Genomic DNA, 57325 nt, shown 5'->3' with positions numbered 1-57325 from the left:
CCGTCCTGCTCTCCCTCTCCGCCGCCAACCGCGACCCCGCCCGCTTCCCCGACGCCGACCGCCTCGACCTCGGCCGCGACGCCTCCGGTCACCTTGCGCTCGGACACGGCATCCACTACTGCCTCGGCGCCCCGCTGGCCCGCGCCGAGACCGAGATCGCCGTGGCCGCCCTCCTGGACCGGTTCCCCGAACTCGCCCTCGCGGACGACGACCTCCGGTGGCGCCGCTCGCTGCGCGCCCGTGGCCTGCTCGCGCTGCCGGTGACGTACTCCGAGAAAATCTCCTGAAATTCTCCGGGCGGGCGATGAGTTACGCCCCTCGCGCCGGTCACCACCCGGAACGGACCGTTGCACAGGAGGGGCGTCCCATGTCGCTTCCGGAGATCGTCTCGCGCGAGCAGTGGCGCGTGGCGCGCGAGGAACTGCTGGTCAGGGAGAAGGCAGCCACACGCGCGCGTGACGCGCTCAACGCCGAGCGGCGCAGACTGCCCATGGTGGAGGTCGACGAGGAGTACGTCTTCGAGGGCGGCGACGGCAAGGCCACCCTGCTCGACCTCTTCGAGGGCCGCCACCAACTCGTCGTCCACCACTTCATGTTCGCCCCGGACTGGGACGCCGGATGCCGCGGCTGCTCCGGGTTCCTGGATCAGGTCGGGCATCTGGCGCACCTCAAGGCGCGGGGCACGACTCTCGTCGCCGTCTCCAGGGCGCCGTACACGAAGCTCCTGCCGTTCAAGGCGCGCATGGGGTGGACGGTGCCTTGGTACTCGTCCTGCGGCAGTGACTTCAACCGTGACTTCGAGGCGACCCTGGAGCACGAGGGCGAGCTGCTGGAACGGCCCGGCGTGAGCTGCTTCCTGCGGGACCGGGATCGTGTCTTCCACACCTACTCGACGTACGGGCGCGGTCTCGACGGACTGGGCTCGACCACCGGCTTCCTGGACCTCACCGCGCTGGGTCGGCAGGAGGAGTGGGAGGAGCCCAAGGGGCGTGCGTCGGCTCTCGGGGCGCCGGCGGGCAGTGAACGTATCCGATATCACGACGAGTACGACGACTGACACGTGAAGTAGCGATTGATCATCGAGAGTGATCAGAAGCTCACACATCGCGGTGAACGAGTGTCAACTACGTCTCAGTCCCGTCACCGGGCGAGGCGATTCACCTCCGGCAAGCGTTAACTCCTACAAGTACGACGCTTTCGGGAGGTGCAGGATGGTGAACGGGCGAACAGTGCTCGAACGCTTTCCCGCGGGAGGGCCGCGAGGATCGTGGCCGGCGGAGGAGTTCGCACACGCGCGGCGGATGGAAGGTCTGCCCGCGGAGGTCGTCATGGACCTCGCCACGGACGCGTTCCTCGTCATCGTCCGCGGTGACATGGTCGACGCCGCCGCGTGACGTGAGGGCGCGTCGGACGAGGGTCAGCCCGCCTTCGGCGCGGGCACCCGCGTCGTGAACTGCCCCGCCTGAAGCGAGTACAGCTCCGCGAAGACACCGCCCGTGGCCAGCAGCTCGTCGGGCGTACCGGACTCCACGAGCTTGCCCTGGTCGAGGACATGCACCAGATCGGCGTGGCGTACCGACGCCAGCCGGTGGGTGATGAGGACGACCGTCTGGCCGGTGGAGGCCAGGGCGCGGATCTTCTCGAAGACCTCCAGTTCGGCCCGTGCGTCCAGGGCCGCGGTCGGCTCGTCCACGATCAGGATGCGGCCACGCCGGTAGGCGGCCCGGGCGATTCCGAGCCGCTGCCACTGACCGCCGGACAGCTCGTGCCCGCCGTTGAACTGACGGGCCAGCAGGGTGTCCAGGCCCCGCGGCAGATCGGCCACCACGTCACCGGCCCCGGCCTCGGCGACCGAGGCGGCCAGGCGCTCCTCGGTGAGGGGCGCGGAGGAGCGGCCGACGGCGACATTGACCCGGGCGGTGAACGGCCAGCGCTTGAAGTCCTGGGCCACCATCGCGATCCGCTCGGCGAGTTGGTGCCGGTCGGCGCCGGCCGCGTCGACGTCGTCCCAGAGGATGCGGCCGGAGTCCGGGGTGTAGAGCCCGGCCAGCAGCTTGACCAGGGTGGTCTTGCCGGAGCCGTTCTCGCCGACCAGCGCGATGATCCGGCCGAGGGGGAGCGTGAGCGTGACGTCGTCGAGGGCGGGGCGGGCCGATTCACCCGGGTAGCCGAAGCTGACCTTCTCGAACCGGACCTCCCGCGGGTCCTCGGGCAGCGGGGCGCCGCCGGCCGGAATCGCCCGTTCGGCCGCCTCGACGTACAGCCGTTGCAGATCGCCCACGAAGAGCGCCTCCTCGTGGAGCGCGTTCACCTCCAGGACCAGGCTGTCGAGGCTCGACGAGCCCGTGCGGATCGCGATGACGGCCGTACCCGCCACGGACAGCGCCATGGCACCGGCGAGCAGCAGCCCGCCCAGCGTGGCGTAGGTCGCGACGGTCGCGAGTCCCGTCCACGCCGCCGCGATGAGCCCGGTACGCGCCGCCAGCCTGGCCAGCCGCGCCTGCTCGGCCTCCGCCGTCTCCGACATCGCCCGGTAGTGGCGCAGGAGGAACGGCCCGACCCCGTGCACCCGGATCTCGGGCGCGGCGGCGGGCTCGGTCAGCAGCCCGCTGATCAGATGGCCGGCCCGGGAGTGCTGCACCCAGGTGTGGAAGGACTGGTAGCGGCGCCGGGCGTTGGTCAGGGCGCTCCAGGCGCTGGGCAGCGTCATCGTGGCGAGCAGAGGCAGCAGGGCGGGATGCAGCACGGTGAGCACGCCCGCCGCCGCGATGAGCGAGATGGCCGCGTTCACGACCCGCGTGCTGTACGAGATCATGCGGCGGGCGGCTCCGGCGCCGTACTGCGCGGTGTCCAGCAGCTTGTGGAAGGCGTGGTCCTCGATCGCGGCGAGCTCCACCGCCGCCGCCCGCTCCAGATACAGCTCGGTCGCCACCCGCTCCACCTTGGGCTCCAGGCGCCCGGTGGCGTACGTCGACGCGGCCCGCAGCAGCGTCGAGACCACCATCACGGCGGCCATGGTGACCAGCGCGGGAACGGCACCCCGTAACCGCTCCTCCAGGGCACCGCCCCCGATCAGTCGCCCCAGCACACTGTTCACGGCAAGCAGCCCGACCGCCTGTGCGAGGCCGCGCCCCACCTCGGCCACCAGCACGGTCCGCGCGGCCCGCCGGTCGGCCTGCCGGGCGAGCCGGAAGCTCGACGACAGCAGGGACGGCAGCCGCGTCACCATCGCCCGGAAGTTCAGCTCCAGAAAGGCGTCCCGATGCCGGTTCCACCCCATGTCGTACCGCAACGGCCCCCCGAAGAGCAGCTGCTCCGACTCGGACACCTCGGGCCCACCAGCAGCGCGTTTCTTCCCCACCGTCCACCCTCCCCCGACCGCCCTCGCGACGGAGGGCCACTATGGCCGGGCGGGCGGGTTCGGGGGAGGGCGTGAGTGGGGGTGCGGGGTGCGCGCGGGCGTACGCGGCGAGGGCGGGCCTGCGATGCCGGGACGACCGGTCACTCCCCGGCGCCGGTCCGTAGACCTAAGCCCGTCCGGCGTTTGAGGACGAGGCCCGCAGGGCCGAAGCGGGGGTCCAGGGGGCGGCAGCCCCTTGGTACGGCACAGCAACAGGCGGCGCCGGCCAACCCACCGCCCCCAAACCCCGCCCAACCGGCGGAGCCTCACGCAGAGATCTGCCGCTGCCAGGTGGGCGTGGTCCCCGTAACCCTGCACAACGCCAGGTACAGCGGAATCGGCGGCGTGTACGGCACGGGCCCGTCGGGCCGATGGATCAGGCGAGGCGTGTCCGGCACCACCGCGCCCGTCATGTACCGCACGGACGCCGGCCAGTCCAGCGCGTAGTCCGAGTCGGCCGGCACGATCCACCACCAGTGCGCCTCATCCGCGTACACACACCCGACCCGAGGCAGCCGAGGCAGGATCAGAGGCCCGTAGCGGGCGGGAACCGCCACCGCGTCGAAGCCCAGCGGCGCCGTCATCCCCTCGGGGACCGGCAGCCGTCGCGGCTCCCCGGCCGTCGGCATGTCGCGGCGAAGGCGGACCAGCGTGTCCAGGCTCAGCACCTGACCGCCGCCGGACGCGCCCCTCACAGCCATGCGGACCCCGTTCCCCTGCCGTACCGAGCCTGCGCCTCGTCCTCGTCGCCCGAACCCCCGGGCGGACCCGGCTTGGGCCGGGACCCCCACCCGAGATCGTTGTACGGCCCGGTGTCACCGCGGGAGGCGTCCTGGAATCCGGCCACCCGTGGCAGATCGGCCCAGACCACCAGCCCGGACCCGTCCTCGCCCGCACCCCAGGCCTGGCAGAGGGCGTCTATGAGGAGCAGTCCCCTCCCGTGCTCCTCCTCGGGTCGCGCCGACAGCGGATGCGGCTCACCCGGCGCGCATCCTTCGTCGCGCACGGCTATGCGCACCAGGTCGGCACCGTCGTGCAGCTCGCACACTATGTGCTCGCTGGCGGTGTGCACGATCGCGTTGGTGACCAGTTCCGACACGACGAGAGCCGCCGTGTCGCAGGTGTCCTCGCACACCGCCCAGCCGTTCAGCCGTGCCCTCGTCAGGCGTCTGGCCTGCGCGGGAGAACCGGGATGCGCGGCCAGTTCGAAACGGAACCGGCGCTCGGCGCCGGTGCCCCGCTGGGGTCCCACTGTCGGGGCGGCACCGAGGTCGTGGGGGACCACGGTGGCGTCTGTTCCTAAGGGCGGGGACGGAATCACGCTTGCCACTATCTCCCCGGCGTGAACACTTGGCAAGTGTCACTCTGAAAGTTGCAGAGTGCTGTGTGACTCTCTGGAAGGCCGTGGCACACTGCTCGCAACAGCATGTCGAACGGCGCCAGTTGAGATCACCGAAGATCCACCGGGATCTTCGAATAGGTCTTCGAATGGCGCCGTCGGCCTGTCAGGATTCAATCGACCTGTCGGGATTCATACGTGGAGGTGGAGCGTGAGCGAACCGCGGTCCGCACCTACGGTCGGCCAGGTCGTCCTCGGCCGCCGCCTGCTCGACCTGCGCGAACGCGCCGGGCTCAAGCGCGAGGAGGCGGCCCGGGTGCTCCGGGTCGCTCCCGCGACGGTCCGCCGCATGGAGATGGCCGAGGTCGGGCTGAAGATCCCGTACCTCCAACTGCTCCTGAAGGCCTACGGCATCTCCGACGACGAAGCCGACGCCTTCGTGCAACTGGCGGAGGAGGCCAACAGGCCGGGCTGGTGGCAGCGCTTCCACGACATCCTGCCCGGCTGGTTCTCGATGTACGTCAGTCTGGAGGGCGCCGCCGCGCTCATCCGGTCGTACGAACCCCACTTCGTGCCCGGCCTGTTGCAGACCGAGGACTACGCGCGCGGCGTGCTGCAGTCGGGCGCCATCGGCCAGACCAGCCCCGACGACATCGAGCGCCATGTCGCGCTGCGCATGCAACGCCAGCAGCTGCTCACCCGGGAGGACGCGCCGCGGCTGTGGGTCGTGATGGACGAGACCGTGCTGCGCCGCCAGGTCGGCGGTCCGGAGGTGATGCGTGCCCAGATCGACCGGCTGCTCCAGGCCACGAGGCTGCCCAACGTGACCCTGCAGGTGGCCCCGTTCGCGAACGGGCCGCACCCCGGCACGTACGGGCCCTTCGTGTTGTTCCGATTTGCCATGTCAGAACTGCCGGACATGGTCTACAGCGAGTACCTGACCGGCGCCGTCTACCTCGACGCGCGCACCGAGGTGGCGACCCACCTCGAGGTCATGGACCGCATGGCGGCGCAGGCCGCTACGGCACATCGCACGAAGGAGATCCTCCGGGATCTCCGCAAGGAGCTGTGAATGGATCGCATCAAGCCGCGCATACGCGTCTACAACGGCATGCCCGCGCGGGACTTGGGCAGCGAAGGCTGGCACAAGCCGTGGAGCGGCGGCAACGGAGGAAACTGCCTGGAGGCGATGAAGCTCGCCGACGGTCGTATCGCCGTCCGGCAGTCGACCGACCCGGACGGGCCGGCGCTGATCTACACCACGGACGAGATGACGGCGTTCATCGAGGGTGCCAAGGCGGGGGAGGCGGACTTCCTGCTGTCGTGAGCGGACTTTGTTTTTCAGTCAATTCCCTTATTTTGACACTGAGTTGATGAGTTGATGACCACCGACTGCCGCAGACCCTTATGGAGTTCGTCATGACCGGGCGGAATCGTTTCGTCGAGATCGACACCAGCAAGCCGCATCCCGCGCGGATGTACGACTGGTACCTCGGCGGCAAGGACAACTACCCGGTCGACGAGGCCATGGGGCGGCAGATGCTCGCCCTCGACCCGCGCGTCCCGGTGATGGCGCGGGTCAACCGTGCGTTCATGCACCGCACGACTCGCTGGCTCGCCAAGAACGGCGTACGTCAGTTCCTGGACGTCGGCACCGGCATCCCCACCGAGCCGAACCTGCACCAGATCGCCCAGGGGATCACCCCCGACGCACGCGTCGTCTACTGCGACAACGACCCCATCGTGCTGGCCCACGCGGCGGCCCTGCTGCGCGGCACGGACGAGGGCGCCACCGAGTACCTGCAGGCAGATGTGCGCGACCCGGACGCCATCGTCGAAGGCGCCCGGAAGATACTGGACTTCAGCCGCCCGGTGGCCCTTTCCCTGGTCGCGCTGCTGCACTTCGTCTCCGACGAGGACGGCGCGCACGAACTGGTCGGCCGACTGCTGTCCGAACTCCCCTCCGGCAGCTACCTGGTGGTGACCCACGCGACCGCCGACTTCACTCCCGAGGAGTCGAAGGCGGCGACCGAGAAACTCAAGGCGGCCGGCGTCACGCTGGCCCTGCGCTCCCGCGCGGAGTTCGCCCGGTTCTTCGACGGCCTCGAACTCGTCGAGCCCGGCGTCGAGGTGCCGCACCTGTGGCACCCCGAACTGGGGGAGCCGGTACCCGGTCAGGACGACGGGGTCATTCCCGGGTACGGGGCGGTGGGCCGCAAGCCGTAACCGGCCTGCGTGCTCACAGGTACGACATCAGGCGGCGCGGGGCGTCCGCCAGGCGGCCGAGGACCACGACCGGCAGCGGCGGATGCGCCGTCTCGGCCGGGCTGAGGTTCAGCCCGTAGTGGATCCGCACCCGGTACGGGAGGGCGCCCCGGCCGGCCTTTGCTACGGGCCCGGCGGCAGCACCCCGCACAGCGCCTCCAGCGCCGCTGCGTACGCGTGTTCCGAGGGTGTCGCGTATCCCACGACGATGCCGTCACGGACCGGCATGTCCGGCTCCGCCGCCTCCGGGTGCCGGAACTCGGCGAGGCCGTCCAGGGCGATGCCCTGCCAGACGGCCGCCTTGACCGCGGACCGCTCGCTGCCCGGCGGCAGCCGCAGCACCGCGTGGAGTCCGGCGGCGACACCGGTGACCTCGATGTGCGGCGCCTGCGCGGCGAGGGCCGCGACGAGCCGGTCGCGGCGGCTCCGGTACCGCTGCCGCATACGCCGTACATGACGGTCGTACGCACCGGAGACGATGAAATCGGCGAGGCTCAGCTGATCGAGGACGCTCGCCCACGCCTCGCGCTCGCCCTTGGCCGCGAGGACGTCGTCGACGTACCGCTGCGGCAGCACCATCCACCCCAGCCGCACCGCCGGCGACAGGCTCTTGCTCACCGAGCCGATGAAGATCACCCGCTCGGGATCGAGGCCCTGGACGGCACCGACGGGCTTGCGGTCGTAGCGGAACTCGCCGTCGTAGTCGTCCTCCAGCACGACGCCCCCACGCGCGCGTGCCCAGTCGACGACGGCGGCCCGGCGCTCCGCGTGCAGCGGGCCGCCGGTCGGGAACTGGTGCGCGGGCGTGAGCAGCACGGCCCGCTCACGCGCCAGCCGGTCGACGCGAGCGCCGTCCTCGTCGAGGGGGAGCGGTACGGTCCGTACGCCCGCGGCGCTGAGCAGCTCTCGGTGGAAGCCCAGACCGTACGCCTCCACGGCCAGCGGACCGCGCAGCACGCCGCCGCCCCCGCCCTGGGAGAACAGCAGGCGCAGGGCGTGCGCGAACCCGGAGCAGATCACGATCCGACCCGGCTCGGTGCGCACGCCCCGCGCGCGGGCCAGGTATTCGGTGAGGGCCTCCCGCAGTTCGATCCGTCCGGCGGGATCACCGGGCCCGAAGACCTCGTTCGGCGCCTGCTGGAGGGCCCGCCGATAGGAGGCCAGCCATGCCGCACGAGGGAACGCCGACGCGTCCGGCGTGCCCTGCCGCAGGTCGTGCCGGGGCCCACGCGCGCGTGGCGGTGCCTTACGGGGCGCCCGCTCGGCGCGCCGCAGGGGCTCGGCGCGCTCGGCCACCCGTGTCCCCGAGCCCTGCCGGGCGGTGAGCCAGCCCTCGGCCACCAGCTCCGCGTACGCGTCGGCCACGGTGTTGCGGGCGATCCCGAGGTCCGCGGCGAGCGAGCGGTACGGCGGCAGCCGGGTACCGGGCGCGAGCCGCCCGTCGCGCACCGCCTCGCGCAGCGCACGGGCCAGCGCGGCCCGCCGGCCCCCGGGCCCGGACGCCTCGGACGACCCGGATGACTCCGAGAGGTCCAGGTGCAGGTCGGCGCCGATCCGCTCCGCATAATTGACCCACGATCTCGCCATGGAAATGCACCCTACAGTGGGTCTTTCGGGGCCGTAACTTGAAGCACATGACGACGAACACGACTGCCACGCAGGGAACTTCCGGCATCGACTCCGACATCGACTCCGACTCCGGCTTCGACTCCGCCATCGCCACGGCCGAGGCCGCGCGGACCCGCCTGGACCTCGCGAAGTCCGCCCCGAAGGTCTTCCGCGCCATCGTCGGCTTCGACGCCGCCGCCCGCGAGGGCCTGGACCCCGCACTGGTCGAGCTGATCCAGATCCGCGCCTCGCACCTCAACCACTGCGCCTACTGCCTCCACATGCACACCAACGATGCCCGCAAGGCCGGCGAGCACGAGGACCGGCTGCACCTGGTCGCCGTGTGGCGCGAGGCCCGCCACTTCTACACCGAGAAGGAGCAAGCGGCCCTGGCCCTGACGGAGGCGGTGACCCTGGTGGCCGACGGCGGTGTCCCCGACGAGGTCTACGCCCGGGCCGCGGCACACTTCGACGATCAGGAGCTGGCCCATGTGCTGGCCCTGATCCTCACGATCAACACCTGGAACAGGGTGGCGCTGGCGACGGGCAAGGTGGCGGGGACGGACGAGCGGCGCTAGGGGAGGGGAGGCAGGGTACGTGGCGAGGCCGCTGCCCGCCCCGCCGGCCCCCGGCCGCTCGCCGCGACCGCCGCCCCGTCAAACCGTCATGGGCCGGTCGTACGGCGAGATCGGCGTCGGCAGTCGCGAACTCCCCGTCAGATAGCGGTCGACGGCCGCCGCCACCGCCCGCCCCTCGGCGATCGCCCACACGATGAGCGACTGCCCCCGGGCGGCATCCCCCGCGGCGAACACGCCGGCCACGTTCGTGGCGAATCCGGCATCGCGGGTGATCGTGCCGCGAGGCTCCAGCTCCAGTCCCAGCTGCTCGATCAGCCCGTCCCCCCGGTCGGGCCCGGAGAAGCCGAGGGCGAGCAGCACCAGGTCGGCAGGCAGCGTCCGCCCGGTTTCCGGCAGCGGGCGCCGCTGCACGTCCACCTCGGTCAGGTGCAGCGACCGTACGTGCCCGTCGGCGTCGCCCGTGAAGCGGAGCGTGGACGCCGCGAACAGCCGGGCGTCCGCGTCCGCCGCGGGTGCCGTCACCAGATCTCGCGCCTCCTCGTGCGCGGCCGAGAGACGGTAGATCTTCGGGTACGTCGGCCAGGGCTCGGCGTCCTCGTCCCGCTCGGCGCCGGGCTGGGCGTAGATGTCCAGCTGGGTGACGGACGCGGCGCCGTCCCGCACGGCGGTGCCCAGACAGTCGGCCCCCGTGTCCCCGCCGCCGACGATGACGACATGCTTCCCGGCGGCGGACATGGGGGACGCCTCCAGGTCCCCCTCGCACACCCGGTTGGCCAGCGGCAGATACTCCATCGCCTGCTGGATGCCGGTCAACTCCCGTCCTGGTACGGGAAGTTCACGCCACGCCGTGGCCCCGGTGGCGATGACGACCGCGTCGTAGCGCGACCGCAGTTCGGCGGCCCCGATGTCCCGCCCGACGGCGTTGGACGTACGGAACTTGGTCCCCTCGGCCCGCATCTGCTCGATCCGCCGCTCCAGATGGTGCTTCTCCATCTTGAAACTGGGGATGCCGTACCGCATCAACCCGCCGATCCGGTCGTCCTTCTCGTACACCGCGACCGTGTGCCCCGCCCGCGTCAGCTGCTGCGCCGCGGCGAGCCCCGTCGGCCCCGACCCGATCACCGCGACGGTCCGCCCGGACAGCCGGTCCGGCGGGCGCGGCGGCGCGAAGCCGTCCTCCCACGCCCGATCGGCGATGGCGCACTCGACGTTCTTGATGGTGACGGCCGGCTGGTTGATCGCCAGCACGCACCCCGCCTCGCACGGCGCCGGACACAACCGCCCCGTGAACTCGGGGAAGTTGTTCGTCGCGTGCAGCCGGTCGGCGGCCGCCCGCCAGTCCTCCCGGGACACCAGGTCGTTCCAGTCGGGGATCAGATTGCCCAGCGGACAGGCGTCGTGGCAGAAGGGGATGCCGCAGTCCATGCAACGGTCCGCCTGCTTGCTGATGATGGGCAGCAGCGCCCCGGGGACGTAGACCTCGTCCCAGTCCTGGACCCGCTCGTCCACGGGCCGGCGCGGCCAGTCCTGGCGGGGGGTGGTCATGAAACCCTTGGGATCGGCCATGGCCGTCTTCCTCGCGTGCGCGTGCGACGTCCCGGAGCCCTGCGTCATGGGGCGGCACCCTCCCCGCAACGATACGTCCCACCGGCCACCTGCGCAGAGTGGCTGACAGCGCCTGCTCCTCGGTTGCTCCGCGGGTTGCTCCGCGAGTCGCCCCGCGGATTCCTGGGCGGGCGCGGGCGGTCAGCTGACGGCCAGCACGAACGACACCGTCGCGGCGGCCGAGGCGACCGTCCGGACGTGGTTCCACGCCGTCCACTCGCGCACATACGTCGGCCAGTAGGCGGCCGCCTCCGCGGTGCCCGCGTCCAGCTTGACCAGCGCTTCGTTGCGGGGCACGTTCGCCGCTATCGTCACGCCGAACGTGCCGAACAGATACAGCCCGCTGCCCAGCAACAGCTCCACCCTGCCCTCGTCCGGCCAGAGCACGAACGTCACCACCGCGATCACCGCGCACAGCACCGCCGACCCGATGAACAGCAGCATGAATGCCGGCATCAGCGCGGTCACGTTGATCGCCTTCATCGCGGCGACGCCCTGCGCGGGCGGCAGCGCGGCGAGCCCACGCATCACGAACGTGGAGAAGGCGCAGAACACCCCGGCCACCAGGCCGGTCCCGACCACACCGATCACAACCAGTACGAAGTACGGCCCATCGATCATGTCAACGTCAACTCCCGCATCCCGCCGAGATCCCTCCCGGCCCCATCCGTCACCTCAAGTGAAATCCTGTACGAGAACCGTGACCATGGCCGAGCGGCGCGAGCCCATACGTGAGCGTCCATGGGCGTGACCCGGACGCGCCACGCGCGCCGCTCGGACCAGCCAGTGGGCCCTGCTCGGGCCGGCCAGTGGGCCCTGCTCGGACCAGCCGGTGGGTGCTGCTCGGACGAGGCAGAGCCATGTCAGCCGACCTCCGACACCTCCACCCGCCAGGCCCGCAACGTCGTCTCCACCGCCGCAGCGATCCGCCGCCGCGCCTCGTGCCGCGGCACCCCGCTCATCAGCAGCTGGTCGTACGCCGTGTCCAGGTGCCGTACGGACGCCATGACCGCCCATGCCACGGCCCCCTCGGACAACGCCCGCCCCGCCGCACTCCGCCCCACTCGTCCACTGCCCCGCGCCGACGCATGCGCGGCGATGTCCCGTGCCCGGTCCGCCGGACACCCCGGGAACAGCCGTCGGATCTCCGCCGCGAACGCCTCCGCGAACCGCACGTCCTCCCGCGCCCGCCGCCGGGCGTCCCGCGCCCGGCGCCGCCGCCGGGCCTCCGCGTCGGCCAGACACCGCTGCTCCGCCCGGCCGAGCCCTGTCTCCTCCACCAGGACGCCCTGCCGCTCGTAACGGCTCTTGCGCCGGTTGAACCGTACGACCACCGCCGACAGCGCACTCTCCTCCCGCGCCCGGCGCGTCAACGCCGTGTCGCCACGCGGCAGGAACACCAGATGCCCGAGGTCGGCACAGTTGAGACACCGCGGCGCACCGTCCTCCAGCACGAGCATCTGCAACGGTCCCGCATGACACGCCGCACAGCGCCGCCGCTTGAGGGGCTGGATGACCAGAAGGCCGGTACGAGGCGGGGGAGTTGCGAGAGGTGCCATACGAGGTTCATTCCCCTCGGAGCCGGTCCGCGGAACTATCCGGGGAACTACCAGGCAGGCCCTCGGACGGTCCCTGATCAGGCCCGCCGGCCCCCGCGAGGCGGACGCGCCAGATACGCCTCCCAACCCCGCGCCGGAACCCGCTGCCGCCCAAGCGCGACGCCCGTGACCGCCCCCTCCTGTCGCATCATGGGGCCTGTGCGACTCGAAGCGATCTCCTGGGAACGGCTCGGCGACCTGCTGGCCGAGCGACTGCTCGACCTGAAGCCGGCCGACGGCAGCTCCTGGCCGCGCATCGCCTTCGACGGGGCTCCGGCAGCCCATCCGGGAGACCTCGCCGAGCGGGTCGGGGAGGCACTGCGCATACGCGGCCGCCCGTCGCTCACCGTCGGCACGCAGGGGTTTCTGCGCCCGGCCTCGGTCCGCCTGGAGTACGGCCACCGGGACGTGGAGGCCTACTACGACGGCTGGTTCGACACCGGCGCCCTGTGGCGCGAGGTCTTCGGCCCCCTCGAACCCGGCGGTGACGGCCGCGTCCTGCCCGATCTGTGGGACCCGGCCACCGACCGGGCCACCCGCAGCCCCTACGTCCGACTCCCGCCCGGCGGCTTCCTGTTGCTGCACGGCCCCCTCCTGCTGCGTCACTGGTTCCCCTTCGACCTGAGCACCCACGTCCTGCTCTCACCCGGCGCCCTGCGCCGCCGCACCCCCGAGGCCGAGCACTGGACCCTTCCCGCCTTCGAGCGCTACGACCAGGAGACCGACCCGGCCGGCACAGCCGATGTCCTGGTTCGCGCCGACGACCCACGGCATCCGGCGTGGAGCGGGTGAGAGGAGCGGGGACAGGAGGCGGCGGTCCCACTTTCCCCAAACGCCTTTTGCATGCACGTGCATTTAACTACGCTGAAGCCATGACGTCCTCCACGAGTGATCCGGTCTCCTTCGACGACTCCGTCCGCTCCCTGCTCGACGGCAAGAACTTCGCCGGCGTGGCCACCCTCGGGCCCGACGGCGCCCCGCAGAACTCGGTGGTCTGGATCAAGCGCGAGGGCGACACCGTGCTCTTCTCCTCCGTCGACGCCCGCCAGAAGGTGCGCAACCTCCGCCGCGACCCCCGCATCAGCCTCTCGGTCTACGACCTCGCCAACCCCTACTCCTCCGTCGAGATCCGCGGCACCGCCGAGATCGTCCCGGACGAGGCCAAGCGGTTGCCGTTCGAGCTCTCGCACAAGTACCTCGGCATCGATCCGCCCGCCGAGAAGGACGACGAGGTCCGAGTGATCATCCGTGTCGTCCCGCGGAAGATCGTGCGCTTCTCGGCCTGATCGGCGCCCCCTGCCGCCTCCCCGGCGGTCTCCCGGGCGTCTCCCGGGCCGTCTCCCCGACCGGTGGTCGCAGCCGGTGGCCGTATCGCTCTGCTCCGGGTGCGTCGGCCAGGTGTCACGGCGAGAATGAAGGGCGCCGGGACTAGCGGTGCGTCCCGCGCCGCGCCGGCCGTCCGGCACCGGGAGGTACTTCATGACCACTGCCGGAGACATCATGCACCGTGGCGCCCAGTGGATCCCCGCTCACGAGACCCTGGACCGCGCCGCCCAGCTGATGCGCGAGCTGGGCGTCGGTGCCCTTCCCATCAGTGACGAGAACGAAAGGCTCTGCGGCATCCTCACCGACCGAGACATCGTCATCGGGTGCGTGGCCATGGGCCGCGACCCGAGCAAGGTCACCGCCGGCGACATGGCCCAGGGCACCCCGCGCTGGATCGAGTCGAACGCCGACATCAGCGACGTGCTCCGGGAGATGCAGGACCACCAGATCCGTCGGCTCCCCGTGATCGAGAACAAGCGCCTGGTCGGCATGATCAGCGAGGCCGATCTGGTCCTGAACCTGCGTCAGGGCGACGTCGCCCACTGGGCCGAGAGCGTCTACGCCAGGACCGGAACGCCGACGACGCACTGACCCGGCGCATGCCCGACCCACTCCGTCTACCGTCCTCGTCCGGCCCACCCCGGCGGACGGGGGCGCACCGGAGCCGGCCGATCGGCCGCGTCAGAGCCAACCGTTGCGCCGGAATCCGCGGTACAGCACCACACACGCGACGGATATCACGCCCAGGACCAGCGGATAGCCGAACGTCCAGCGCAGCTCGGGCATGTGCTCGAAGTTCATGCCGTACACCCCGCACACCATCGTCGGCACGGCGATGATCGCGGCCCAAGCCGTGATCTTCCGCATGTCCTCGTTCTGCGAGACGGTGACCTGTGCCAGGTGGGCCTGCAGGATGGAGTTGAGCAGTTCGTCGAAGGCGGCTATCTGCTCCTTGGCCCGCAGCAGATGGTCGGAGACGTCACGGAAGTAGGCCTGTATCTCCGGCTCCACCACCCTGATGGATAGTGAGGCCAGGTCCTCGAGCGGGCGGCTCAGTGGAACCACGGCCCGCTTCAGCTCCAGCAGTTCACGCTTGAGCTGGTAGATCCGGCCCGGATCGGCCCGCGCGCCGTTCGCTGCGAACACCTCCGTCTCGACCTCGTCGATGTCCTCCTGCACCGAGTCGATGACGCTCAGATAGTCGTCGACGACGTGGTCCGCGAGCGCGTGCAGCACCGCTGCCGGTCCCTTGGAGAGCTGCTCGGGGCTCGACTCCAGCTCCTCGCGCAACGGGCCCAGTGAGCCATGCCGCCCGTGCCGCACGGTGATTACGAAGTCCTGGCCGACGAACACCATGATCTCGCCGGTGTTGACGACCTCGCTCGTCGCCGTGAGCTCCTCGTGCTCGACGTAACAGACCGTCTTGAACACCGCGAACAGCGTCTCGTCGTAGCGCTCCAGCTTCGGCCGCTGATGTGCTTCGATCGCGTCCTCGACCGCCAGCGGGTGAAGTGCGAACAACTCGGCGATGCCCGCGAACTCCTGGTCCGTCGGCTCATGGAGACCGAGCCAGACGAACCCGCCACCGCGCTTGCGCACCTTCTGCACGACGTCGACCAGATCGCCGCTCTCCGGGACCCGCACACCGTCCCGGTACGTCACGCAGTTCACCACCGAGGAGCCCAGCGGGGACCGGGCGGGGTGGCTGAGGTCGACGCGGGGACGCCGTCGAGCCAGCCGTGCCACCTTGCGGAGGCCGCCGACCCTGCCGAGGCCCGTGACCTTCCGCAGATTCCCTGCCATGGACATTGGATCTCCTTGCGTGGATCCCCTCTTGACGCGTGGCTCACCTCCGGGTCGTCCAGCCCCGTCGGCTCGCTCGCGCTGCGCTGCATCTTTGCGCCCTGGCTCGCCAGTTTGCCAGGTGGGCGTGAGAGGTGGGTAAGCCTGTGGGAACAGGTGGTTCCGCTTGGTTCCCGGCTGTGGACAAAGGGGCCGTACCGAATTCGGGGCCGGGGCCGTACCAAATTCGGGGCCGTCCTGCCGAGCGTCGCCCCATCCGGACAAGCCGGGCAACTGGGATGATCGCATCATGACGCGAACCGACGGGTATCTCCTCGACAACCGGCAGGCGGAGGCGGCCGAGCGCTTCGACGCGTTCGCCACACTCTTCGACCCCACGACGTTCCGGCATTTCGAACGGTTCGGCATCGGACCCGGCTGGCGCTGCTGGGAGGTGGGCGCCGGCGGCACCTCGGTGGTGTCCTGGCTGGCCAAGAAGGTCGGCCCCACCGGACGGGTCGTCGCAACCGACATCGACACCTCACTGCTCACCCCGGCCGCCCGCCCTCCGGTCGAGGTCCGCGCACACGACGTGGGCGCGGACGAGCCGCCGGGGGAGGGGTTCGACCTCGTGCACGCCCGGCTCGTGCTCGTGCATGTGCCGGACCGCGAACGGGCGTTGCGGTCGATGATCGAGGCCCTGCGCCCCGGCGGCCGACTCCTGATCGAGGACGCCGACCCCGCTCTGCAGCCCCTGCTCTGCCCCGACGAGTCCGGCCCCGACCAGCAGCTCGCGAACCGCCTCCGGAACGGCTTCCGCAAGCTGCTCGCCGACCGCGGCGCCGACCTGTCCTACGGCCGCCGGCTCCCGCGTCTGCTCCGCGAGGCGGGTCTGCGCAGGGTGGAGGCCGACGCGTACTTCCCGATCACCTCGCCCGCCTGCGCCGCCCTGGAGTCCGCCACCGTCCGCCAGATCCGCGACCAGCTCGTCGCCGAGGGCATCGCCACCGACCAGGACATCGACCGCCACCTCGCCAACGTCGCCGCCGGGGGCATGGACCTGGCCACCGCCCCGATGATCTCGGCGTGGGGGCGCAGGGCGCCGGAGGAGAACGGAGCTGACATCGTCTCGGACATCGCCTCGGACATCGGAGAGCCGGCATCGCCTCCGCCACCGGAGAGCTGAGGTCCCTTCAGTCACCGGAAGCTGACATCGCTTCAGGTGTCGGAGGGCTGACATCGCTTCAGGTGTCGGGAAACCGGCATCGCTTCAGCCGACGTCGGCTGCCGTCACTCCGGCGCGGGCGGCCGTCCGCCCACCCGCTCCACCGCCAGCGCACCTGCCCGGCACCCCTCCCGCGCGGCGTCCTCGGGCCGGGCGCCCGCGAGCAGGGCCGCGAGAAAGGCACCGGTGAAGGCGTCGCCGGCTCCCGTGGTGTCCCTCGGCGCCGTCGGCATGGCCGGGACGTGGGCGCTCACGGAGCCCGACCTGGCCACCATGGCGCCGTCCCCGCCCTGCTTGGCGACCACCAGCGGGACATGGCGACTCAACTTGGCCGCCGCGTCCACCGCATCGGGCAGCCCTGTGAGCAGACACGCCTCGTCACGGCTCGGCAGCAGGACGTCCAGGCCCTCCACCAGAGTCAGGAAACGGCCGACGCCCAGCTTCACGAGGAAGCCCGCCGACGCCGGGTCCAGGCTCACCGGCACTCCACGCGCGCGTGCGGACACCAACGCCGCCGCCACCAGGGCGCGGCTCGACTCGGAGAACAACAGGTAGCCCGAGAGATGCAGCCACGCGACACCGTCGAGCAGGGCATCCGACCAGTCGCCGGGGTCGAGCCGCAGGGACGCCCCGCTGTCGGTGAGGAACGTCCGCTCGGCAGCCGCGCCCGTGTCGACCAGGCAGATCACCGTCCCGGTCGGCGCCTGCGAATCCACGACGAGACAGGGCTGTACTCCGCTCGCGGTCAGCGCGCGCTCGTGCCACGCGGCAGCGTCCGCTCCTACGCGCCCCAGCAGCCGCACGTCCGTGGCGCCCCAATACGCCGCCCAGCAGGCCACATTGGCCCCGGCGCCGCCCGGCACCGTGCGGACGGCCGCCGTGGTGTCCGTACCCGAGGCCAGCGGTCCCCGGTGCCGGGCTATGACGTCCGTGACCACGTCGCCGACGACGAGCAGTGCGCCGTCGCGCCGCTCGGCCGGGGCGGGCCCCCTCTCCGGCTCGCTCACGCCCCGGCCCAGGCCGCCGCGATGCGCCCCGCCAGCCGTACGTTGCCGCGCACCGCCGCGAGATTGGCGCCCAGAGAGGCACCGTCCGTGTGCCGTACCAAGTAGTCCAGCAGGAAGGGCGTGACCGCCTGACCCGTGATGCCCTGCTCCTCGCACGCATGCAGCGCGTCGGCGAGCACACGCGCGTGCAGCTCGGGATCCAGCTGCTCCTCCTCCGGCACCGGATTGGCGACGATCAGCGCCGACTCCGGCCCGTCGAGCGCGTCCTGAGCGCGCATCACCTCGGCCACCTCCCGCGGCGACCCAAGTGTCCAGTCCACCGGATGCCCCGAGTCGGACAGGTAGAAGCCGGGGAAGCGTTCCGTCCGGTAGCCGGCGACGGCGACGCCGAGCGTCTCCAGCCGCTGCAGGGTCGCCGGAACATCCAGGATCGACTTCACGCCGGCGCACACCACCGTGATCCGCGCCCGCGCCAGCAGCCCCAGGTCGGCCGACTCGTCCTGCGTCACCGTCCACTCCCGGTGCACACCGCCGAGCCCGCCCGTCGCAAACACGCGTACGCCCGCCAGAGCAGCCAGCAGAGCCGTCGCCGACACCGTGGTCGCCCCGCTCGCCCCGGAGGCCACCGCGAGCGGCAGATCCCGGTGCCCCAGTTTGCGGATACCGTCCTCGTTCGCGATCCGCTCCAGCTGCTCCTTGTCCAGGCCGACGTGCGGTCGCCCGTCGAGCACGGCGATCGTCGCGGGAACGGCACCCTCCTGCCGTACGACGTCCTCCAGCTCCAGCGCCACCTGCAGATTGCGGGGGCGTGGCAGCCCGTGCGCGATGATCGTGGACTCCAGGGCCACCACAGGTCGACGCGCGTCGACCGCGTTCCGTACCTCTTCCGACACCACCAGCACCACGCGCCTGCCTCCTGTCCGTCGGTCTTCCCTCATCTCTGGCGGGCGGCGCACCGGGTCAAACCCTTGCGGCATGTGTGAGACACCACCAGCCTTGAATGCATGACCGACAACACGACACGCCTCGACCACGTGGTTCTCTGGGTGAGCGACCCGGCCGCGTCGGCCGCGTTCTACGAGAAGACGCTCGGCATGGTGCCCGTCAGGCTCACGGACTTCATCGCGGGCGAGGCGCCGTTCCCCTCGGTGCGCGTCAACGACGAGACCATCCTCGACCTCATGCCGATGACCATGGCGGAGCGCATGAAGATGCTCCCCGACGCCGCCCGCAGCGCGGGACACCCGGTCAATCACGTCTGCCTGTCCCTGCCGGAGGCCGACTTCCACGGGCTGCGCAGCCACCTGGAGGAGCAGGACGTACCGGTCTCGGAGTACTCGTACGACTCCTTCGGCGCCCGCGGCAAGGCCAAGCGCAGCTTCTACTTCCGCGACCCCGACGGCAACATCTTCGAGGCCCGGCACTACGACTAGGGCGCCGAGCAGGGGGCCACGCGAGCGTGGCCCCCGTTTCTCGGGACGTCGGAGCCGGGAACGTCGGAGCCGGGGACGTCAGGCCGCCCGTGCGGCGTCCAGCGCCCCGTGCGGATTCAGCACATACTTGCGGCTGGCGCCCTGGTCGAACTCGGCGTAGCCCTGTGGCGCGTCCTCGATGCCGATCACGGTCGCGTTGACCGCCTTGGCGATGTGCACCCGGTCGTGCAGGATCGCCATCATCAGGCCCCGGTGGTACTGCATGACCGGGCACTGTCCGGTCGTGAAGCGGTGGCTCTTGGCCCAGCCGAGGCCCAGCCGCACCTTCAGCGTCCCGGACTTGGCGTCCTGGTCGATCCCTCCGGGGTCGTCCGTGACGTACAGGCCGGGGATGCCGAGGGCACCGCCCGCGCGCGTGACACCCATCAGCGAGTTGAGGACCGTCGCGGGCGCCTCCTGGGCGTTCGGGCCGTGAGCCCGCGCTTCGAAGCCGACCGCGTCGACCGCGGCGTCCACCTCGGGTTCCCCGAGGATCTGCGCGATCTGCTCCTCCACACTGCCCTGCGAGACGTCGACGGTCTCGCAGCCGAAGCTGCGCGCCTGGGCGAGGCGTTCGGGGTTCAGGTCGCCGACGATGACGACGGCGGCGCCCAGCAGATGCGCCGAAGCGGCCGCCGCGAGCCCGACCGGGCCCGCCCCGGCGACGTACACCGTCGAGCCGACGCCCGCACCCGAGCTGACCACGCCGTGGAAGCCGGTCGGGAAGATGTCCGACAGCATCGTCAGATCGAGCAGCTTCGCGCGCGCCTGGTCCGGGTCGGGGAACTTCAGCAGGTTGAAGTCCGCGTAGGGGATCATGGCGAACTCGGCCTGTCCGCCGACCCAGCCGCCCATGTCGACATAGCCGTACGCGGCCCCGGGCCGGGCCGGGTTCACGTTCAGACAGATGCCGGTCTTGCGCTCCTTGCAGTTACGGCACCGCCCGCAGGCGATGTTGAACGGTACGGAGACGATGTCGCCGACGTCGATGGTCTCGACGTCCGGACCCCGTTCGACGACCTCTCCGGTGATCTCGTGTCCTAGGACCAGCCCCTCCGGCGCGGTCGTCCGCCCGCGCACCATGTGCTGGTCACTTCCGCAGATGTTGGTCGCGAGGACCTTGAGGATCACCCCGTGCCGGCACTTGCGGCCGACGTTGTCGGGGGCGACTCCCGGTCCGTCCTGGAGCTCGAGCGTGGGGTAGTCGATGGACCTGACCTCCACCGTGCCCGGCTTGAGATACGCCACTGCCCTGTTTCCGCTCATGCGTGATCGCCGTCCCTTCGGCCCGGGTCTTCCGGATGCCAGTCGGATGCCAGCGGCTGTGCGTATGGCCGAGTCTGCTCCTGCGGATGGGCTCCGGCCAGTCCTCTCGGCTACCGGAAGCGTCCGGTCTGCTCGGGCTCTGCGGGAGCAAGGCGGGCAGGGCTTGCGGCCCGGGCGGACGGGCGGAGGGCGAGCGGGGCGGGGGGCGCCCCGGATGAGCAGAGGGCGCGGACCGGGCGTCTGGACGAGCACAGCCGACGGCCCGGGGGAACCGGAATGGGCGCCGCGTACGGGCTGGCCGTGAGTTCCCTGCCTTCCCTGTGGCCCTGGCCGGCCGACGGGTGTCCCTCGTGGCGGACCGAGCGCCCCGGGGGCATGGCGTCAGTCGCCGGGCAGAGCCTTCTCCGTCCGCCTGCCCCGGGTGAACAGAGCCAGCCCCGCCAACGGCAGCAACAGGCACGCGGCGGCGAAGTTCAGCCAGGCGTAGCTCGCCTGCGCGACGACCAGCCCGGCGGCAGCCCCGCCGATGCCCGCGGAGGCGTTCATGACGAGGTCCGACAGCCCCTGCGCGGCGGCCCGGGCCGGCTGCGGCACGGAGTCCGTGAGCAGCGCGGAACCGGAGACGAGCGCCGCCGACCAGCCGAGCCCCAGCACGAAGAGCCCGAAGGCCGTCTGCCCATGACTGCCGCCCGCCGTACCGGCGACGAACACCGCGCACGCCAGCAGCCCCCCGGCGAGCCCGATCCCGGACAGCCGCCCCAGCCGGTCCGACAGTCGCCCCATGAGCGGCGCGAACGCGTACATGCCGGCGATGTGCCCGCTGATGACCAGCCCGATCAGATCGATGCCCGCGCCGTGGTGCGCGAGGTCGACCGGGGTCATCGACATCACCGAGACCATCGCCGTGTGCGCGACGGCCACCGTCACCACCGCGAGCCGCGCCCGCGGCGAGGCGGCCACGGCTGCCATCCCGGCGCGCAGCGAACGGGCCGCGGGCGACTGCTCCTCGGCCGGTGCGAGCGCACGTGCCGTCAGCAGCGGGTCCGGCCGCAAAAGTACGGCCACCACGACCGCGGATATCAGGAAGATCCCCGCCGCCCACAGGAACGGACCCGCCGCGGCGGGTATCCCGAGTCCCGTGACGCTACGACCGGCGGGCGCGGCGATGTTCGGGCCGAGGACCGCGCCGATCGTGGTCGCCCACACGACGAGCGAGATCGCCCGGGCCCGATGCTCCGGCTCGGCCAGATCCGCGGCGGCGAACCGCGCCTGCAGATTCGCCGACGAGGCCGCGCCGAACGCCGCCATCCCGCACAGCAGCAGCGGAAAGCTCCCGATGCTTGCCGCGAGCACCGTGACACCCGCTCCCACGGCCCCGATGAGATAGGCCAGGACGAGTCCCGGCCTTCGCCCTCGCGCGGTCATCAGCGCGGCGAGCGGCATCGACAACACCGCCGTACCGGCGACGGTCGCGGTGGGCGCGAGCCCGGACAGCGACTCGGTGCCGCTGACCTCCTGGGCCAGGACCGCAGCGAGCGCGATGCCGGTGGCGACGCCCAGGCCGCCCAGGATCTGCGTGGTGATCAGTACGCCCGAGATGCGGCGCCGCAGTGCAGGCAACCGATCGGGCGGGACGGGAACGACGGCCTGCCGCTCCACGGCGGTCACGACGCGCACCCGGCTGTACGGCCCGTCCGGCGGGTCGGCAGGGGACAACACATCGAATGGGCCGCATACAAGTGGGTGAAAGGTGTCGTCACAGGCGCAGTCTCCCCCTCATCTCCCGCCCGCCCAACCCTGCGAGGGACCGAGGAGCCTTCACAGTGTGAAGAATGTGAAGCCCTCGGAAGATCATCAGGAGATCAGAAGAGCGGCTCCGGCAGGACCCCCTCCAGCGCGAGCAGCTTCCGCTTCGTCTCCAGCCCGCCCCCGAACCCTCCGATGCCGCCGTCGCTCTCCACGACCCGGTGACAGGGCACGACGACCGGCAGCGGATTGGCGCCCATCGCCATCCCCACCGCCTGGGCCGCACCCGGCTGGCCGACCCGCCCGGCCAGATCGCCGTAGCCGACGACACTGCCGAATGGGACACCGGAGGCCAGCTCGTGCAGCACCTGCCGGTTGAATCCGGAGATCAGCGACCAGTCCAGCGGCAGCTCGAAGTCGCGGCGCGCACCCGCGAAGTACTCCTCCATCTGACGTATCGCCTCGGCCAGCAGCGGGGAGTCGGGTGCCTCGACCGGCTCGGTGCCCAGTCGGGACGCCAGTCGGGCGAGCGTCTTCTCGCGCACCTCCTCCGTGGCGTGGAACACGACGCTGACCAGTCCGTCGCGGGTCGCGGCCAGCATCAGCGGACCGATGTCGGTACCGACGACGGCCCACACGATCTGCTGCTCGTACTGCCCATGGCTGTCCATGCGCCAACCGTACGACCCACCACTGACAACGCCCCGCGAACGGGCGTCGGGCACCGCAGCCCGGCGCCATTCACTCCTCGGGCAGGGCGTCCCGCACCACGTCGGGGCTGTTGGTGATGATCCCGTCGACGCCGTACCCGGCGACCAGCCGGGCGGTGTCCGCGTCGTTCACGGTCCAGGTGAACACCTCCAGCGGCCTGCCGTGCGGCCCCTCGAACGCCTGGACGGAGTTGACGTAACCCGTGGAGATGGAGGTGTACGAGGGGTTGATCTGGTCGGCGAAGGTCGCGTACCAGGACAGGTCCGAGACGGGCGGCGTCCCGAGGAAGCCGGTCTTCACCGCCGGCTTCAGTTCGTGGACGGTCCGCACGCTGTCGGCGCTGAAGCTCTGCACGATCAGCCGGGCCAGGTGGGGCGCGTCGAGCCAGCCCCCGTTGTCCAGGGCCTTGAGGGTCTGCTGCTCGATGCCCGGATACAGGTCAGGGTTCTTGATCTCCAGGAGCAGCTTCTGGTGGTGCAGTTCCACCCGCTCCATGAACTGCCCCAGCGTCGGCACGCGCGCGCCCGCGTATGTGGGGCCGAACCAGCTGCCCGCGTCCAGACGGGCGATCTCGGCGGCGGTGAAGTCCTTCACCTTCCAGGGCGCCCGGCTGGGGAAGACCTGCTCCACATCGGTCGTGCGCTTCAGGTTGTCGTCGTGGAGGACGACCAGCTCCCCATCCTTGGTGCGCTGCACGTCGTTCTCGACCCAGCTGATGCCCAGTTCGGCGGCCTTGTCGACAGCGGCCAGCGTGTTCTCGGGTGCGTAGGTGGAGGCCCCTCGGTGCGCGATGACCGTGGGCCGCTCGGCGCCGGCCCGGGCATGGGGCGCGGGAAGCAGAAGCGCGGCGGTTCCCAGGACTGCGGTCGTCGTGGCGGCTACAACGCGCGCGTGCATGCGTACTCCTCGCGTCGAACGATCACGGACAGCACCACTGTGGCAGCAGAGGGTCAACGCTGGAGGAGTACAGAATGGCCACAGATTGAATGGAGTGGTCCGGGCCCGCTCACTCATGCCGCACAACTGGGGTAAGCCCGTGTTTCTTTGCCGGAAAATCGTTCGACCATTCCGGTGGGAGTTACTCTCTGCCTCAACCCTGAACCGCTCGGGCGGTCCTGGGAGGGGGCGCGTTTTTTCACGGCATTCCGGGACGTACCAGGGCGGGAAGGGCAGCTGCGTATGCAGGGCACGATCGACGGATTCAGCTACGGACTCGTCACCCCGCTGGTGGCCTACCTCATGGCCTGCCTCGGCGGTGCGCTCGGCCTGCGCTGCACCACCAGATCGATGCTCGTCTCGCAGTCCTGGCGCCCGGGCTGGCTCGCCCTGGGCTCGGCGGCCATCGGCTCCGGCATATGGACCATGCACTTCGTCGCGATGATGGGGTTCACGGTCGAGGGGACACCGATCCACTACGACAAGCCGATGACGTTCGCGAGTCTCGCCGTCGCCATCCTCATGGTCGGCGTCGGGATCTTCATCGTCGGTTACAAAGGCGCCCGCGGAACGGCTCTGTTCACCGGCGGCACCATCACCGGTCTGGGCATCGCCTCCATGCACTACCTGGGCATGGCCGGCATGCGGCTCAACGGCAAGCTGGAATACAACACGCTCACCGTCGGCATCTCCGTCGCCATAGCGATGGTGGCTGCCACCGCCGCGCTGTGGGCCGCCGGACAGGTCAGAGGGCTCATGTGGAGCGTCGGCGCCAGCCTCGTCATGGGCCTCGCCGTCAGCGGCATGCACTACACCGGCATGGCCGCCCTCAGTGTCCATCTGCACAGCACGGACACGCCCGCGACCGGCGACTCACCCGCCGGCCTGCTCGCGCCGATGCTGGTCGGCCCGCTCGCCTTCCTGCTGCTGGCCGGTGCCGTCGTACTGTTCGACCCGCACATGATCATGGGGAAACCCGCAGTGGTCCCCTCCGAGCCCAAGCCGGGCGTCCCGGCCCACACGATCGTCCAGCACCAGGCCCGCCGCCCGCAGCTGCGCACCCGCCGCAACCAGGACCACCGAGGCTCCCGGACCCCGCAAAACCACTGATCGGACCGCGTTGTCAGTGGGGGGTCGTACGGTTGACTTCATGCGGCCCGTTTCCAGCATCGAACGCACGGTGGCGCCCTTCGAGGTCGTCAGCCCCTACCAGCCCAGCGGCGACCAGCCGCAGGCCATCGCCGATCTCGCCCGGCGTGTCGAAGCCGGCGAGAAGGACGTCGTCCTGCTCGGCGCGACCGGCACCGGCAAGTCCGCCACCACCGCGTGGATGATCGAGAAGCTCCAGCGCCCCACCTTGGTGATGGCGCCGAACAAGACGCTGGCCGCCCAGCTGGCGAACGAGTTCCGCGAGCTGCTGCCGAACAACGCCGTCGAGTACTTCGTCTCGTACTACGACTACTACCAGCCCGAGGCCTACGTCCCGCAGTCGGACACCTACATCGAGAAGGACTCCTCGATCAACGAGGAGGTCGAGCGTCTGCGGCACTCCGCGACCAACTCGCTGCTCACCCGCCGCGACGTCGTCGTGGTCGCCTCGGTCTCCTGCATCTACGGCCTCGGCACCCCGCAGGAGTACGTGGACCGCATGGTCCCCCTCAAGGTCGGCGACGAGGTCGACCGGGACCAGCTGCTGCGCCGTTTCGTGGACATCCAGTACACGCGCAACGACCTCGCCTTCAGCCGCGGCACCTTCCGCGTGCGTGGCGACACCATCGAGATCTTCCCGGTCTACGAGGAGCTCGCCGTCCGCATCGAGATGTTCGGCGACGAGATCGAGGCACTGTCCACGCTCCACCCCCTCACCGGCGAGATCATCAGCGACGACGAGCAGCTGTACGTCTTCCCGGCCACCCACTACGTCGCGGGCCCCGAGCGCCTGGAGCGGGCAGCCAACGACATCGAGAAGGAGCTCGGCGAGCGCCTCTCCGAGCTGGAGAACCAGGGAAAGCTCCTGGAGGCCCAGCGCCTGCGGATGCGTACGACCTACGACCTCGAGATGCTCCGTCAGATCGGCAGCTGCTCCGGCGTCGAGAACTACTCGATGCACTTCGACGGCCGCTCGCCCGGCTCCCCGCCGAACACCCTGCTGGACTACTTCCCGGACGACTTCCTGCTCGTCATCGACGAGTCGCACGTCACCGTGCCGCAGATCGGAGCCATGTACGAGGGCGACGCCTCCCGCAAGCGCACCCTCGTCGACCACGGCTTCCGCCTGCCCTCCGCCCTCGACAACCGCCCCCTGAAGTGGGAGGAGTTCCAAGGGCGCATCGGGCAGACGGTCTACCTGTCGGCGACCCCGGGCAATTACGAACTCTCCCGCGGGGACGGTCACGTCGAGCAGATCATCCGCCCCACCGGCCTGGTCGACCCGGAGGTCGTCGTCAAGCCCACCGAGGGGCAGATCGACGACCTGGTGCATGAGATCCGGGAGCGTGTCGAGAAGGACGAGCGCGTCCTGGTCACCACCCTCACCAAGAAGATGGCCGAGGACCTCACCGCCTACTTCCTGGAGCTCGGCATCCAGGTGCGTTATCTGCACAGTGACGTCGACACACTGCGCCGCGTCGAGCTGCTGCGCGAGCTGCGCGCCGGCGAGTTCGACGTCCTCGTCGGCATCAACCTCCTTCGCGAGGGTCTCGACCTGCCCGAGGTGTCACTCGTGGCGATCCTCGACGCCGACAAGGAGGGCTTCCTGCGCTCCGGCACCTCCCTCATCCAGACCATCGGCCGCGCGGCGCGCAATGTCTCCGGCCAGGTTCATATGTACGCCGACAAGATCACCCCGGCGATGGAGAAGGCCATCGACGAGACCAACCGCCGCCGGGAGAAGCAGGTCGCGTACAACACGGAGAGGGGCATCGACCCCCAGCCGCTGCGCAAGAAGATCAACGACATCGTCGCGCAGATCGCCCGCGAGGACGTCGACACCGAGCAGTTGCTCGGCACCGGCTACCGCGCCAAGAAGGACGGCCGGGGCACCAAGGCCCCCGTGCCCTCCCTCGGCGACAAGGCCAAGGGCGCGAAGGCGGGCAAGGCCGCCAAGGGCAAGGCGAAGGAGACGGTGCCGACCGACCGCCCGGCGGCCGATCTCGCCGAGCAGATCGAGGAGTTGACGGAGCGTATGCGTGCCGCGGCCGCGGATCTGCAGTTCGAGATCGCGGCCCGGCTGCGCGACGAGGTGTCCGAGATGAAGAAGGAGTTGCGCCAGATGAAGGAGGCGGGCCTGGCCTGAGAGGCTGCTCGAACGGTCGTCGGCCGAACTCCCGGTACTCGCTGTGTTGCAAGACCGACACAAAGTGGGGACCGGGGTACGTCACTGTCAGTGCCCCTGCGTAGGGTTCTCGTCATCCGCGGACTCCGCGGCCAACAGGGGACAGCTCGAGAGGGGAATCAGCACGTGACCGTCAACATGACCAAGGGTCAGGCCATCAGTCTGCAGAAGAACGACGGCGGCAGCCTGACCGCGGTGCGCATGGGTCTCGGCTGGCAGGCGGCTCCCCGGCGCGGCCTGTTCGGCTCGCGTACGCGGGAGGTCGACCTCGACGCCTCCGCCGTCCTGTTCGCGGACAAGCAGCCGGTCGACGTCGTCTTCTTCCGCCACCTGGTGAGCGACGACGGCTCGGTTCGCCACACCGGTGACAACCTCGTCGGCGGTGTCGGCCAGGGCGGCGACGACGAGGCGATCCTCGTCGACCTCGCGCGCCTCCCGGTCCACATCGATCAGATCGTCTTCACCGTGAACTCATTCACGGGCCAGACCTTCCAGGAGGTGCAGAACGCCTTCTGCCGCCTGGTCGACGAGACCAACGGCCAGGAGCTCGCCCGCTACACGCTGGCCGGCGGCGGCCAGTACACGGCGCAGATCATGGCGAAGGTGCACCGCTCGGGTCCGGGCTGGTCGATGACCGCCATCGGCACCCCGGCCAACGGCCGTACCTTCCAGGACCTGATGCCGGCGATCCTGCCGCACCTGTAGGCCCGCCCGGCGAGCGGCACACGACACGACAAGCGACACAGGGGGACGAAGGCATGACGGCCGAGCTGGTGCGGGGGCAGAACCACCCGCTCTCCCAGGCCCGTCTGGAGATCCGGATCTCGGCCGGCACACCGATCGTGGCCGCAGCCACGCTCGGCGACGAGCAGGGCAGGATCCACGGCGTCGAGTGGGTGGCCCATCCCGGCACACCCACCCTGCCTGGCCTCGAGGTCTCCCGGCAGGCGGCCGCCGCCCATCGCCTCGCGGTGGACCTGGACGCCATGCCGGAGGCCGTCCACCGTGTCAGTGTGCTGCTCGCCCTGCCGACGGGGGCCGGCGGCCCAACCCGGTTCGGCGCCGTCGCGACCCCCTTCGTCGCGGTCACCGGCCTCGACGGCACCGAGGTCGCCAGCTACACCGTCACCGGCCTGGAGGCCGAGTCGGCCGTCGTGGCGCTGGAGCTCTACCGCCGCCAGGACGCCTGGAAGGTACGCGCCATCGGCCAGGGGTACGCCGGTGGCCTCGCCGACCTCTTGACCGACCAAGGCCTGCCCCAGGCCCAGCAACTCGCCGGCAGCATCAACGAAGCGGTGGCCCAGGGCATGGCCCGCTCGGTGCCGGCACCCCCGCCACGCACGGACGGCGACCGCTCCCGGCAGGCGGCCGCGCCGGCCCACGGCTCGGACCAGGGCGGCCCCGCATCGCAGGGCACATCAGGCCCCGCGTCGCCGTACGGCACGCAGACGCCGGACGCGCCCGGCCAGCCGACACCCCCGCCGACGTCCCCGTACGGCACGCAGGCGCCCGGCCTCCCGGGCCAGCCCGCGCCGCAGCCGTCGTACCAGGGCGGAACCGGCGCCACCGACCCGGCTCAGCCGTCCGCTCCCACCTCGGGCGGCCCCATCAACTACAGCCACCCGGGCCGTCAGACCGCGGCTCCGCCGCCGCCCCCACCGGCCGCACCCCCGGCACAGCCCGGGCAACCGGCGCAGCCCGTCGCGGGCGACGCCACCGGCTGGTCCATGGACGAGCGGCTCTACAACCAGGTGTGGGGCATGTTCGAGGACCTGGCCCGCACCACAGCCGCCTACCGCAGCGCGGTGGACTTCGCCGAATCGCGCATGGAGAAGGAACTCGACCAGGTCCTGTCGGACCCGCGCAGCCGGATCGGCGGTCAGGGCGACGCCGCGCGCGAGGCGGCCCAGGTCAAGCACACACAGCTCGTCAACCAGGCCAGGGCATCGCTCGACCGGGACATCGCCCAGCTCACCGCCGAGTCCGAGGTCGTCGAACCCGCGCTGCCGCTTGCGTTCGCGCGCTGGGACAACCCCGTCTGGCACGGCTACCGCGTACCGATGGAGATCCCCATGGCCCTGCGCCTGGGTGACCTCCACCTGCCCGAGAGCGACCGGTTGCGCATCCCGATGCTCGTCCGGCTGCCGCTGGAGCGGGGCCTGTGGATCGACAGCGGAGGCAGCGGCTCGCTCGACGGCTCGTTCACGGACTCCCATGACCTGCGGCGCCTCGCGATGGAGACCGCGGTGGCGCACGCGGCACGGCTGCTCGCCGTCTATCCGGCGGGCGAGTTCACCGTGCATGTCATCGATCCCGCCGGTTCGGGCGCACAAGCGCTGGTACCGCTGGTGCAGACCGGTGTGCTCGCTGCCCCGCCCGCCGTGGGCGCGACCGGTGTCGCGGAGGTCCTCGCACGACTCACCCAGCGTGTCGACCTGGTGCAGATGGCGGTGCGCGGAGGTGCCCCCGACTCTCTGCCGCCCGATTTCGACACCTCCGAGCAGCTGTTGATCGTCAACGACTTCCCGCACGGCTTCGACGACCGCGCCGTGAACCAGCTGCGCTACCTGGCGGACGAGGGTCCGGCCGTCGGCGTCCACCTGATGATGGTCGCGGACCGCGAGGAGGCGGCCGCCTACGGCCCGTTGCTCGACCCGCTGTGGCGCTCGCTGATGCGACTGACCCCGACGCCGGACGATCACCTCGCCGACCCGTGGGTGGGACACGCCTGGACCTACGAGCCCCCGCTCGTGCCGCCCGGCAGCCAGGTGCTCCAGCAGGTGCTCGCACAGGTCGCAGCAGCTCGGGCCAAGTACCGGTAAAGCGCCTCTGACCTGCAAACTTGGCGCTTCTTTTGCCAAGCGCTTTACCTTTCCTTGGCAATTGGGGTACTGTTCATTGCACGGAGGGGAGTACTCCCTGTCGCTGCGACGTACCCGTCAATACGGATCCGGCCAGATCCCGGGGCGTCGGCCCATAGTGGGTGGAAGAGACCTCCGGCGCGCGACGACGCTGACATTTGCCGTTACGACTGCCGGAGGCGCAGCAGTGGAAGTTTCCACGACCCTATGGGTCCTGACCATCGTGGGCCTTGCCGCCCTGATCGCCGTCGATTTCTTCATCGGCCGCAAGCCGCACGACGTCTCGATCAAGGAAGCCGGTATCTGGACGGTCGTCTGGATCGCACTGGCCGGCCTCTTCGGCCTCGGCCTGCTGATCTTCGGCGGCGGACAGGCCGGCGGTGAGTTCTTCGCAGGCTTCATCACCGAGAAGTCACTGAGTGTCGACAACCTCTTCGTCTTCGTCCTGATCATGGCGAAGTTCGCGGTGCCGTCCCAGTACCAGCAGCGAGTGCTGCTGGTCGGTGTCCTCATAGCCCTGGTGCTGCGGGCGATCTTCATCGCCGCGGGGGCCGCGATCCTCGCCAGCTTCGCGTGGGTGTTCTACCTCTTCGGTGCCTTCCTGATCTGGACCGCCTGGAAGCTCATCCAGGAGGCCAAGGCCGGCGATGAGGAAGAGGAGTTCGAGGAGAACAAGCTGCTGAAGGCGGCCGAGCGCAGGTTCGGTGTCGCTGACCGGTACCACGGCACCAAGCTGTGGATCCAGGAGAACGGCAAGCGGGTCATGACCCCGATGCTGGTCGTGATGCTGGCTATCGGTACCACCGACGTGCTCTTCGCCCTCGACTCCATCCCGGCGATCTTCGGTCTGACCCAGGACCCGTACATCGTGTTCACCGCCAACGCCTTCGCGCTGATGGGTCTGCGGCAGCTGTACTTCCTGATCGGTGGCCTGCTGAAGAAGCTGGTCCACCTCAGCTACGGCCTGTCGATCATCCTCGGCTTCATCGGCGTCAAGCTGGTGCTGCACGCTTTGCACGAGTCCGGGGTGCACGTCCCCGAGATCAGCATTCCGGTCTCGCTGGGTGTGATCTGCTCCGTCCTGATCGTCACCACGATCACCAGCCTGAGGGCCTCCAAGAAGAAAGCGGAGGCCGAGGCGGCGCAGGAGCGGAGCGAAGGCGCTCCGAAGGACAGCATCGACGTCTGACCACGTCGGACGTAGAAAGAACCAACACCGGGAGTGGTGCCGAGCGAATTGCCGAGCACCGCTCCCGGTGCTTCGTTGGGTGCTGGTGTCCCCGTCCGGGGACACCACGGCCGGGGGTGGAGGCACCTGTGGACGCACCCATCAAGTTCGTACAGATCATCGACTTCGAGACCGAGCGCATCGACGAGATGCGGGAACTGGCCCACGAGACGGAGCAGCGCCTGGCGGGCCGCGAAGGCGGCCCCACGCGACGCATCGTCCTCAAGGACCGGGGGCAGCCCAACCGCTACCTCGTAGTGATCGAGTTCGCCTCCCACGAGGACGCGATGCGCAACAGCGACGACCCCGAGACGACCAAGTTCGCGGAGCAGATGGCCGCGCTGTGCACCGCGCCGCCGTCCTTCACGGACTGCGACGTACAGGAGACGACCGATTTCGCGTAGCGACATACGAAAGACAGGGGCCCCGCAACCCGAGGGCGCGGGGCCACCTGACAACCCCTCGGACCGGAATGCGAACCCTCAAGCCCTCTGCGACGATCGCTCCATGATCGCTCGGCTCAGGCCGCTCACCACCGGGTGGACGTTCCTCGTGCCGGTGCTCGCGATCGTCCTGCTGGTCTTCACCTGGGGACGAGACCTGCCCGGCGCGGTCGTCGCGCTGGTGACCCTCGTCCTCGCAGGCGCCGTGCTGGCCGCCGTCCACCACGCCGAAGTGGTCGCCCACCGGGTCGGCGAACCCTTCGGCTCGCTCGTCCTCGCCGTGGCCGTCACGATCATCGAGGTCGCCCTGATCGTGACCCTGATGGTCGACGGCGGAGACAAGAGCGCCACCCTCGCCCGGGACACGGTCTTCGCGGCCGTGATGATCACCTGTAACGGCATCGTCGGCCTGTCCCTGCTGGTCGCCTCACTGCGGCACCGTACGGCCGTCTTCAACCCCGAGGGCACCGGCGCCGCCCTCGCAACAGTCGCCACCCTGGCCACGCTCAGCCTCGTGCTGCCGACGTTCACCACGAGCAAGCCGGGCCCGGAGTTCTCCACCGTGCAGCTGACGTTCGCCGCGGTCTCCTCGCTGATCCTGTACGGCCTCTTCGTGACCACCCAGACCGTGCGGCACCGCGACTACTTCCTTCCCATCACCCGGCAGGGCGACGTGATCACCGCGGACGCCCACGCCGACGCGCCCTCCCGCCGCACCGCCCTGATCAGCCTGGGGCTGCTGGGCCTGGCCCTGGTTGGCGTGGTCGGCCTGGCCAAGGGAGTGTCGCCCACCATCGAGTCAGGGGTGGTGGCGGCCGACCTTCCGCATGCCGTCGTCGGTGTGATCATCGCTCTGTTGGTGCTGCTTCCCGAGACGATCGCCGCGCTTCGCTCCGCCCGCCGTGACCGTGTGCAGACCAGTCTGAACCTCGCACTCGGCTCGGCGATGGCCAGCATCGGCCTGACCATCCCCGCGGTCGCCCTGGCCTCCATCTGGCTCTCCGGCCCGCTCGTCCTCGGCCTCGGCCCCACTCACATGGTGCTGCTCGCCCTGACGGTGGTGGTGAGTGCGCTGACGGTGGTGCCAGGGCGGGCGACACCGCTGCAAGGCGGCGTCCACCTGGTGCTGTTCGCGGCCTACCTGGAGCTCGCGCTCAATCCGTAGCTGCCGAGTGTGGCAGCACCCGGTGTCCCGTGGTCATGGCGTTCCGGAGCCCGTCACCCCGTGGCGGGCTCCGCCGCCACGGCAGCCACCGGACGCGTCTCGGGCAGCAGCGCGAAGCACCCCAGGCTGAGCAGCGCGACCCCCGTCAGATACGCCCCCACACCCCAGGGCACCCGACCACCCTGCTCGACGAGCGCAGTCGCCACGATCGGCGTGAGCGCGCCCCCGAGGACGCCGCCGAGGTTGTAGCCCACCGCGGCGCCCGTGCAGCGCACCCGGGGCTCGTACAATTCCGGCAGATACGCGGCGATCACCGCGAACATCGTGATGAACGCGAGCATCGCCCCGAGGAAGCCGAGGAACATCAGCAGCGGCTCGCCCGTGGCGAGAAGCGCCACCAACGGGAACATCCACAGGGCGGAGGCAGCGCACCCGATCAGACACAGGGGCCGTCGGCCGTACCGGTCGCCGAGAATCGCCACCACCGGTGTGAGCGAGCCCTTCACCACCACCGCGCCCATGATGCAGACCAGCATGACGCCGCGGCCCACGCCGAGCCGTTCGGTGGCGTAGGCGAGCGACCAGGTCGTCACGGTGTAGAAGATCGCGTATCCGATCGACAGGGCCCCGGCCGTCAGCAGAACGAGCCGCCAGTGGTCGCGGGCGACCTCGGCGAGCGGCACACGCGCGGGCTCGTCGATTTCGAGGAACCGAGGACTCTCGGTGAGCGACGACCGCAGCCACAGCCCCACCAACGCGAGCACTCCCGCCGCCCAGAACGGCACCCGCCATCCCCACGCGGCGAACTGCGCATCGGACAGCGTCGCCGACAGCCCCAGCACCACACCGTTGGCGAGCAGGAAGCCCAGCGCGGGCCCGACCTGCGGGAAGCTCGACCACAGGCCCCGCCGCCCGGCGGGCGCGTGCTCCACCGTCAGCAGCACGGCCCCGCCCCACTCACCGCCGAGCCCGAGCCCTTGCAGAAAGCGCAGCAGGAGCAGCAGCAGGGGAGCGGTCACCCCGATGGTGTCGTACGTCGGCACGCAGCCGACCGCGACCGTGGAGGCGCCGGTCAGCAGCAGCGAGGCGACGAGGACCGGCCGGCGTCCGTGCCGGTCCCCGATGTGCCCGAACAGCACCGACCCCAGTGGCCGCGCCACGAAGCCCACGCCGAACGTCGCGAAAACGGCCAGGGTTCCCGCCACCGGCGAGAACGTCGGGAAGAACAGCGGCCCGAGGACCAGCGCCGCCGCCGTCCCGTAGACGAAGAAGTCGTAGAACTCGATGGCCGTGCCGACGAGCGACGCGGCGGCGAGCCGCAGCATGGAGGGCGCCTTTACGGTGCGTACGTCGTGCATGCTGCGTCAACTACCCACGGTGACCACGAGTTACGGGGGCGCGCGGGGGCGGTCGGCCGCGTTCAGTACGTGACGGTGATGCGCCGGGCGGGGCCATCGACACGCACGGTGCCGCCGTAAGGGATGACGAGTTGCGGGTCGGTGTGTCCGAGGTCCACGTCGAAGACGATCGGGGTGGTGGGGGCATACATGCGCATGGCGCGCAGCACGGCTTCACGCTGCTCAGCGGCGTAACGAGCGGCCTCCTCCGGGCCATTGGGGTGTTCGAAGGACCACGTCTTCGCGCGGCCCATCAGCAGCGCGGAGAAGCGCTGGAGCAGCCCGCGTTCGCCCATGTTGCGCAGGGTCCAGAAGACCTCGTTGGCGCTCGGCAACTCCTCCGACGTCTCCAGCAACAGCACCCCGCCGTCGTACTCCGAGAGGTCACGCGCGATCTCCCGGTCGGCCATCAGCAGCCAGCCGACGATCTCCAGGCAGCCGCCCCAGGTGCGGCCTTCCACCACCTGGTCGGCGTTCACCCAGGTCCACCCGGTTCCGGGCCGCGTCTCCGGCTCCGCATCGAAGGTCGTGGGGTCGGCCCAGTCGCGATTGATGTCGTTCCAGCGCTCGGCGGGCCCGAGTTCGTACTCGCCCGAGGTGAACAGGGCCGCCCGCAGCGAGTCGGCGGTCTGCGGGTGCATGGCGCCGGGGCGACCCAGCTCGCACATCACGCTCACGCCGTGATAGCCGACGATTCCGGCGTTGCTCAGGAACATGAGCAGGTTCGTGTTGTCGCTCATTCCGAAGAACGGCTTGGGGTTCGCCCGGATCAACTCCCGGTCCAGCAGCGGCAGCACGGTGATCTGGTCATCGCCGCCGATGGACGCGATGACCGCCTTGATGTCCGGGTCGGCGAAGGCGGCGTGGATGTCGTCGGCCCGCTCCTGAGGCGTGGAGCCCATCTTGCAGGTCGCCGGGTACTCGACAGGTTCGAGCCCGTACTCCTTGCGCAGCCGCTCCAGACCCAGCTCGTAGGGGAGCGGGAAGAGCCCGGGCAGGCCCGCACCGGGGGAGATGATGGCGACGCTGTCGCCGGGGGAGGGCTTGGGAGGGTACGAGATCACGGTCATACCGGGAGGGTAGGACGCACGGCGTGCCTTGTGCACCGTGATAAACCGGGGTCTGAGCAGCGGTCTTCGACGGACCGCGCAACCCCGAACGGACCGGAGGAACCGTGCCCCGCATCCTGGCCAACGCCCCGATCATGATCCTCAATGGCCCCAACCTGAACCTGCTCGGCCAGCGCCAGCCGGAGATCTACGGCTCCGAGACCCTGGCCGATGTCGAGGCTCTGTGCGTCAAGGCGGCTGCCGCGCACGGCGGCACGATCGACTTCCGGCAGTCCAACCACGAGGGGGAGTTGGTCGACTGGATTCATGAGGCACGGCTGAATCACTGCGGGATCGTGATCAACCCCGGTGCCTACTCGCACACCTCCGTGGCGATCCTGGATGCGCTCAACACCTGTGACGGTCTTCCGGTGTTGGAGGTCCACATCTCCAACATCCACAAGCGCGAGACGTTCCGGCACCACTCGTACGTCTCGCTGCGCGCCGACGGGGTCATCGCGGGGTGCGGTGTGCAGGGGTACGTGTTCGGCGTGGAGCGGGTCGCGGCGCTGGCCGGGGCGGGGCAGGCGGACACGTGATGTGGGCGGGCGGGGCGCAGATGTAAGGACCGCCCTCCATGGCGGGGCGGTCCTTACACGCGCCTACAGTGCCTGAACATGCCTGGGCGGCCTTACAGGCGTCCCGCCTCCACGATCCTCCGCAGGAAGCGCCGGGTGCGCTCCTGCTGCGGATCGCCGAAGATCTGCTCGGCCGTGCCGTGCTCCAGCACCACGCCACCGTCCAGAAAACAAACCTGGTCGGCCACCTCGCGGGCGAACCCCATCTCGTGCGTGGCCAGCACCATCGTCATCCCGTCGTCCTTCAAGTCACGGACCACGGTGAGGACTTCGCCGACGAGCTCGGGGTCGAGGGCGGCGGTGATCTCGTCGAGCAGCAGCAGCCGGGGGCGTACGGCCAGGGCGCGCACGATCGCGACCCGCTGCTGCTGACCGCCGCTCAGCCGGTCCGGGTACTCGCCGGCCTTGCCGGCCAGCCCGAGCCGCTCCAGCAGCTCACGCGCGCGTGCCTCGGCCTCCGCCCGGGAAACGCCGTGAACGCGCCGCGGTGCGAGGGTGATGTTCTCCAGGACCGTCATGTGCGGGAAGAGGTTGTACGCCTGGAACACCACGCCGATACGGCGCCGTACGGCGTCCTGGTCGACGCGTGGATCGGTGATCTCCTCGCCGTCCAGCCAGATCGCGCCGTCGTCGATGTCCTCCAGCAGGTTCGCGCACCGCAGCAGCGTGGACTTGCCGGAGCCGGAGGCGCCGATCAGCGCGGTCACCGTGTGCGGGGTGACCTCCAGGTCGACGTCCCGCAGGACGACCGAGCTGCCGAAGGTCTTGCGTACGGACTCCATGCGCAGCACGGGTACGTCGCTCACAGGGCTCCTCCTTGGGCGCGCCGACGGTCCATCCGGGCCGTCACCCAGTCCGTGAAGCGTGTCATCGGGATGGTCAGCGCCACGAAGACCAGGCCCGCGACGATGTACGGCGTGTAGTTGAGGCTGCGGCCCACGATGATGTCCGCGGCCCGCACGGCGTCCACCGCACCGCCGATCGAGACCAGCCCGGTGTCCTTCTGCAGCGACACCAGGTCATTCAGCAGGGGCGGCACCTGACGGCGTACGGCCTGGGGCAGGACGACGTGCCGCAGTGCCTGGCGGTTGGTGAGGCCGAGCGAGCGGGCCGCGGCCCGCTGTGAGGGGTGGACGGACTCGATGCCCGCGCGGAACACCTCGGCCACGTACGCCGAATACGTCAGTGTCAGGGCCGTACCGCCCAGCAGTACGGGATCGACGGTCACGCCCTGCAGCCGCAGCGCGGGGACGCCGAGGACGACGATCATGAGGTTAATGATGAGCGGAAGGCCCCGGAAGAAGTCCGTGTAGGCGGCCGCCAGCGCCCGCAGCGGGAAGAACACCGGGCCGCGCAGCGTGCGGGCGACGGCGATGAGCATCCCTAGAACCAGCACGGCCGCGCCGCAGATCAGCAGCAGCCGGACGTTCAGCCAGAGCCCTTCGAGGATCTTCGGGAACGCCTCGCGCGCGTACTGCCGGTCGAAGAACGTCTCCTTGGTGCGCGGCCAGCCAGGCGCGTTGACCACGACCAGGTAGAGAACGACGCCCGTGACCAGCGTGGAGAGCGCCGCGATGGCCGTGGCTCGGCGGGCGCGGGCACGCTTGTAGCGCTCGCGGTCGAGACGTCGCCGGGAGGGGACGTAGCCGTCGTCGCCCGCCCCGGACATGTCATCGTCGTCGTCCGCGCCTTCCTGGCCGGACTCCTCCTTCGTGACCGTCACTTGAGCACCGGAGCGTCGACGGCGTCCGACAGCCACTGCTGCTCGAGCTTGCCCAGAGTGCCGTCCTCACGCAGCGCGTCGACGGCGTCCGACACGCACGCGGTGAGCGCGCTGCCCTTGTCGAGCACGAGCCCGAACTGCTCCGGCGTACCGCCCTGGTTCTCGAACTGGCCGACGATCGTCGCATCCGTCACCTCGGCGGCGGTGATGTAGAAGGCGGTCGGCAGGTCGACGACGACGGCGTCGACCTGACCGTTCTTCAGCGCGGACTTGGCCTGGTCGTTCTTGGCGTACGCGGCGGCCTCCTGGGTCGGCTTCACCACGTCGTCGATGTAGCCGAGGCTGGTCGTGCCGACCTGGGCGCCGAGCTTGAGGCCCTTCAGGTCCGCGACGCTCTTCGCCTCGGCGGCCTTGGTTCCCTTCAGTGCGATGACGGCCTGGCGGACGTCGTAGTAGCCGGAGGAGAAGTCCACGGCCTTCTTGCGCTCGTCGCTGATCGACACCTGGTTGATGTCGAAGTCGAAGGTCTTCTCGCCGGGTGCGAAGGCCTTGTTGAACGGCACGCTCTGCCAGACGACGGCGCTCTTGTCGTAGCCGAGTTGCTCGGCCACGGCGTACGCGACCGCCGACTCGAAGCCCTCGCCACTGGCCGGCTTGTCGTCCTTGAACCAGGGCTCGTATGCCGGCTCGTCGGTGGCGATCGTGAGCTTGCCGGAGGTATTGGTGGCCAACTCGCCCTTGGCGCAGGCGCTCCCCGCCGATCCCGACGGTGTTCCGGCGGCTTTCTCCTCCGGCTGCGGAGCACAGCCGAGAGCGGTGGCGAGCAGGGCGGTCGTGGCGACGACGACGGCGCGGCGCAGTGCGCGAGGGGCAAGGTGCATGGCGCGAGATTGGCAGTGGGCCGTCGTGTTTGTCGAGGTCACGACGGTCAGTTTCCGCATAGTGGGAAGGGGTGTTGCGTTCTTGTGAACACAGCCCGCTTCCACGGCACTTCCACGGCAGCAGCAGCCGCCGGGGCCGCCGGTCGAGGGCGGGGTTGAAGACCGGCGGCCCGTACCGCTCAGGAGCCGTCATCCTGCGCGGGGCTGCTTCCAGTTGACTGCGCAACAACGCGCCCCGGGAGCGCGCGCAGCACACCAACGTGTGTGAACGGTTCACACGGGGCGCGTGCGCGGGGAGCGCAGGGCGCGCGTACTGGACGGGGCGGCCCTCACCAAGCCCCGCCGGGCGGTGACCAGCCCTGCCGTCACCAGCCCCGCGCGCGCCACTCCGGCAGATGAGGCCGTTCCGCGCCCAGCGAGGTGTCGTTGCCGTGCCCCGGGTAGACCCATGTCTCGTCCGGCAGGGTGTCGAAGATCTTCGTCTCGACGTCGTGGATCAGACTGGCGAACGCTGCAGGGTCCTTACGGGTGTTGCCCACACCGCCCGGGAACAGACAGTCCCCGGTGAACACATGGGGATGTCCGTGCGGGTCGTCGTAGACGAGAGCGATGGACCCCGGCGTGTGCCCGACCAGGTGGCGTGCGGTGAGCTCCACGCGCCCCACCCGGATGATGTCGCCGTCGTCGACCAGGACGTCGGTCGGCACCGGGATGCCGTCGGCGTCGTCGCGGCCGGCGTACGTGCGCGCGCCGGTGGCGTCGACGACCGCGGCGAGCGCCTGCCAGTGGTCGCCGTGCTGGTGGGTGGTGACGAGGGACGCGATGCCGTCGTCGCCGATCATGCCCAGCAGTGTCTCCGCCTCGTTGGCGGCGTCGATCAGCAGTTGCTCGTCGGTGGCCCGGCAGCGCAGCAGATAGGCGTTGTTGTCCATCGGGCCGACCGCGATCTTGGTGATCATCAGGTCCTTGAGCTCGTGCACGTCGGCAGGGCCACCGACCGTCACCTGTCCGCTGTACGTCATGTCGGCAGCCTATAGCGGCAGAGCGGTCCCTGGGCCGTTCGGGCCACCGGAGCGGGCAGGACGTTATGGGCAGGGCGGCCCAGGGACCGTACGGCTGTTACAGCGGGGGCAGCGACGGCAGCGTGCCGCCCTGCGCGGTCAGCGCGGAGCCGTCGCGGCGTCCGGCGAGCCACCCGAGGAGTTCGGGACCGGAACCTTGGACGGTGACCTCCGGAGTGCTCGCCTCGCGGCCCGTGCTCCACGCGCGCGTGCCGTCCGTGAGACGTGTCGACGGCACATCGGGGTGCCCGGTGAACCGCTCCGCGAGGAAGTCGATCTCCCGCTCCACGAACTCCGACGGCACGTCCTCCAGCTCGTACCCGATCCCGAGGTCCACATGGTGCAGCTCCACCTCGACCCAGCGCCGGAACGGCACCCGGGCCGCCGCGTCGGTGACCCCGTTGCGCAGCTCCACCGTGCGTGACCAGTCCGCGGGGACCGCTCCCGTCTCCTGGAAGCGGGCCCCGCTGTCGCGCACGTCGGTGAGCTGCGCATCGAGGGGCCGAGGGGCGTCCCTCTCGATGTCGGCGTCCCGGGCGGCGGCGGAGGCGTACATGGGGCGCCCCTCGAGGACGTTCACGAGGGCGTCGGCGTTGCGGGCGATATGGGCGAGGACGTGGCCGCGGCTCCAGCCGGGAAGCCGTGACGGCTCGGTCGCCGACGCGTTGTCCAGCTTGGCCGCTGCGGTGAGCAGCCTTTCGGTCGCTTCACGTACAGACACCAGGTCACGAGCGTGATCAATCATGGTGCTGACATTAGCCCCGCCACACCTTTGGGTGAAGGTGGTGAACGAGTGCCGTAAATCGAATGCGCGTGCTATAGGGTCGGTCGTGACGTCGGGCATGCTGGATGGCTCGGGATTGTTGTCCCATTCGGGAATCCGACCGGCGTTGTCAGTGGCTCCCCCTAGTCTGAAGAACACGGGGGCCTAGTCCGAGAAAACACGGGGGCCTCGCCCCCCTGTCACTTCTCTCAAGAAAGGTGCGGACCGGCGTGGCCGACCGTCTCATCGTCCGTGGCGCGCGCGAGCACAACCTGAAGAATGTCTCGCTCGACCTGCCGCGCGACTCGCTCATCGTCTTCACGGGCCTGTCGGGGTCGGGCAAGTCCTCGCTGGCCTTCGACACGATCTTCGCCGAAGGACAGCGGCGTTACGTGGAGTCGCTGTCGTCGTACGCCCGGCAGTTCCTCGGTCAGATGGACAAGCCGGACGTCGACTTCATCGAGGGTCTGTCCCCGGCGGTCTCCATCGACCAGAAGTCGACCTCGCGCAACCCGCGCTCGACGGTCGGCACCATCACCGAGGTCTACGACTATCTGCGTCTGCTCTTCGCGCGGATCGGCAAGCCGCACTGCCCCGAGTGCGGCCGCCCGATCTCGCGCCAGTCGCCGCAGGCCATCGTCGACAGGGTCCTGGAGCTGCCGGAGGGGAGCCGCTTCCAGGTCCTGTCGCCGCTGGTGCGCGAGCGCAAGGGCGAGTTCGTCGATCTCTTCGCCGATCTTCAGACCAAGGGCTACTCCCGCGCGCGTGTGGACGGCGAGACGATCCAGCTGTCCAACCCGCCCACGCTGAAGAAGCAGGAGAAGCACACCATCGAGGTGGTAGTCGACCGCCTCACGGTGAAGGACTCCGCCAAGCGCCGGCTCACCGACTCCGTGGAGACCGCCCTCGGCCTGTCCGGCGGGATGGTCGTGCTCGACTTCGTCGACCTTCCCGAGGACGACCCCGAGCGCGAGCGCATGTACTCGGAGCACCTGTACTGCCCGTACGACGACCTCTCCTTCGAAGAGCTGGAGCCGCGCTCCTTCTCCTTCAACTCGCCCTTCGGCGCCTGCCCCGAGTGCACCGGCATCGGCACGCGCATGGAGGTCGACCCCGAGCTGATCGTCCCGGACGAGGACAAGTCCCTCGACGAGGGCGCCATCCACCCCTGGTCGCACGGCCACACCAAGGACTACTTCGGCCGACTGATCGGCGCCCTCGCGGACGCCTTGGGATTCCGCACGGACATCCCGTTCGCGGGCCTGCCCCAGCGCGCCAGGAAGGCCCTGCTGTACGGCCACAAGACGCAGATCGAGGTCCGCTACCGCAACCGTTACGGGCGCGAGCGCGTGTACACGACGCCGTTCGAAGGGGCCGTCCCCTTCGTCAAGCGTCGGCACAGCGAGGCGGAGAGCGACGCCAGCCGTGAGCGCTTCGAGGGCTACATGCGCGAGGTGCCCTGCCCCACCTGTGAGGGCACGCGCCTGAAGCCGATCGTCCTCGCGGTCACGATCATGGAGAAGTCGATCGCCGAGGTCTCCGCGATGTCCATCAGCGACTGCGCGGAGTTCCTGGGCGAGCTGAAGCTCAACGCCCGCGACAAGAAGATCGCCGAGCGTGTGCTGAAGGAGGTCAACGAGCGGCTGCGGTTCCTGGTCGACGTCGGCCTGGACTACCTCTCACTCAACCGCGCGGCCGGCACGCTCTCCGGTGGCGAGGCCCAGCGCATCCGCCTGGCCACCCAGATCGGTTCCGGACTCGTCGGCGTGCTGTACGTGCTCGACGAGCCGTCCATCGGTCTGCACCAGCGCGACAACCACCGGCTGATCGAGACCCTGGTCCGGCTGCGCGACATGGGCAACACGCTCATCGTCGTCGAGCACGACGAGGACACCATCAAGGTCGCCGACTGGATCGTCGACATCGGCCCCGGCGCCGGTGAGCACGGCGGCAAGGTCGTGCACAGCGGCTCCCTGAAGGAGTTGCTCGCCAACGCCGAGTCGCAGACCGGTCAGTACCTGGCCGGCAAGAAGTCGATCCCGCTGCCCGACATCCGACGCCCGCACGACCCGTCCCGGCAGCTCACGGTGCACGGCGCCCGCGAGAACAACCTCCAGGACATCGACGTCTCGTTCCCCCTGGGCGTGTTCACCGCGGTCACCGGTGTGTCCGGCTCCGGAAAGTCCACGCTGGTCAACGACATCCTGTACACGCACCTCGCGCGCGAGCTGAACGGCGCCCGCAGCGTGCCCGGGCGGCACACGCGGGTGGACGGCGACGACCTCGTCGACAAGGTCGTGCACGTCGACCAGTCGCCCATCGGCCGCACCCCGCGATCGAACCCGGCGACGTACACCGGCGTGTTCGACCACATCCGCAAGCTGTTCGCCGAGACCACCGAGGCGAAGGTCCGCGGCTACATGCCGGGCCGCTTCTCCTTCAACGTCAAGGGCGGCCGCTGCGAGAACTGCGCGGGCGACGGCACCATCAAGATCGAGATGAACTTCCTCCCGGACGTCTACGTCCCGTGCGAGGTCTGCCACGGCGCCCGGTACAACCGGGAGACCCTGGAGGTCCACTTCAAGGGCAAGTCCATCGCCGAGGTCCTGAACATGCCGATCGAGGAAGCCATGGACTTCTTCGAGGCCGTCCCGTCGATCAACCGTCACCTCAAGACGCTGAACGACGTCGGTCTCGGCTATGTCCGGCTCGGTCAGTCCGCGACGACCCTGTCCGGCGGTGAGGCCCAGCGGGTGAAGCTCGCCAGCGAGCTGCAGAAGCGCTCCACAGGCCGCACGGTCTACGTTCTCGACGAGCCGACCACCGGTCTGCACTTCGAGGACATCAGCAAGCTGCTGAGGGTGCTGTCCGGCCTGGTCGACAAGGGCAACACGGTCATCGTCATCGAGCACAACCTCGACGTGATCAAGACCGCGGACTGGGTCGTGGACATGGGTCCCGAGGGCGGCGCCGGCGGTGGCCTCGTCGTCGCTGAGGGCACCCCCGAGCAGGTTGCCGCGGTCCCCGCCAGCCACACCGGCAAGTTCCTGCGCGAGATCCTCGACGCCGACCGGATCAGCGACGCCGCCCCGGTGAAGGCGCCACGTCGGACGGCCGCCAAGAAGACGGTCGCGGCAGGAGCCACGGCGAAGAAGACGGCGACGGCCAGGACCGCGAAGACGGTCAACAACAAGGCCACCGACAAGGCGGCCGGGGCCACGAAGAAGACAGCTGCCGCGAAGAAGGCGACGCCCGCGAAGAAGACGACGCGGGCCCGCAAGGCCTGAGGCTCACGAGCGACGAGCCCGGACACATCCTGAAAAGTGCTGCGCCCCGCGGGAACTCCCCGCGGGGCGCAGCACGTTGGATCATCAGCGGCCCGATCCCTGTGGCTGCGACGAACCTTGACTGCTCAACAGCGAATTCGAATGGACAGAACGCCGCGTAGCGGAACGCCCCTCAGAAGTCCCCCACTTCAGAGGCATACGGCGGCTCGGCGCCCGCCCGGGAACAGGTGATCGCGGCAGCCCGCGTCGCGAACCGCAACAGCCGTGTCCAGCCGTCGGCGCCCAGACCCGCGAGCGCCTCGGCGGACAAGGCGTCCTGGGCGGCCAGGCCGTGCAGCAGGGCCGCGTTCACGGTGTCGCCCGCACCTATCGTGTCCACGACGTCGACCTCCTCACCCGCCACGGAGTGCTCGGCGCCGTCCCGCGTGAAGGCGGTCAGCCCCTCACCGCCCCGAGTGATCACGACGGCCGAAGGCCCCGCGGCCAGCCACTCGCGCGGTGTGCCGCCCAGCCACAGCGCGTCCTCCTCGGAGAGCTTCAGCAGCGACACCGACGGCAGCCAGCTCTTGAACCGGGCCCGATATCCATCCGGGTCGGGGATCAGCCCGGCCCGGATATTCGGGTCGAGCGCGGTGAACATCCCTTGCGAGGCAGCGCTGCGCATCAGCTCCTCATAGGCGCTCGCTCCCGGTTCCAGGACGAGCGAACATGTACCGAAGGACACAGCGCGGGTTCCCGCTGGCAGCTCCGCAGCCGCCGTGAAGAGCCGGTCGGCGGTGCCGTCGACATAGAAGGAGTAGGCGGCAGAGCCCTTGGTGTCGATGGTGGCGACCGCGAGCGTGGTCGGCTCCATACCGCGCTGCACGGCCGACACGTCCACTCCGGCCGCCCGCAGCCCGTCGAGCAGGGCCTCGCCGAAGGCGTCATAGGACGTTCGGGAACAGAAGGCGGTGGGGGAGCCGAGGCGGCCGAGGGACACGGCGGTGTTGTAGGGGCCGCCGCCGAGCGCCGGGTTCAGGCTCGCGAGGGCGCCCGTGCCCTGCGGTACCAGGTCGATCAGGGCCTCACCGGCGACGACGATCACGAGACGGTTCCTTTCACGGACGTCAGGGGCTGTTCGGGGCTGTCGGGAGTCGGGGGCTTGGCGGTGCCCTCGGACCTCGCGGATTTCTCGCCCCTCGCGGACCTCCCGGACCGCCCCGGCTCTTCGGCGCACCCGCACGAGGTGCGATGCACGAAGGCGCAGGGGAGACGCACGGTCCGGGCGGGCCCGTCGGGTGAGGCGAGGCGGTCCAGGAGCACGCGGACGGCCTGAGCGCCGATGTCCCTGCTGGGCTGGGCTATCGCGGTGAGCCTGGGCGAGAACAGGTCGGCCCAGGCGAAGTCGTCGAAGCAGCACAACGCGATGTCGTCGGGCACGGACAGGCCGTGGTCACGCAGGGCGCTAAGGGCACCGATGGTCATCGCGTTGTTGGCGGTGACGAGCGCGGTGGGCGGCGCGGCGAGGGACAGCAGCGCGGCGGTGGCCCGTTCGGCTGCGGCCGACTCGGAGTCGCCGTGCACGACGAGGCGCTTGTCGTACGCGAGCCCGGCCGCCGTCAGACCGTCGCGGTAGCCGGTCAGCCGCTCGCTGGTGGTGCTGAGCCCCGGCAGGCCGGCGACCAGGCCGATCCGACGGTGGCCGAGGTCGGCGAGATGGGTGACCAGCCGGGCCATGGGTGCGGCGCTGTCGGCGCAGACCTGGTCGAACCCCGTCGCGCCGTCCGCCGGGGCGTCGACCACACGGTCGAGAAGGACGGTCGGCACCTTGTGGCGCCCGAGATAGGCGAGGAGCTCGTGAGGTTCGGCGGAAGGAGCGACGATCATGCCGTCCACCCGGCGCTCGTGCAGGAGCTGGACGACCTTGCGTTCATGCACGGGATCGTCGTGCGGGTCGGCGATGAGAAGGCTGTAGCCGTGTTCCAGGGCGCCCGCTTCGACGCCCTGGAGTATCTCGGTGAAGTAGGGGTTGCTGATCGCCGACACCGCGAGCCCGATGGACCGGGTGCGAGAGGTCACGAGGGAACGGGCGAGGGTGTTGGGCGTGTAGCCGAGCTCGTCCATGGCGTCCAGCACCGCCTGGCGGGTGTGGGGCAGCACCGGCCGGGTGCCGTTCAGCACGTGCGAGACGGTCGCCACGGACACGCCGGCGCTCCGCGCGACGTCGGCCATGGTTGCCATCACGATCCCCTCCCTGTGCCGGCCCCTCCCTGGGACACGCGACCCGCGCGCCGCGGGGTTCTGGCGGGGAACGTATCCCATTCGGCGCCGCACGTAAACGCTTGCGCAATCGTTTACGTCCCCTCCACGAAGAGCCTGGGCCCGGCGAGCCCGGCCGACGGGCTGGGAGACGCCTCAGCTCACTCCCACTCCCACCCGATGCCCACGATCCCCGACCGCACCCGAGGCTCCACCAGGTGGACGGACCGGTGCAGCCCGCTGAGGGCCAGCCCCTGACGGCCGCTGCGCGGCGCTGCCGCCGAGTGCTGGGAGAACCGGTGACAGCGGACCGGGAGGGCGTTCTCGGCGAACCGGACCTGCAGGGCGTACTGGCCGCCCGCGAGCGGGAAGCCCCGGGCGTACTCGCGGGACACGTCGGCCGTGCCGTCCTCGACGCCGTAACGGAAGAGGTACGTGTCGCCCGCCCGCAGGCGGGTACCGAAGAGCAGCTCCGTCACCAGGACGCCGGTGTCGTGGTGCCAACGGACGCGCCCCGTACGGCAGTTCTCCACGGCGTGCACTGTCATGCGCTCCGGCACACAGCCCGGGTCGCCGTGGTGGACGGCGACGAAGCGGTCCACACCGTCCCGGTGGGCGCGCACGATGTGGTGCGACTCGCGCCCAGCCAGTTCGCGGCGCCCCCCGATGTGTACCCGCTCGTGGTGGGCGAGGGTGTGCAGGCCGCCGTCGGTCGGGCAGTCCAGTTCGGCCAGCAGCTGTTCCAGGACGCCCGAGGCCTCCACGAGGGAGCGGTAGGAGCGGGCCGCCGGCTGCTGGAGGGAGGAGTGGTCGTCGGCCTCGGCGAGCAGCCGGATCAGGGACTCCTCCGGCAGCTGGAGTATCTCCTCCAACGCCCGCACCGCACGCAGTGACTCGGGGCGCTGCGGTCGACGGGCCCCCTGCTGCCAGTAGCTCAGGCTGGTGACGCCGACCCTCACCCCACGACGGGACAGATGGTGCTGCACCCGCTGCAGCGGCAGTCCCCGGGCGGCAATCGCCGCACGCAGGGCCACGTGGAAGGGGCCGCCTCGCAGGGCCGTGTCCAGTTCCGCGGCGGCGACGGTGGGGACGTCCGCGTGCTGAGTGGCGTGCGGCATGCAGGGGCCTTTCTGTGGCTGTTCACAACGGTTGGTCAGACCGGTCGCGCGGATCGTCGGGGCCACCCCGTCGGCGTGGCGGGGGTCTACACATCCGTACGCCGTCGTTCAGGGCCCCGAGTTCCACCGCATTGAAGCGTGTTGACCCAGTCCCGACAACACCTGCCGCCCAACAGCTGCGCACCCTGGCCGAGTCCCGACGCCGCCGCCCGTCCCGCCCTCTCAAGTCGCCGTGCCGGTCCTTGTGTTGGTCCTGGTGTTGCCCACTCGGGCGGAGTTTCGGCCCGGTGACCAGCACGGGGCCACGTCGGCGCGTTGGCTCACCAGGTCCCGGCTCCGCCTTCGGCCCTGCCCCGCGAGAGTGCCGCGGCCAGGGCCTCCCGTCCGTTCACGCCGACGGCGGCCCTCCGCGCGCACGGCACCGGTGTGCTCGTCGTCACGTACGCCAGTGAGGCGGACCGCATGTACGCCAGTGGGACGGACCGCACGTACGCCGGTGAAGCGGACCGCGCAGCCGAGGGTGATCCACCGGTCGGTCCGGCGGGGCCGCGGCTCCCGGGGGCCGGCGCCGACCACCGCCGTGTCCTGGCCGTTCTCGCCTTCCTGGAGTCCCGCCGACCGGCCGGGCCGGTTATCCACAGCCTCGCCGGAGTGTCAGCGGGCGCCAGTAGGGTGTGAGACATGGCCGACCCCTCCAGCTACCGCCCCAAGCCGGGACAGATCCCGGACTCTCCCGGGGTGTACAGGTTCCGTGACGAGCACCGCCGGGTGATCTACGTCGGAAAGGCGAAGAGCCTGCGCCAGCGCCTGGCGAACTACTTCCAGGATCTCGCCGGCCTGCATCCGCGCACCCGCTCGATGGTCACCACGGCCGCGTCCGTGGAATGGACAGTGGTGTCCACGGAGGTCGAGGCCCTGCAGCTGGAGTACTCCTGGATCAAGGAGTACGACCCCCGGTTCAACGTCAAGTACCGCGACGACAAGAGCTACCCGTACCTCGCGGTGACGATGAACGAGGAGTTCCCGCGCGTGCAGGTGATGCGCGGTCACAAGAAGAAGGGCGTCAGGTATTTCGGGCCGTACGCGCACGCGTGGGCGATCCGCGACACCGTCGACCTCCTGCTGCGCGTCTTCCCTGTGCGCACCTGCTCGGCCGGCGTCTTCAAGAACGCCCGCCGCACCGGCCGCCCCTGCCTGCTCGGCTACATCGGCAAGTGCTCCGCCCCCTGCGTGGACCGCGTCTCCGCCGAGGAGCACCGCGAACTGGCCGACGAGTTCTGCGACTTCATGACCGGCCGCACGAGCACCTATCTGCGCCGTCTGGAGAAGCAGATGACGGAGGCGGCCGACGAGATGGCGTACGAGCGGGCCGCCCGCCTGCGCGACGACATCGAGGCCCTGAAGAAGGCCATGGAGAAGAACGCGGTCGTGCTCGCCGACGCGACCGACGCCGACCTCATCGCGGTCGCCGAGGACGAGCTCGAGGCGGCCGTGCAGATCTTCCACGTCCGCGGCGGCCGGGTGCGCGGCCAGCGCGGCTGGGTGACCGACAAGGTCGAGGAGATCACCACCGGCGCCCTCGTCGAGCACGCGCTCCAGCAGCTCTACGGCGAGGAGACCGGGGACGCCGTGCCCAAGGAGGTCCTCGTCCCGGCCCTGCCCGACCCGGTGGAGCCCGTGCAGGAGTGGCTGACCGGCCGGCGCGGCTCGGGCGTCTCGCTGCGCATCCCGCAGCGAGGCGACAAGCGGGCCCTCATGGAGACGGTGGAGCGCAACGCCCAGCAGGCGCTCGTCCTGCACAAGACCAAGCGCGCCTCCGACCTGACCACGCGCTCGCGTGCCCTGGAAGAGATCTCTGACGCCCTCGAGCTGGACAGCGCCCCGCTCAGGATCGAGTGCTACGACATCTCCCACCTCCAGGGCGACGACGTCGTGGCCTCCATGGTCGTCTTCGAGGACGGGCTGCAGCGCAAGAGCGAGTACCGCCGCTTCCAGATCAAGGGCTTCGAAGGCCAGGACGACGTCCGCTCCATGCACGAGGTGATCACCCGCCGCTTCAGGCGCTATCTCGCCGAGAAGGAGAAGACGGGCGAGTGGGCCGACGGTGAGAACAGCCTCGGCGACACGTCGACCGGCCCCCTCACCGACACCTCCGCCGCGCCCATCGCCGACGGCCTCGACGACGACGTCACCGACGGCCGGGGCAACAGCCTCAAGGAGGACGACGGCCGACCCAAGCGCTTCGCCTACCCGCCGCAGCTCGTCGTCGTCGACGGCGGACGGCCGCAGGTCGCGGCCGCCCAGCGGGCCCTGGACGAGCTCGGCATCGACGACATCGCCGTCTGCGGCCTCGCCAAGCGCCTGGAGGAGGTCTGGCTGCCCGGCGAGGACGACCCGGTCGTCCTGCCCCGCACCAGCGAGGGCCTCTATCTCCTCCAGCGCGTCCGGGACGAGGCGCACCGCTTCGCGATCACCTATCAGCGCGCCAAGCGCGCCAAGCGTTTCCGGTCCAGCCCGCTGGACGACGTCCCCGGCCTCGGTGAGACCCGCAAACAGGCGCTGATCAAGCACTTCGGTTCGGTGAAGAGGCTGCGATCCGCGACAATCGACCAGATCTGCGAGGTTCCGGGCATAGGTCGCAAGACGGCGGAGGCGATCGCCATCGCCTTCGCCCAGGCGGCCCCGGCCGCACCCGCCGTGAACACGGCGACTGGAGAGATCATGGAAGACGAGGAATCCGATACGACGGCGGAGACCTCGGGGGAGCCCGTGTCCGCGGGCGCCCCGGACGAACGACGGGGGCAGGAGAGATGAGCGAGCACGAGACACAGCCCACAGGTGAGCGAGATCAACAGGCTCAGGACACGCACAGGAAGGACGGCGAGGATCTCACCCGGAAGGACGCAAACCAGGACGACGGAGCACAGGTGAGTACGGGCGTCGACGCAGCCGGGGTCCCCGAGGCGGCCATCCCCGAGCTGGTGATCATCTCCGGCATGTCCGGGGCCGGCCGCTCGACGGCCGCCAAGTGTCTGGAGGACCTCGGCTGGTTCGTCGTCGACAACCTCCCGCCGGCGCTGATCCCCACCATGGTGGAACTCGGCGCCCGCTCCCAGGGCAACGTGGCGCGGATCGCGGTGGTCGTCGACGTCCGTGGCCGCCGCTTCTTCGACAACCTCCGTGAGTCGCTGTCCGACCTCGACACCCGGGGTGTGACACGCCGGATCGTCTTCCTGGAGTCCTCGGACGACGCCCTCGTGCGCCGCTTCGAGTCGGTGCGCCGTCCGCACCCCCTCCAGGGCGACGGCCGCATCGTCGACGGCATCGCCGCCGAGCGCGAGCTGCTGCGCGAGCTGCGCGGTGACGCCGACCTGGTGATCGACACCTCCAGCCTCAACGTGCACGAGCTGCGGGCCAAGATGGACGCCCAGTTCGCCGGCGACGAGGAGCCCGAGCTGCGGGCCACGGTCATGTCCTTCGGCTTCAAGTACGGCCTCCCGGTCGACGCCGACCTGGTCGTGGACATGCGCTTCCTGCCCAACCCGCACTGGGTCCCGGAGCTGCGCCCCTTCACCGGCCTCAATGAGGAGGTGGCGGCGTACGTCTTCAACCAGCCGGGCGCGAAGGAGTTCATCGACCGCTACTCCGAGCTGCTCCAGCTCATCGCGGCCGGATACCGCCGTGAGGGCAAGCGGTACGTGACCATTGCGGTCGGCTGCACCGGCGGCAAGCACCGCTCGGTCGCCACCTCCGAAAAGCTCGCCGCCCGCCTCGCCTCCCAGGGCGTGGAGACGGTGGTCGTACACCGGGACATGGGACGGGAATGACGGGACGTACACCGCGGCTGGGCAGGCTGCGCCGGGCGGTGCCCGAGTCACGCGCCGCCCGACCCGCCGAGGCCCGTGGCGCCAGGCCACGCCGCCGGGGCGCTCAGCCCAAGGTCGTCGCCCTCGGCGGCGGCATGGGCCTGTCCGCCTCGCTCGCCGCGCTGCGCCGGATCACCGGCGATCTCACCGCCGTGGTCACCGTGGCGGACGACGGCGGCTCCAGCGGGCGCCTGCGTGACGAGCTGGGCGTGCTGCCGCCCGGCGACCTGCGCAAGGCGCTGGCCGCGCTGTGCGGCGACGACGACTGGGGCCAGACCTGGTCCCGCGTCATCCAGCACCGCTTCCACTCCAAGGGCGACCTGCACGACCACGCGGTCGGCAACCTCCTGATCGTCGCCCTGTGGGAGCAGCTCGGCGACCATGTCCAGGCCCTCGACCTGGTCGGCAAGCTGCTCGGCGCGCACGGGCGGGTGCTGCCCATGTCCGCCGTGCCGCTGGAGCTGCAGGCCCTGGTCAAGGGGCACGACCCGGACCGACCCGAGGAGGTCGACACCGTCCGCGGGCAGGCGAACGTCGCCCTCACCTGCGGCGAGGTGCAGTCGGTACACGTGGTGCCGCACGACCCGCCCGCCGTTCCGGAGGCCGTCGCCGCCGTCCGGGACGCGGACTGGGTGGTGCTCGGCCCGGGGTCCTGGTTCTCCTCGGTCATCCCGCACCTGCTCGTGCCGGAACTCCTGGACGCCGTCACCGAGACGAAGGCGCGCCGGGTACTCTCCCTGAACCTCGCGCCGCAGCCGGGAGAAACCGAAGGCTTCTCACCGCAGCGTCATTTGGAGGTTTTGGGACGACACGCCCCTAAACTCGCCCTGGACGTGGTGCTGGCCGACGAGGCTGCCGTGCCCGACCGCGATGTGCTCACCGAGGCGGCCAAGCGGCTCGGCGCCGCGGTCGAGCTGGCCCCGGTGGCCCGGACGGACGGGACGCCCCGGCACGACCCGGAGCTGCTCGCCGCCGCGTACGACCGTATTTTTCGGATGCATGGAAGGATCGGCCCATGGCGATGACGGCAGCGGTGAAGGATGAGATCTCCCGGCTCCCCGTCACCCGGACCTGCTGCAGGAAGGCGGAGGTCTCCGCCATTCTGCGGTTCGCCGGCGGCCTCCATCTGGTGAGCGGGCGCATTGTGATCGAGGCGGAGCTGGACACCGCGATGGCGGCGCGCCGGCTCAAGCGGGACATCCTGGAGATCTTCGGGCACAGCTCCGAGCTGATCGTGATGGCGCCGGGCGGACTGCGCCGCGGTTCGCGCTACGTCGTACGGGTGGTCGCCGGCGGTGACCAGCTGGCCCGGCAGACCGGTCTGGTCGACGGCCGGGGCCGCCCGATCCGCGGCCTGCCCCCGCAGGTGGTCTCCGGGGCCACCTGTGACGCCGAGGCGGCCTGGCGCGGTGCGTTCCTGGCGCACGGTTCACTCACCGAGCCCGGCCGCTCCTCCTCCCTGGAAGTGACCTGCCCGGGCCCCGAGGCCGCGCTCGCCCTGGTCGGCGCGGCCCGTCGGCTGTCGATCGCGGCGAAGGCCCGCGAGGTGCGCGGCGTGGACCGCGTGGTCGTCCGGGACGGCGACGCGATCGGCGCCCTGCTGACCCGCCTCGGTGCGCACGAGTCCGTGCTGGCCTGGGAGGAGCGCCGGATGCGCCGCGAGGTGCGCGCCACGGCGAACCGTCTCGCCAACTTCGACGACGCCAACCTCCGCCGCTCCGCCCGTGCGGCCGTCGCCGCCGGCGCCCGTGTCCAGCGGGCCCTGGAGATCCTCGGCGAGGAGGTCCCCGAGCACCTCGCGGCCGCCGGCCGGCTGCGCATGGACCACAAGCAGGCCTCCCTCGAAGAGCTGGGCGCCCTCGCCGACCCGCCGCTGACGAAGGACGCCGTCGCCGGCCGTATCCGCCGACTGCTGGCCATGGCCGACAAGCGGGCCCAGGACCTGGGCATCCCGGGCACGGAGGCGAACCTCTCCGAGGAGCTGGCGGACAACCTCGTCGGGTGAGGTGAGGGATCATCAACCAGCCGGTGCCGACGTCCACTTGGGAGGTCGGCACCGGTATTTGTCAGTCTTTGCGGCACTCTTGACGGGACCGTGATGTGGCATGAGCCTGGCAGTCATTCGTCACTGTGGCGAAACACTGCTAGGGGGGTTCATGAGACCCAGAGCGAGATCGATCCTCGCTGCCGGTGCGCTCCTGATAGGCGGAGCGAGTATCGCACCGATCGCCCAGGCACAACCGGGAAGTTCACAAGATAGCGACCCGAGCGAAGTCAAGGTCTTCCGCGCCGAAGTCACCAAGAAGCAGGTACCCCTGCTGCTGGCGGCCGGCCAGGACGGCCACGAACTCAGTGAGCAGGCGCCCGAGAAGGGCAAGGCCACCGTCGAGGTCTACCTCACCGACGACCAGGCCGAGAAGCTGGAGAAGCAGGGCGTCGAGCTCACCGAGCACGAGCTCTCCGCCAGTGCCGAGGCCCGTACCGACAAGGCCGCGGAGGGCGTGTACCGCCCGTACAGCGGTAGCGGGGGGCTCAAGGAGGAGATCGTCCGGACGGGGCAGGAGAACCCCGGCCTCACCAAGGTCGTCTCCATCGGCAAGACGGTGGGCGGCCAGGACATCCTGGCGCTCAAGCTCACCAAGAACGCCAAGAAGTCGAAGGACGGCTCCAAGCCCTCCGTCCTGTACGCGTCCAACCAGCACGCGCGCGAGTGGATCACGCCGGAGATGACCCGGCGCCTGATGCACCACTACCTGGACAACTACAGGACGGACAAGCGCGTCAAGAAGATCGTCGACTCGACCGAGCTGTGGTTCGTCCTCTCGGCCAACCCCGACGGCTACGACTACACCTTCCGGGACTCCAGCACCCGCCTGTGGCGCAAGAACCTGCGCGACATCAACGGCGACGGTGCCATCAGCACCGGCGACGGCGTCGACCTCAACCGTAACTTCCCCTACAAGTGGGGTTACGACGACGAGGGTTCGTCCCCGAACCCCACCAGCGAGACCTACCGTGGCGCCGCCCCGGGCTCCGAGCCGGAGACGAAGGCGCTGGATGGCTTGGAGCGCCGGATCGGCTTCGACTACGGCATCAACTACCACTCCGCCGCCGAACTGATCCTGTACGGGGTCGGCTGGCAGGTGGCCACCAACACCCCGGACGACGTCCTCTACAAGGCCCTCGCCGGCACGCCGGACAACCCCGCGATCCCGGGCTACCACCCGCAGGTCTCCTCGGAGCTCTACACGACGAACGGCGAGACGGACGGCCACGCCTCGAACGTCAACGGCATCGCGATGTTCACGCCCGAGATGTCGACCTGCCAGACCGCGTCGAACATCGACCCGAACGACCAGTGGAACGCCAGGGACTGCCAGTCGGTCTTCAACTTCCCGGACGACGAGAAGCTGATCCAGCAGGAGTTCGCCAAGAACGTCCCGTTCGCGCTCTCCGTCGCCGAGTCCGCCGCGCACCCCGACCAGCCGTCCTCCTCGCTCGGCCTGAAGGCCGCCGACTTCACCCCGGCCCCCTTCACCACGTCGTACTCCCGCGGCGCCGACCAGGAGGTCTCCGTCGTCGTACGCAAGTCCGTGCGCGACAAGGAGCTCAAGTACCGCGTCAACGGCGGCCGTACGCACGACATGGCACTCAGGCCCTGGAAGGGCGGCGAGACGTACGGCGGTGAGGACAACCTCTACTTCGACGAGTACCGCGCCAAGGTCGCCGACGGCGACCGGGGCGACAAGGTCGAGGTGTGGTTCACCGGCGAGACCAGGAGCGGAAAGAAGGTCTCCAGCGAGCACTTCACGTACACCGTGGCCGAACGGCCGCGCGCGGACGTCCTCGTGGTCGCGGAAGAAGGCGCCACCGCCGCCCACGCGCAGAAGTACGTCGACGCGCTCAAGGCCAACGGTCACCGGGCGATCGTCTGGGACGTCGCCACTCAGGGCGCGCCCGACGCGTTCGGCGTGCTCGGTCACTTCGACACGGTCGTCCACCACACCGGCGCGAACGTCCCCGGTAACGCCACCCAGCTCCAGCTGCGTGCCTACCTCAACGAGGGCGGCAAGCTGATGGAGGCGGGCGAGCAGGCCGGTGGCAACGTCGACCTCGGCGGCGGCACCCTGTCGAACGACTTCAGCCAGTACTACCTGGGCGCCTACTCCCGTACATCGCTCCCCGGCGCCACCGGCTTCACCGGTTCCGGCGAGCTCGGCGGCTTCACCGGAGCGCTCGGCGACGCCACCGGCAACCCGTTGGACAAGGCCGGGAGTTACAGCGTCACTTCGGACCAGCTGGCCGTCGACACCTACCCGCAGTTCGCCAGCGCGGGCGCGGGCCAGTTCGCCGGAACGGTCAACCCGTACGGCCCCTACGCGGGTTCGTGGATGGCGGCCGCCGTGCACACCGACGACGCCTACAAGCGGCTCTCCAGGACCGTCGACCTCACCGGTGTGACCGCGGCACAGCAGCCGACCCTGCGCACCCAATTGCTGTGGGACGTCGAGCCCGGCTACGACAACGTCCTGATCGAGGCCCACACCACCGGGGCCGAGGACTGGACGACACTCCCGGAGAAGAACGGCGCCGGCAGCAACGCCGTGCCGGCGGAGTGCGAGGCCGGCTTCTACATGGCCGAGCACCCCTGGCTCAAGCACTACCTGACGCAGTCTGCCGCAGGCTGCACCGCGTCCGGCACCAGCGGTCAGTGGAACGCCCTCACCGGCGCCTCCGCGGGCTGGAAGCAGGTGGAGTTCGACCTGAGCGCGTATGCCGGCAACTCGGTCGAGATCTCGATCAGCTATGTCTCCGACCCGGGCTTCGGCGGTCGCGGCGTCCTTGCCGACCAGGCCGCGCTCGTCGTCGGCGGCACGGCCACCGGGACCGAGGACTTCGAGACGTCGCTCGGTGCCTGGAGCGTGACCGGACCGCCCGCGGGCAGTCCGGCCGTCCTCAAGGACTGGGCGCGCACCGGGGCGCTGTTCCAGACATACGGTGCGATCACCACGGACGACACGGTGCTGCTGGGCTTCGGCCTGGAACACGTCGCCGCGCCGGCCGATCGAACGGCGCTCATCGGAAAGGCCCTCGACTCACTTGACGAGTGACACGCCGAGGTCAACCGTGCACAACGCACAGTGACCAAATCGAGTGATCCCGGCTTCCGGGCGGGGCGGTCCGTACCCCTACTGGCGGGTACGGACCGCCGTGCCGTGTATGAGGCATCTGGATGTCACCACGGAGGTCCCAGGGAGGTAGGGTCGTAGGCGGTCGGGGACATCCCAAACAGAGCTCGCCGGCACCGCATGGCCGGCGTACCAACGAGGAGATCGGTTCGTGACGATCCGCGTAGGCATCAACGGCTTCGGTCGTATCGGTCGCAACTACTTCCGCGCGCTGCTGGAGCAGGGTGCTGACATCGAAATCGTGGCTGTCAACGACCTGGGTGACACCGCGACCACGGCTCACCTGCTGAAGTACGACACCATCCTGGGTCGGCTCAAGCACGAGGTCACCCACACCGCCGACACGATCACCGTCGACGGCCACACCATCAAGGTGCTGTCCGAGCGCAACCCGGCCGACATCCCCTGGGGTGAGCTGGGCGTCGACATCGTCATCGAGTCGACCGGCATCTTCACCAAGAAGGACGACGCCGCCAAGCACCTCGCCGGCGGCGCCAAGAAGGTCCTCATCTCGGCTCCGGCCAAGGACGAGGACATCACCATCGTGATGGGCGTCAACGAGAACAAGTACGACCCGGCGAACCACCACGTCATCTCCAACGCCTCCTGCACCACCAACTGTGTGGCGCCGATGGCCAAGGTCCTCGACGAGAACTTCGGCATCGTCAAGGGTCTGATGACGACGGTGCACGCGTACACCAACGACCAGCGCATCCTGGACTTCCCGCACAAGGACCTGCGCCGCGCCCGTGCCGCCGCGGAGAACATCATCCCGACCACGACCGGTGCCGCCAAGGCCACCGCCCTGGTCCTGCCGCAGCTCAAGGGCAAGCTGGACGGCATCGCGATGCGTGTCCCGGTCCCGACCGGCTCGGCCACCGACCTGGTCGTGGAGCTGTCGCGCGAGGTCACCAAGGACGAGGTCAACGCGGCGTTCAAGAAGGCCGCCGAGGGTGAGCTGCAGGGCTACCTGTCCTACACCGAGGACGAGATCGTCTCCTCGGACATCGTCAGCGACCCGTCGTCCTGCACCTTCGACTCCTCCCTGACCATGGTCCAGGAGGGCACCTCGGTGAAGATCCTGGGCTGGTACGACAACGAGTGGGGCTACTCCAACCGCCTCGTCGACCTCACGGTCTTCGTCGGCAACCAGCTCTGATATATCCAGAGCAGGCGCATTGATGTGAGAGCAGGGCTCGGGCGGCGCAGGGACGCGCCTG

General features: G+C 70.1%; 51 protein-coding genes and 1 pseudogene (1 of these 52 cut by a window edge). 28 read left to right on the top strand and 24 right to left on the bottom strand.

Translation table 11 applies throughout. The features are described from left to right. From ACWGDB_RS17500 to ACWGDB_RS17490, 3 genes are all read left to right on the top strand, one after another. On the top strand, positions 1-287 hold the final stretch of the coding sequence (locus ACWGDB_RS17500) for a cytochrome P450 family protein (RefSeq protein WP_453823238.1). It extends 898 nt beyond the left edge of the window; 287 of the gene's 1185 nt are visible here — the last part of the coding sequence; the start codon falls outside the window, past its left edge; its stop codon occupies positions 285-287. An 80-nt stretch (positions 288-367) separates the two neighbouring features. Then, the gene (locus tag ACWGDB_RS17495) at positions 368-1057 is read left to right on the top strand and encodes a DUF899 domain-containing protein (protein ID WP_453823237.1); all 690 of its coding nucleotides are present in this window, start codon (positions 368-370) and stop codon (positions 1055-1057) included. Between the two features lie 154 nt (positions 1058-1211). After that, the gene (locus ACWGDB_RS17490) at positions 1212-1394 is read left to right on the top strand and encodes a hypothetical protein (RefSeq protein ID WP_363034577.1); all 183 of its coding nucleotides are present in this window, start codon (positions 1212-1214) and stop codon (positions 1392-1394) included. A 23-nt stretch (positions 1395-1417) separates the two neighbouring features. Here ACWGDB_RS17490 and ACWGDB_RS17485 read toward each other — a convergent pair whose 3' ends face one another. The 3 genes from ACWGDB_RS17485 to ACWGDB_RS17475 form a co-directional block, all read right to left on the bottom strand. Next, positions 1418-3361, bottom strand: coding sequence for an ABC transporter ATP-binding protein (locus tag ACWGDB_RS17485; RefSeq protein ID WP_453823236.1), 1944 nt, complete (start codon positions 3359-3361; stop codon positions 1418-1420). 305 nt (positions 3362-3666) lie between these two features. Next, positions 3667-4101, bottom strand: coding sequence for a hypothetical protein (locus tag ACWGDB_RS17480; RefSeq protein WP_453823235.1), 435 nt, complete (start codon positions 4099-4101; stop codon positions 3667-3669). Beyond that, positions 4092-4730: an ATP-binding protein gene (locus ACWGDB_RS17475; protein ID WP_453823234.1), complete on the bottom strand. Its 639-nt coding sequence runs from the start codon at positions 4728-4730 to the stop codon at positions 4092-4094. Before ACWGDB_RS17475 ends, ACWGDB_RS17480 begins: the two co-directional genes overlap by 10 nt. A gap of 220 nt (positions 4731-4950) precedes the next feature. Between ACWGDB_RS17475 and ACWGDB_RS17470 the strand changes: the two genes are divergently transcribed. From ACWGDB_RS17470 to ACWGDB_RS17460, 3 genes are all read left to right on the top strand, one after another. Further along, the gene (locus ACWGDB_RS17470; protein WP_453823233.1) at positions 4951-5811 is read left to right on the top strand and encodes a helix-turn-helix domain-containing protein; all 861 of its coding nucleotides are present in this window, start codon (positions 4951-4953) and stop codon (positions 5809-5811) included. After that, the gene (locus ACWGDB_RS17465) at positions 5812-6066 is read left to right on the top strand and encodes a DUF397 domain-containing protein (protein WP_019757219.1); all 255 of its coding nucleotides are present in this window, start codon (positions 5812-5814) and stop codon (positions 6064-6066) included. Positions 6067-6146: 80 nt separating this feature from the next. Further along, positions 6147-6965, top strand: a complete 819-nt coding sequence (locus ACWGDB_RS17460) for an SAM-dependent methyltransferase (RefSeq protein WP_453823232.1) — start codon at positions 6147-6149, stop codon at positions 6963-6965. A gap of 162 nt (positions 6966-7127) precedes the next feature. On the opposite strand, the gene pdxR is transcribed toward ACWGDB_RS17460, so the two are convergent. Beyond that, entirely contained in the window at positions 7128-8591 is a 1464-nt protein-coding gene (gene pdxR / locus ACWGDB_RS17455) for a MocR-like pyridoxine biosynthesis transcription factor PdxR (protein WP_453823231.1), read from the bottom strand. 47 nt (positions 8592-8638) lie between these two features. Between pdxR and ACWGDB_RS17450 the strand changes: the two genes are divergently transcribed. Next, positions 8639-9190 carry a carboxymuconolactone decarboxylase family protein gene (locus ACWGDB_RS17450; RefSeq protein WP_453823230.1) on the top strand — a complete coding sequence of 184 codons (552 nt, stop codon included), beginning with the start codon at positions 8639-8641 and terminating at the stop codon, positions 9188-9190. A gap of 78 nt (positions 9191-9268) precedes the next feature. On the opposite strand, the gene ACWGDB_RS17445 is transcribed toward ACWGDB_RS17450, so the two are convergent. The 3 genes from ACWGDB_RS17445 to ACWGDB_RS17435 form a co-directional block, all read right to left on the bottom strand. Further along, positions 9269-10756: a glutamate synthase subunit beta gene (locus ACWGDB_RS17445; RefSeq protein ID WP_453823229.1), complete on the bottom strand. Its 1488-nt coding sequence runs from the start codon at positions 10754-10756 to the stop codon at positions 9269-9271. 180 nt (positions 10757-10936) lie between these two features. Next, entirely contained in the window at positions 10937-11416 is a 480-nt protein-coding gene (locus tag ACWGDB_RS17440; protein ID WP_453823228.1) for an anthrone oxygenase family protein, read from the bottom strand. 242 nt (positions 11417-11658) lie between these two features. Beyond that, positions 11659-12354: a DUF2293 domain-containing protein gene (locus tag ACWGDB_RS17435; protein WP_453823227.1), complete on the bottom strand. Its 696-nt coding sequence runs from the start codon at positions 12352-12354 to the stop codon at positions 11659-11661. 189 nt (positions 12355-12543) lie between these two features. Here ACWGDB_RS17435 and ACWGDB_RS17430 point away from each other — a divergent pair, with 189 nt between their 5' ends. The 3 genes from ACWGDB_RS17430 to ACWGDB_RS17420 all read left to right on the top strand — a co-directional run bounded on the left by ACWGDB_RS17430 (position 12544) and on the right by ACWGDB_RS17420 (position 14310). Further along, on the top strand, positions 12544-13185 hold the full coding sequence (locus tag ACWGDB_RS17430) for a uridine kinase (RefSeq protein WP_453823226.1): 642 nt from the start codon (positions 12544-12546) through the stop codon (positions 13183-13185). A gap of 80 nt (positions 13186-13265) precedes the next feature. After that, on the top strand, positions 13266-13679 hold the full coding sequence (locus ACWGDB_RS17425) for a PPOX class F420-dependent oxidoreductase (protein WP_453823225.1): 414 nt from the start codon (positions 13266-13268) through the stop codon (positions 13677-13679). Between the two features lie 193 nt (positions 13680-13872). Next, the gene (locus ACWGDB_RS17420; RefSeq protein ID WP_369270339.1) at positions 13873-14310 is read left to right on the top strand and encodes a CBS domain-containing protein; all 438 of its coding nucleotides are present in this window, start codon (positions 13873-13875) and stop codon (positions 14308-14310) included. Between the two features lie 90 nt (positions 14311-14400). On the opposite strand, the gene corA is transcribed toward ACWGDB_RS17420, so the two are convergent. Beyond that, the gene (gene corA / locus ACWGDB_RS17415) at positions 14401-15528 is read right to left on the bottom strand and encodes a magnesium/cobalt transporter CorA (protein WP_383596987.1); all 1128 of its coding nucleotides are present in this window, start codon (positions 15526-15528) and stop codon (positions 14401-14403) included. A 283-nt stretch (positions 15529-15811) separates the two neighbouring features. Between corA and ACWGDB_RS17410 the strand changes: the two are divergent. Then, positions 15812-16600, top strand: a pseudogene (locus ACWGDB_RS17410) (methyltransferase); the annotation flags it as partial. Positions 16601-16791: 191 nt separating this feature from the next. Here ACWGDB_RS17410 and ACWGDB_RS17405 read toward each other — a convergent pair. Together ACWGDB_RS17405 and ACWGDB_RS17400 are read right to left on the bottom strand one after the other, a co-directional pair. Then, positions 16792-17733, bottom strand: coding sequence for a carbohydrate kinase family protein (locus ACWGDB_RS17405; RefSeq protein WP_453823224.1), 942 nt, complete (start codon positions 17731-17733; stop codon positions 16792-16794). Next, positions 17730-18638, bottom strand: a complete 909-nt coding sequence (locus ACWGDB_RS17400; RefSeq protein ID WP_453823223.1) for a pseudouridine-5'-phosphate glycosidase — start codon at positions 18636-18638, stop codon at positions 17730-17732. Before ACWGDB_RS17400 ends, ACWGDB_RS17405 begins: the two co-directional genes overlap by 4 nt. A gap of 99 nt (positions 18639-18737) precedes the next feature. On the opposite strand from ACWGDB_RS17400, the gene ACWGDB_RS17395 reads away from it, so the two are divergent. Further along, positions 18738-19166 carry a VOC family protein gene (locus ACWGDB_RS17395; RefSeq protein WP_453823222.1) on the top strand — a complete coding sequence of 143 codons (429 nt, stop codon included), beginning with the start codon at positions 18738-18740 and terminating at the stop codon, positions 19164-19166. 78 nt (positions 19167-19244) lie between these two features. Here ACWGDB_RS17395 and fdhA read toward each other — a convergent pair whose 3' ends face one another. The 4 genes from fdhA to ACWGDB_RS17375 form a co-directional block, all read right to left on the bottom strand. Then, on the bottom strand, positions 19245-20471 hold the full coding sequence (fdhA, locus tag ACWGDB_RS17390) for a formaldehyde dehydrogenase, glutathione-independent (protein ID WP_453823221.1): 1227 nt from the start codon (positions 20469-20471) through the stop codon (positions 19245-19247). Positions 20472-20852: 381 nt separating this feature from the next. After that, entirely contained in the window at positions 20853-22139 is a 1287-nt protein-coding gene (locus ACWGDB_RS17385) for an MFS transporter (RefSeq protein WP_453823220.1), read from the bottom strand. Between the two features lie 194 nt (positions 22140-22333). After that, positions 22334-22888: a methylated-DNA--[protein]-cysteine S-methyltransferase gene (locus ACWGDB_RS17380; RefSeq protein ID WP_453823219.1), complete on the bottom strand. Its 555-nt coding sequence runs from the start codon at positions 22886-22888 to the stop codon at positions 22334-22336. 70 nt (positions 22889-22958) lie between these two features. After that, entirely contained in the window at positions 22959-23825 is an 867-nt protein-coding gene (locus tag ACWGDB_RS17375; protein ID WP_453823218.1) for a glycerophosphodiester phosphodiesterase, read from the bottom strand. Between the two features lie 282 nt (positions 23826-24107). Between ACWGDB_RS17375 and ACWGDB_RS17370 the strand changes: the two genes are divergently transcribed. From ACWGDB_RS17370 to ACWGDB_RS17340, 7 genes are all read left to right on the top strand, one after another. Next, positions 24108-24974, top strand: coding sequence for an MHYT domain-containing protein (locus ACWGDB_RS17370; RefSeq protein WP_453823217.1), 867 nt, complete (start codon positions 24108-24110; stop codon positions 24972-24974). Between the two features lie 40 nt (positions 24975-25014). After that, positions 25015-27159 carry an excinuclease ABC subunit UvrB gene (gene uvrB / locus ACWGDB_RS17365; RefSeq protein WP_453823216.1) on the top strand — a complete coding sequence of 715 codons (2145 nt, stop codon included), beginning with the start codon at positions 25015-25017 and terminating at the stop codon, positions 27157-27159. Between the two features lie 165 nt (positions 27160-27324). Continuing rightward, the gene (locus tag ACWGDB_RS17360; RefSeq protein ID WP_453823215.1) at positions 27325-27903 is read left to right on the top strand and encodes a TerD family protein; all 579 of its coding nucleotides are present in this window, start codon (positions 27325-27327) and stop codon (positions 27901-27903) included. A gap of 53 nt (positions 27904-27956) precedes the next feature. Continuing rightward, entirely contained in the window at positions 27957-30020 is a 2064-nt protein-coding gene (locus ACWGDB_RS17355; RefSeq protein WP_453823214.1) for a TerD family protein, read from the top strand. Positions 30021-30246: 226 nt separating this feature from the next. Then, positions 30247-31248, top strand: coding sequence for a TerC/Alx family metal homeostasis membrane protein (locus ACWGDB_RS17350; protein ID WP_453823213.1), 1002 nt, complete (start codon positions 30247-30249; stop codon positions 31246-31248). Positions 31249-31376: 128 nt separating this feature from the next. Further along, positions 31377-31691, top strand: coding sequence for a hypothetical protein (locus ACWGDB_RS17345; RefSeq protein ID WP_453823212.1), 315 nt, complete (start codon positions 31377-31379; stop codon positions 31689-31691). Positions 31692-31794: 103 nt separating this feature from the next. After that, the gene (locus tag ACWGDB_RS17340) at positions 31795-32895 is read left to right on the top strand and encodes a calcium:proton antiporter (RefSeq protein ID WP_453823211.1); all 1101 of its coding nucleotides are present in this window, start codon (positions 31795-31797) and stop codon (positions 32893-32895) included. Between the two features lie 53 nt (positions 32896-32948). Here the strand turns inward: ACWGDB_RS17340 and ACWGDB_RS17335 are convergent, their stop codons facing one another. Together ACWGDB_RS17335 and ACWGDB_RS17330 are read right to left on the bottom strand one after the other, a co-directional pair. Then, entirely contained in the window at positions 32949-34220 is a 1272-nt protein-coding gene (locus ACWGDB_RS17335) for an MFS transporter (protein WP_453823364.1), read from the bottom strand. A gap of 95 nt (positions 34221-34315) precedes the next feature. Then, positions 34316-35362: a S66 family peptidase gene (locus ACWGDB_RS17330; protein ID WP_453823210.1), complete on the bottom strand. Its 1047-nt coding sequence runs from the start codon at positions 35360-35362 to the stop codon at positions 34316-34318. Between the two features lie 104 nt (positions 35363-35466). Here ACWGDB_RS17330 and aroQ point away from each other — a divergent pair, with 104 nt between their 5' ends. Continuing rightward, complete coding sequence (aroQ, locus tag ACWGDB_RS17325; protein ID WP_453823209.1) at positions 35467-35940, top strand: type II 3-dehydroquinate dehydratase; 474 nt, start codon at positions 35467-35469, stop codon at positions 35938-35940. A gap of 92 nt (positions 35941-36032) precedes the next feature. On the opposite strand, the gene ACWGDB_RS17320 is transcribed toward aroQ, so the two are convergent. The 5 genes from ACWGDB_RS17320 to ACWGDB_RS17300 form a co-directional block, all read right to left on the bottom strand. Next, entirely contained in the window at positions 36033-36761 is a 729-nt protein-coding gene (locus ACWGDB_RS17320; RefSeq protein WP_453823363.1) for an amino acid ABC transporter ATP-binding protein, read from the bottom strand. Positions 36762-36781: 20 nt separating this feature from the next. Then, a complete protein-coding gene (locus tag ACWGDB_RS17315; RefSeq protein ID WP_453823208.1) occupies positions 36782-37702 on the bottom strand; it encodes an amino acid ABC transporter permease in 921 nt (306 codons plus the stop codon). Continuing rightward, on the bottom strand, positions 37699-38583 hold the full coding sequence (locus ACWGDB_RS17310) for an ABC transporter substrate-binding protein (RefSeq protein WP_453823207.1): 885 nt from the start codon (positions 38581-38583) through the stop codon (positions 37699-37701). Before ACWGDB_RS17310 ends, ACWGDB_RS17315 begins: the two co-directional genes overlap by 4 nt. Positions 38584-38948: 365 nt before the next feature. After that, the gene (locus tag ACWGDB_RS17305; RefSeq protein ID WP_453823206.1) at positions 38949-39605 is read right to left on the bottom strand and encodes an MBL fold metallo-hydrolase; all 657 of its coding nucleotides are present in this window, start codon (positions 39603-39605) and stop codon (positions 38949-38951) included. 97 nt (positions 39606-39702) lie between these two features. After that, a complete protein-coding gene (locus ACWGDB_RS17300; protein ID WP_453823205.1) occupies positions 39703-40389 on the bottom strand; it encodes a maleylpyruvate isomerase family mycothiol-dependent enzyme in 687 nt (228 codons plus the stop codon). A gap of 248 nt (positions 40390-40637) precedes the next feature. On the opposite strand from ACWGDB_RS17300, the gene uvrA reads away from it, so the two are divergent. Further along, the gene (gene uvrA / locus ACWGDB_RS17295; protein WP_453823204.1) at positions 40638-43694 is read left to right on the top strand and encodes an excinuclease ABC subunit UvrA; all 3057 of its coding nucleotides are present in this window, start codon (positions 40638-40640) and stop codon (positions 43692-43694) included. Between the two features lie 172 nt (positions 43695-43866). Here uvrA and ACWGDB_RS17290 read toward each other — a convergent pair whose 3' ends face one another. The 3 genes from ACWGDB_RS17290 to ACWGDB_RS17280 all read right to left on the bottom strand — a co-directional run bounded on the left by ACWGDB_RS17290 (position 43867) and on the right by ACWGDB_RS17280 (position 47050). Continuing rightward, a complete protein-coding gene (locus tag ACWGDB_RS17290) occupies positions 43867-44778 on the bottom strand; it encodes a carbohydrate kinase family protein (protein ID WP_453823203.1) in 912 nt (303 codons plus the stop codon). Further along, positions 44775-45914, bottom strand: a complete 1140-nt coding sequence (locus ACWGDB_RS17285) for a LacI family DNA-binding transcriptional regulator (protein ID WP_453823202.1) — start codon at positions 45912-45914, stop codon at positions 44775-44777. Before ACWGDB_RS17285 ends, ACWGDB_RS17290 begins: the two co-directional genes overlap by 4 nt. A 179-nt stretch (positions 45915-46093) precedes the next feature. Next, on the bottom strand, positions 46094-47050 hold the full coding sequence (locus ACWGDB_RS17280; RefSeq protein WP_453823201.1) for a hypothetical protein: 957 nt from the start codon (positions 47048-47050) through the stop codon (positions 46094-46096). Between the two features lie 315 nt (positions 47051-47365). Here ACWGDB_RS17280 and ACWGDB_RS17275 point away from each other — a divergent pair, with 315 nt between their 5' ends. From ACWGDB_RS17275 to gap, 7 genes are all read left to right on the top strand, one after another. Then, the gene (locus ACWGDB_RS17275) at positions 47366-47728 is read left to right on the top strand and encodes a hypothetical protein (RefSeq protein WP_453823200.1); all 363 of its coding nucleotides are present in this window, start codon (positions 47366-47368) and stop codon (positions 47726-47728) included. Between the two features lie 3 nt (positions 47729-47731). After that, positions 47732-49864, top strand: coding sequence for an excinuclease ABC subunit UvrC (gene uvrC, locus ACWGDB_RS17270; protein ID WP_453823199.1), 2133 nt, complete (start codon positions 47732-47734; stop codon positions 49862-49864). Beyond that, the gene (rapZ, locus tag ACWGDB_RS17265; RefSeq protein ID WP_453823198.1) at positions 49861-50877 is read left to right on the top strand and encodes an RNase adapter RapZ; all 1017 of its coding nucleotides are present in this window, start codon (positions 49861-49863) and stop codon (positions 50875-50877) included. The genes uvrC and rapZ overlap by 4 nt, the downstream gene beginning before the upstream one ends. Beyond that, positions 50874-51941, top strand: coding sequence for a gluconeogenesis factor YvcK family protein (locus ACWGDB_RS17260; protein ID WP_453823197.1), 1068 nt, complete (start codon positions 50874-50876; stop codon positions 51939-51941). Before rapZ ends, ACWGDB_RS17260 begins: the two co-directional genes overlap by 4 nt. After that, a complete protein-coding gene (gene whiA / locus ACWGDB_RS17255) occupies positions 51932-52921 on the top strand; it encodes a DNA-binding protein WhiA (protein WP_383597055.1) in 990 nt (329 codons plus the stop codon). The genes ACWGDB_RS17260 and whiA overlap by 10 nt, the downstream gene beginning before the upstream one ends. Before the next feature lie 151 nt (positions 52922-53072). Next, on the top strand, positions 53073-56027 hold the full coding sequence (locus tag ACWGDB_RS17250) for a M14 family zinc carboxypeptidase (protein ID WP_453823196.1): 2955 nt from the start codon (positions 53073-53075) through the stop codon (positions 56025-56027). A 229-nt stretch (positions 56028-56256) separates the two neighbouring features. After that, complete coding sequence (gene gap / locus ACWGDB_RS17245) at positions 56257-57264, top strand: type I glyceraldehyde-3-phosphate dehydrogenase (RefSeq protein WP_369270310.1); 1008 nt, start codon at positions 56257-56259, stop codon at positions 57262-57264. Positions 57265-57325 lie beyond the last annotated feature (61 nt).

This window comes from Streptomyces sp. NPDC055013 (assembly GCF_053608645.1).
This window is presented reverse-complemented; position numbering and strand designations above follow the sequence as displayed.

Bases quoted from the DNA above. Each gene is read 5' to 3' on its own strand.
- ACWGDB_RS17355 (WP_453823214.1), top strand. From the start codon at position 27,957: ATGACGGCCGAGCTGGTGCGGGGGCAGAACCACCCGCTCTCCCAGGCC.
- ACWGDB_RS17280 (WP_453823201.1), bottom strand. From the start codon at position 47,050: ATGCCGCACGCCACTCAGCACGCGGACGTCCCCACCGTCGCCGCCGCG.
- ACWGDB_RS17300 (WP_453823205.1), bottom strand. From the start codon at position 40,389: ATGATTGATCACGCTCGTGACCTGGTGTCTGTACGTGAAGCGACCGAA.
- ACWGDB_RS17435 (WP_453823227.1), bottom strand. From the start codon at position 12,354: ATGGCACCTCTCGCAACTCCCCCGCCTCGTACCGGCCTTCTGGTCATC.
- fdhA (WP_453823221.1), bottom strand. From the start codon at position 20,471: ATGAGCGGAAACAGGGCAGTGGCGTATCTCAAGCCGGGCACGGTGGAG.
- rapZ (WP_453823198.1), top strand. From the start codon at position 49,861: ATGAGCGAGCACGAGACACAGCCCACAGGTGAGCGAGATCAACAGGCT.
- ACWGDB_RS17370 (WP_453823217.1), top strand. From the start codon at position 24,108: ATGCAGGGCACGATCGACGGATTCAGCTACGGACTCGTCACCCCGCTG.
- ACWGDB_RS17320 (WP_453823363.1), bottom strand. From the start codon at position 36,761: ATGGAGTCCGTACGCAAGACCTTCGGCAGCTCGGTCGTCCTGCGGGAC.
- ACWGDB_RS17430 (WP_453823226.1), top strand. From the start codon at position 12,544: ATGGGGCCTGTGCGACTCGAAGCGATCTCCTGGGAACGGCTCGGCGAC.
- ACWGDB_RS17380 (WP_453823219.1), bottom strand. From the start codon at position 22,888: ATGGACAGCCATGGGCAGTACGAGCAGCAGATCGTGTGGGCCGTCGTC.
- ACWGDB_RS17450 (WP_453823230.1), top strand. From the start codon at position 8,639: ATGACGACGAACACGACTGCCACGCAGGGAACTTCCGGCATCGACTCC.
- ACWGDB_RS17335 (WP_453823364.1), bottom strand. From the start codon at position 34,220: ATGCTGCGGCTCGCCGCCGCGTCGCTCGTCGGCACGGCCATCGAGTTC.
- ACWGDB_RS17395 (WP_453823222.1), top strand. From the start codon at position 18,738: ATGACCGACAACACGACACGCCTCGACCACGTGGTTCTCTGGGTGAGC.
- corA (WP_383596987.1), bottom strand. From the start codon at position 15,528: ATGTCCATGGCAGGGAATCTGCGGAAGGTCACGGGCCTCGGCAGGGTC.
- ACWGDB_RS17260 (WP_453823197.1), top strand. From the start codon at position 50,874: ATGACGGGACGTACACCGCGGCTGGGCAGGCTGCGCCGGGCGGTGCCC.
- ACWGDB_RS17460 (WP_453823232.1), top strand. From the start codon at position 6,147: ATGGAGTTCGTCATGACCGGGCGGAATCGTTTCGTCGAGATCGACACC.
- ACWGDB_RS17495 (WP_453823237.1), top strand. From the start codon at position 368: ATGTCGCTTCCGGAGATCGTCTCGCGCGAGCAGTGGCGCGTGGCGCGC.
- ACWGDB_RS17490 (WP_363034577.1), top strand. From the start codon at position 1,212: ATGGTGAACGGGCGAACAGTGCTCGAACGCTTTCCCGCGGGAGGGCCG.
- ACWGDB_RS17420 (WP_369270339.1), top strand. From the start codon at position 13,873: ATGACCACTGCCGGAGACATCATGCACCGTGGCGCCCAGTGGATCCCC.
- ACWGDB_RS17340 (WP_453823211.1), top strand. From the start codon at position 31,795: ATGATCGCTCGGCTCAGGCCGCTCACCACCGGGTGGACGTTCCTCGTG.
- ACWGDB_RS17480 (WP_453823235.1), bottom strand. From the start codon at position 4,101: ATGGCTGTGAGGGGCGCGTCCGGCGGCGGTCAGGTGCTGAGCCTGGAC.
- pdxR (WP_453823231.1), bottom strand. From the start codon at position 8,591: ATGGCGAGATCGTGGGTCAATTATGCGGAGCGGATCGGCGCCGACCTG.
- ACWGDB_RS17440 (WP_453823228.1), bottom strand. From the start codon at position 11,416: ATGATCGATGGGCCGTACTTCGTACTGGTTGTGATCGGTGTGGTCGGG.
- uvrC (WP_453823199.1), top strand. From the start codon at position 47,732: ATGGCCGACCCCTCCAGCTACCGCCCCAAGCCGGGACAGATCCCGGAC.
- ACWGDB_RS17465 (WP_019757219.1), top strand. From the start codon at position 5,812: ATGGATCGCATCAAGCCGCGCATACGCGTCTACAACGGCATGCCCGCG.
- ACWGDB_RS17310 (WP_453823207.1), bottom strand. From the start codon at position 38,583: ATGCACCTTGCCCCTCGCGCACTGCGCCGCGCCGTCGTCGTCGCCACG.
- ACWGDB_RS17445 (WP_453823229.1), bottom strand. From the start codon at position 10,756: ATGGCCGATCCCAAGGGTTTCATGACCACCCCCCGCCAGGACTGGCCG.
- ACWGDB_RS17425 (WP_453823225.1), top strand. From the start codon at position 13,266: ATGACGTCCTCCACGAGTGATCCGGTCTCCTTCGACGACTCCGTCCGC.
- ACWGDB_RS17250 (WP_453823196.1), top strand. From the start codon at position 53,073: ATGAGACCCAGAGCGAGATCGATCCTCGCTGCCGGTGCGCTCCTGATA.
- uvrB (WP_453823216.1), top strand. From the start codon at position 25,015: ATGCGGCCCGTTTCCAGCATCGAACGCACGGTGGCGCCCTTCGAGGTC.
- ACWGDB_RS17305 (WP_453823206.1), bottom strand. From the start codon at position 39,605: ATGACGTACAGCGGACAGGTGACGGTCGGTGGCCCTGCCGACGTGCAC.
- ACWGDB_RS17285 (WP_453823202.1), bottom strand. From the start codon at position 45,914: ATGGCAACCATGGCCGACGTCGCGCGGAGCGCCGGCGTGTCCGTGGCG.
- ACWGDB_RS17375 (WP_453823218.1), bottom strand. From the start codon at position 23,825: ATGCACGCGCGCGTTGTAGCCGCCACGACGACCGCAGTCCTGGGAACC.
- whiA (WP_383597055.1), top strand. From the start codon at position 51,932: ATGGCGATGACGGCAGCGGTGAAGGATGAGATCTCCCGGCTCCCCGTC.
- ACWGDB_RS17330 (WP_453823210.1), bottom strand. From the start codon at position 35,362: ATGACCGTGATCTCGTACCCTCCCAAGCCCTCCCCCGGCGACAGCGTC.